This is a genomic window from Streptomyces sp. NPDC091282, from assembly GCF_044757385.1.
Lineage (GTDB): Bacteria > Actinomycetota > Actinomycetes > Streptomycetales > Streptomycetaceae > Streptomyces > Streptomyces gramineus.
In genome coordinates, this window is the sequence record NZ_JBIVUX010000008.1 from 281,987 (window position 1) to 339,657 (window position 57,671).

At 74.4% G+C, this 57,671-nt stretch carries 15 protein-coding genes and 1 pseudogene (1 of these 16 cut by a window edge); 2 read left to right on the plus strand and 14 right to left on the minus strand.

Annotation, left to right across the window (positions count from 1 at the left end):
- Window positions 1–152: 152 nt before the first annotated feature.
- The 13 genes and pseudogenes from ACIQOE_RS33110 to ACIQOE_RS33170 all read right to left on the minus strand — a co-directional run bounded on the left by ACIQOE_RS33110 (window position 153) and on the right by ACIQOE_RS33170 (window position 56,024).
- Window positions 153–1,385, minus strand: coding sequence for a cytochrome P450 (locus tag ACIQOE_RS33110; RefSeq protein WP_351323201.1), 1,233 nt, complete (start codon window positions 1,383–1,385; stop codon window positions 153–155).
- 88 nt (window positions 1,386–1,473) lie between these two features.
- Window positions 1,474–2,718, minus strand: a complete 1,245-nt coding sequence (locus ACIQOE_RS33115) for a cytochrome P450 (RefSeq protein ID WP_351323200.1) — start codon at window positions 2,716–2,718, stop codon at window positions 1,474–1,476.
- A gap of 49 nt (window positions 2,719–2,767) precedes the next feature.
- Entirely contained in the window at window positions 2,768–4,261 is a 1,494-nt protein-coding gene (locus tag ACIQOE_RS33120; protein WP_365556799.1) for an FAD-dependent monooxygenase, read from the minus strand.
- Window positions 4,258–9,657 (minus strand): type I polyketide synthase, encoded by a 5,400-nt coding sequence (locus ACIQOE_RS33125; protein ID WP_401415393.1) that lies wholly within the window; start codon window positions 9,655–9,657, stop codon window positions 4,258–4,260. Before ACIQOE_RS33125 ends, ACIQOE_RS33120 begins: the two co-directional genes overlap by 4 nt.
- A 2-nt stretch (window positions 9,658–9,659) precedes the next feature.
- Window positions 9,660–25,478, minus strand: a pseudogene (locus ACIQOE_RS33130) (type I polyketide synthase); the annotation flags it as partial.
- A gap of 32 nt (window positions 25,479–25,510) precedes the next feature.
- A complete protein-coding gene (locus tag ACIQOE_RS33135) occupies window positions 25,511–35,794 on the minus strand; it encodes an SDR family NAD(P)-dependent oxidoreductase (RefSeq protein ID WP_401415395.1) in 10,284 nt (3,427 codons plus the stop codon).
- A 12-nt stretch (window positions 35,795–35,806) separates the two neighbouring features.
- Complete coding sequence (locus tag ACIQOE_RS33140; RefSeq protein WP_401415397.1) at window positions 35,807–48,706, minus strand: SDR family NAD(P)-dependent oxidoreductase; 12,900 nt, start codon at window positions 48,704–48,706, stop codon at window positions 35,807–35,809.
- A 351-nt stretch (window positions 48,707–49,057) separates the two neighbouring features.
- Entirely contained in the window at window positions 49,058–50,362 is a 1,305-nt protein-coding gene (locus tag ACIQOE_RS33145; protein WP_362177572.1) for a cytochrome P450, read from the minus strand.
- Window positions 50,363–50,670: 308 nt separating this feature from the next.
- Complete coding sequence (locus tag ACIQOE_RS33150) at window positions 50,671–51,537, minus strand: carbohydrate ABC transporter permease (RefSeq protein ID WP_351323193.1); 867 nt, start codon at window positions 51,535–51,537, stop codon at window positions 50,671–50,673.
- Entirely contained in the window at window positions 51,537–52,502 is a 966-nt protein-coding gene (locus tag ACIQOE_RS33155; protein WP_401415399.1) for a carbohydrate ABC transporter permease, read from the minus strand. Before ACIQOE_RS33155 ends, ACIQOE_RS33150 begins: the two co-directional genes overlap by 1 nt.
- Complete coding sequence (locus tag ACIQOE_RS33160) at window positions 52,496–53,812, minus strand: ABC transporter substrate-binding protein (protein WP_401415401.1); 1,317 nt, start codon at window positions 53,810–53,812, stop codon at window positions 52,496–52,498. Before ACIQOE_RS33160 ends, ACIQOE_RS33155 begins: the two co-directional genes overlap by 7 nt.
- A complete protein-coding gene (locus ACIQOE_RS33165) occupies window positions 53,809–54,792 on the minus strand; it encodes a GNAT family N-acetyltransferase (RefSeq protein ID WP_365574575.1) in 984 nt (327 codons plus the stop codon). The genes ACIQOE_RS33160 and ACIQOE_RS33165 overlap by 4 nt, the downstream gene beginning before the upstream one ends.
- The gene (locus ACIQOE_RS33170; RefSeq protein WP_401415404.1) at window positions 54,789–56,024 is read right to left on the minus strand and encodes an exo-beta-N-acetylmuramidase NamZ domain-containing protein; all 1,236 of its coding nucleotides are present in this window, start codon (window positions 56,022–56,024) and stop codon (window positions 54,789–54,791) included. The genes ACIQOE_RS33165 and ACIQOE_RS33170 overlap by 4 nt, the downstream gene beginning before the upstream one ends.
- Window positions 56,025–56,310: 286 nt before the next feature.
- Between ACIQOE_RS33170 and ACIQOE_RS33175 the strand changes: the two genes are divergently transcribed.
- Window positions 56,311–56,625, plus strand: coding sequence for a hypothetical protein (locus ACIQOE_RS33175; protein ID WP_351323188.1), 315 nt, complete (start codon window positions 56,311–56,313; stop codon window positions 56,623–56,625).
- Between the two features lie 100 nt (window positions 56,626–56,725).
- Here the strand turns inward: ACIQOE_RS33175 and ACIQOE_RS33180 are convergent, their stop codons facing one another.
- Window positions 56,726–57,355 (minus strand): LysE family translocator, encoded by a 630-nt coding sequence (locus ACIQOE_RS33180; RefSeq protein ID WP_365556778.1) that lies wholly within the window; start codon window positions 57,353–57,355, stop codon window positions 56,726–56,728.
- A 108-nt stretch (window positions 57,356–57,463) separates the two neighbouring features.
- Between ACIQOE_RS33180 and ACIQOE_RS33185 the strand changes: the two genes are divergently transcribed.
- Window positions 57,464–57,671 carry the 5' portion of a LysR family transcriptional regulator gene (locus ACIQOE_RS33185; protein ID WP_401415407.1) on the plus strand. Its footprint extends 734 nt past the window's final position, so 208 of the gene's 942 nt are visible here — the first part of the coding sequence; its start codon is at window positions 57,464–57,466; its stop codon lies beyond the right edge, outside the window.

Below are 57,671 nucleotides of genomic sequence, written 5' to 3' on the forward strand. Positions count from 1 at the left end.
GGTCTCCGTGGGCGGCGAGGGCGTCCACGGGTGAGCGGGCCGGGGCACCGGACGGGCCGGGTGCGGGCTCGCCGGAGGGCGCCGGCACGCACGCACCCGGAATCCCCGGGTTCCACCGGCGCAAGGCGAGCCCGCACCCGGCCGGCCGTCCGTCAGGCGGTGACGCGGACCGGCAGTTCGGCCAGGCCGCGCATGATGATGTTGGGCACCCGGGCCGGGCTGTCGGTGACCGGCTCCAGGTCCAGCGCGGCCAGCGCGGACACCGCGGCCTGCGCGGTGAGCCGGGCCAGCGGCGCGCCGACGCAGAAGTGGATGCCGAGGCCGAAGCCGAGGTTGCGGCCGGCGGGCCGGTCCAGGCGCAGTTCGTCGGGGTCGTCGTAGACGTCGGGATCGTGGCTGGCCGCGCCGATCATCAGCATGACCTGCTCGCCCGGCTGGATGGTCTGCCCGGCGATCTCGGCCTCGGCCAGCGCGACCCGGGAGATCATCTGCACCGGCGTGTCGAAGCGCAGCATCTCCTCCACCGCGGCGGCCACCTGACCGGGACGGGCGCGCAGCCAGTCCCGCTGGTCGGGACGGCGGAGCAGCGCGAGCATGCCGTTGCCGATCAGGTTCACGGTGGTGGCGTACCCGGCGGAGAGCAGCAGGGTGCAGGTGACCTCCAGTTCCTCGGGGGTCAGGGTGTCGCCGCCCTCCTCGACGGCGACCAGCTCGCTGATCAGGTCGGTGCCCGGTTCCGCCCGGCGCTGCTCGGCCAGTTCGCCGATGTACCGGTACAGCTCGGCGCGCGCGTTGTCCCGCTTGGCGATCTCCTCGGGCCCGAGCAGGAAGCTCGGGTCGAGGCCGCGCGCGATGTCGCCGGACAGCTCGTCGAACCGGGCGGCGTGCTCGGCAGGCACGTCCAGGAGGGCGTTCTGCATGCGGCCGGGCAGCGGGTGCGCCACCGCGCTCATCAGGTCGATCGGACCGTCGCCGGCCTCGGCGCGGGCGGTCTCGATCAGCTCGCGCACGACCTGCTGGGCGGTGGTGCGCATCCGGTCCACCTGGCGGGCCGCGAACGCCTTGCTCACCAGGGCGCGGATCCGGGTGTGCTCCGGCGGGTCGGAGAAGATGAACGGCCGCACCACCGTGCCGTCGGCCTCGGTACGGAAGTGGTCGGCGACGGTCGCGCCGTCGCCCCAGCCGAAGCGCTGGTCGCGCAGGACGGCCGAGCAGGCCTCGTGTCCGGTCACCGCCCACAGCCCGAGCGGGGTGCGGGTGACCGGGCCCTTCTCCCGGATCTGCGCGTACACCGGGTAGGGGTCGGCCAGGAAGGCCGGGTCGAAGGGGTCGAAGGGCAGCAACTGGGCTATGAAGCCCGGGTCCAGCATCGGTGCCTCGGTCATCGCTGTCGTTCCCAACCCCGCGCGGGGACGGCCGTCACCGCGCGGACAAGAGTTTCGGTACGGAGTGGGCAGGAGGGGGCGGCCGGGGTCAGCCGGCGGTGGCCGGAGTCGCCGCGGTGAAGGTCACCGGCAGCTGGTCGAGGCTGTTGGCCACCAGGCTGGGCGTCCAGGTCAGCTTCTCGTCGGGGACGGCGAGCCGGAGGTCGTCGAAGCGGTCGAACAGGGTGCGCAGCGCGATCCGTGCCTTGAGCCTGGCCAGGGGCGCGCCGATGCAGAAGTGGGTGCCGTGGCCGAGCGCGAGGTGCCGGGAGGCGTCGCGGTGGATGTCCAGCGTCTCCGGGTCGCTGAACTGGCCCGGGTCGTGGTTGGCCGCGGCCAGCGAGATCATCACGTGTTCGCCCGCCTTGACCTGTGCGCCGCCCAGCTCCATGTCCTCCGTGGCGAAGCGGTACACCACGGTGAACACCGGGCTGGTCAGCCGCAGCAGTTCCTCGATCGCCGGGGTCAGCCCCTCGGGGTCGGCCTTGAGTTCGGCGAGCTGCCCGGGGTTGCGCAGCAGCGCGAGGATGCCGTTGGAGAGCAGGTTGATGGTGGTCTCGGCGCCGGCGAGGAGCAGCAGCATGACGGTGGAGCGGATCTCCAGGTCGGCGAGCGCGTCGCCGTCCTCGTTGGCCTGCACCAGACCGGAGATGAGGTCGGGGCCGGGGTCGGCGCGGCGCTGCGCGGTCAGCTTGGTGAGGTACTCCTCGAACCAGCCGACCGAGGCGACGACCTCCTCGGGGCTCGATGAGTTGCCGAGGCCGACGAAGATGTAGGTGTTCCGCTCGAACTCCTCCACGTCGGCGAGCGGTACGCCCAGCATCTCGTAGAGCACGGTGGAGATCAGCGGGGAGATGAACGAGGCCTTGAGGTCGGCGGTGCCGGCCTCGGCGACCGCGTCGAGCAGTTCGTCGGTGATCTGCTGGATCCGCTCGCCGAGGTCGGCGACCCGGCGCGGGGTGAAGGCCTTGGAGACCAGTCTGCGCAGCCGGGTGTGCTCGGGCGGGTCGGCGAGGTTCATGTGCTGGTTGAGGATGGACTTGCGGCCGTCATAGCCCACCGAGGGCCACAGTTCCGGAGCCGCGTTGTCGAGGTGCTTGCTGAGCTTGCGGTTGGTGAGCGCGGCGAGCGCGTCGTCGTAACGGGTGATCATCCAGACCGGGTTGCCGTCGGGCAGCAGCAGCTGTTCCACGGGGCCGGGTTCGGGAAGTCCGGGCGCCCAGGGGCGGGGGGCCGCCGTGGCGTCGGCGTGCACGGGACAGCCGGTGGCCGGCGCGCCGTCGGGGTGGGGCATGTCGTGTCCTCTCATCGTGGGGTGCTCGGCTCGTGGGGTGCCCGGACCGTCACCGGGTGGGGGCCGGGGACGGCGGGGCGGGGACCAGCGCGGCGAGCTTCGCGGCGACGCCGGGGAACCGGTCGGCGGGGCCGGCGGCGGCCACGTAGCCGTCCGGGCGCAGCAGCACGAATTTCTCGGTGGGGCCGTCCAGCGGGAAGTGGGCGGCCAGGTCGGGCAGCCGGTCGGCCAGCTCGGCCGCCTGCGCCGCCAGCGGGGTGTCCTTGCCGCCGTAGGTGATCAGCTGGAAGCGGCCGGCGAGTTCGTCGGCCGGCTTGGGGATCCAGCGGGGGTCCCGGGTGCCCGGGCGCGGCCGGGCGCGGTCCGTGCCGCCGAACAGCACGTCGGGGTAGTGGCTGCGCCAGCCGGCCAGCATCGGCGCGTAGCCGCGGGTCAGCACGCCGGTGGCGTCCAGCAGCCGCCAGGTCAAGTTGCGGAGCTGACGGGCCAGCGGACCGACCACGGCCTGCCGGGCCATCCGGCCGGTGGCCTGGAGGGTCTGTTCGATCGCGGCGCGGCGCTCGGGGTCGTAGGTGTCGAGGACCGACTCGTCGAGCCGGCCGTGCACCACGCCGGCCAGCTTCCAGGCCAGGTTGCGGGTGTCGGGGATGCCGAGGTTGAGGCCCTGGCCGCCGATCGGGCTGTGCACGTGGGCGGCGTCGCCGACCAGGAAGCAGCGGCCGGAGCGCAGGGCGCCGGCCACCCGCTCGTCGCTGGCGAACAGGGTCACCGTGCGTACCTCGGTGAACCGGAGCCCGCCGGGGCCGCGTTCGTCCAGCAGGGCCTGGGCCTGCTCGGCGGTGGCCTCGGTGCCCTCCGGGACCGCGCCGGAGATCCGGAACTCGCCGCCGGGCAGCGGGGCGATCAGTGCGACGCCGGAGTCGGCGAGGAAGTAGTGGATCTCCTCGGTGCTGATCCCGCCGGTGCCGCTCTCGCCGGTGATGCGTCCTTCGGCGAGCAGGAAGGTGGCCGGGAACCGGGCTCCGGAGAAGTCGATGCCCAGCTGCTCCCGGACCTGGCTGTGCAGGCCGTCCGCGCCCACCACCCAGTCGGCCTCGATCTCCGCGGTGGAGCCGTCCGCGCGGCTCCCGGTGACGGTCACCGTGCGGGCGTCCGGCACGACCTTGGTGACGCGGGTGCCCCACTCGACGTCGACGCCCCGCTCGGCCAGGGTCTCCGCGAGCAGCCGTCCGGTGCGTTCCTGGGGCAGCACCAGCGGGGCGTTGGCCTCGCTGAGCGGTACCCGTACGCTTCCGCCGGAGCCCAGGTGGTAGTGGAGCGCGGCGGGCTGGACGCTGTCGCGGGCGGCCCGCTCGGCGAGCCCCAGTTCGCCGAGCACCTCGCGTACCGGCGGCCACAGCAGGATGGCGCGGGAGCCGGTGTGCGGGCGGTCCGCGGCGTCGACCACGGTGACCGCCACGCCGAGCCGGCTGAGCTGTGCGGCCATGGCCAGGCCGCACGGGCCCGCGCCGACGACCAGAACGGTGGTACGTCGATGTGTCATTGCTTCTCCAGCCACTCGTGCACCGCCTGGGCAGTACGGTCGGCGTGCTCTTCCAGAACGGTGAAGTGGTCGCCGGCCAGCTCCACCACGTCGTGCGGGTGCGCCCAGGAGGCGGGCGGGCGGTCGAACCCGGCGAGCGGTTCGGTCGCACGGGCCAGCAGGACCGGCGTCGCGGAACCGGCCGGTTCCCAGTCGGTGAGCAGCCGCAGGTACCCGCCCATGGCGGTGAGCCGGGCGTCGGTGACCGCGCCGTTCTCGGCCAGCCTGGTGAACATCTGCTCGAACAGGGCGGTGCCGTCGGTGACCAGTTCGGGGCCGAAGACGAAGGTGTCGAGGAGGACCAGCCCGGCGGCCGGCCGGCCGCGTGCGGCCAGTTCGGCGGCGACGCCGTCGGCGAGCAGGCCGCCCGAGGAGTAGCCCACGAGTACCACCGGCCGCTCCCCCGCCGCGGTCTCCACCTGGCGGGTGACGGCCTCGATCGCGGCGGGCCGGTCGGCGGGCAGCGGTTCGCCGTCGAGGTAGCCGGGCAGGGCGAGTGCCGAGACCGCGCGCCGCTCGCGCAGTCCGGCGGCGAACCGGGCGTACTGGTGGGGTCCCGAGGTGGCCAGCACGGTGGGCAGGCAGACCAGCAGCGGACCCTCGTCGTGGACGGCCAGCGACACCGCCCCGGGCAGCGGGCCGGCCTCGTCGGCGGAGCCGAAGGAGGGACGCAACTTGGCCGCTGCGCCGAGCAGTTCGACGAACTCCGCGGTCTTCCCGGCTTCGGCCGCGGTGCGGCTCAGGGCGGTGAACGTCCCGGTCCCCGGGTCGGCGGCCGGGTCCGGGCCGAGTTCGGTCCGCAGGTACCGGGCGAGGGCTTCGGGGGTGTCGTGTTCGAAGAGGGTGGCCGCGGTCAGCCGTATCCCGGTCGCCGCCGACAGGCGGTTGCGCAGCTCCAGGGTGGTCAGCGAGTCGAAGCCGTGTTCGAGGAAGCGGCGGGCCGGGTCGATGGCGGAAGGGTCGGCGAAGCCGAGGACGGCGGCGGCCTGTCCGGCGATCGCGGCGAGCAGCGCGCCGTACCGCTCGGCGGCGGGCAGGGCGGCCAGCCGGCCGGCGTCCGCGGTGTCCGGGCCCGCGGGCTCCCGGCGGCCGCGGTCGGGGCTGAACTCGGCGATGAGCGGGCGCGGTCCGGTGACGGTGTACGCGGCGCGGAACCGCGGCCAGTCCACGTCGGCGAGGAGCAGCCGGGTGTCCCCCGCGGTGAGCGCGGCGCCGAGCGCGGCCAGGGCCCGCCGTTCGTCGAGGACCGCGATGCCGCGCCCGGCCAGCCGTTCCCTGCGGGTGGCGGCGACTCCGGTGATGTCGGCCGGGTCGTCCCAGGGCGCCCAGGCCACCGACAGGGCGGGCAGCCCGGCGGCGGCGCGGTGTTCGGCCAGTGCGTCGAGTGCGGCGGCGGCCGCCGCGTAGCCGGCCTGGCCGACGCCGCCGAAGGTGCCCGACACGGAGGAGAACAGGACGAACGCGGTGAGCGGGGTGTCGCGGGTGAGGTCGTGCAGGTGCCGGGCGGCGGTGACTCCGGCGTTGGGTGCGGCGGTGGCGTCGAGGTCGGTCAGCGGCGCCTCGGTCAATGGGAGTTGGGTGTGCAGCACGGCGGTGACCGGCTGTCGGGCGAGCAGTTCGGCGACCTGCTCACGGTCCGTCAGGTCGCATACGGCGGTGTGCACTTCGGTGCCCAGGTCGCGCAGTTCGGTGACGAGGCCGTCGGCCACGGCGGTGTCCGGGCCTGCGGTCAGCAGCAGCGCGGGGGCGCCCTCGGCGGCCAGCCAGCGGGCGGTGGCGGCGCCGACGGCGGTGTCGGCGCCGACGGCGGTGTCGGCGCCGGTGACCAGGGTGGTGCCGGTGGGCCGCCAGCCGGCGCCGGCCGGGAGGGGCAGGGGGCTGCGTACCAGGCGGCGGGCGAACAACCCGGCCGGACGGACGGCGAGTTGCTCCTCTCCGGTCCGTCCGGACAGCGCGGCGCACCAGCGGGTCAGGGCGCGTTCGTCGGCCTCGGCGGGCAGGTCGACGATGCCGCCGGTGAGGGCGGGGTGCTCCAGGGCGACGGTGGGGGCGAGCGCCCACAGCGCGGCGCGGTCCGGGTCACCGTCCGGTGCGGTGTCCAGGGCGACCGCGGCGGTGGTGGTGAACCACAGCGGGGCCGCCACGCCCGCTTCGGCGAGGGCGCGGACCAGGGTCACGGCGGCCGGCCAGTCCAGCAGGGCCAGCACACCGGCGGGCCTGGTGTCGGCCAGGGCGGCGCGCAGGGCCTTTGGTGCCTGCGGACCGGCGGTGACCTCGACCCGGACGACCCTGGCGCCGAACCGCGTGAGCACGTCGGGTCCGGGCCCGGTGAAGCCGGGCGGTACGGCGACCAGCCAGTCCCCGGAGAGCCGGGAGCTCGCGGGCTCGGGCACCGGCCGCCAGTCCAGGGTGTGGCGCCAGGAGTCCACGACGGACTGCTCGCGCCGCTGCCGCCGCCACGCCGAGAGCGCGGGCAGGACGGCGGCCAGTGGTCCGGTGTCCAGTTCCAGGACGTCGCCGAGTCCGGCCAGATCCTCGTTCTCGACCGCTTCCCAGAAGCCGGACTCCATCGGATCGGCGCTCGCCGTGGCGGCGCCGGGGTCGGGCTCGGGCCAGTAGCGCTGCCGTTGGAAGGGGTAGGTGGGCAGGTCGACCCAGGCGGTGGCGCGGCCCGCGGGGGCGGCGCCGAGGTCGACCGGGGCGCCGCGTGTGTACGCGTCGGCCACCGAGCGCAGGAAGCGGTCCAGGCCGCCCTGGCCGCGGCGCAGCGATCCGACCGCGGCCACGTCGGTGCCGGCGTCCTCGGCGATCTCCTGGACCGCGGTGACCAGGACCGGGTGCGGGCTGACCTCGACGAAGAACCGGAATCCGGCGGCCAGCAGGGTGCGCACCGCCGGGTCGAAGGCGACTGGGCGGCGGGCGTTGTCGAACCAGTACTCGGCGTCCAGGGTGCCGGTGCCGGTGAAGTCTCCGGTGACGGTGGAGCAGAACGGCACGTCGGTGGCGGTGGGCCGGACGTCGGCGAACATGTCCACGATGCGGTCGTGCAGCGGGTCGACCTGGTCGCAGTGCGAGGCGACCGTGGAGGCGACCAGCCGGGCGCGCAGCCCGTCGGCGGTGGCCTCGGCGACGAACCGGTCCAGGCCGGCCGGCTCGCCGACCACGGTGACCGCGTTCGGGCCGTTGACCCCGCCGATGTGCAGCGCGTCGCCCTGGGCGGCCAGCCGGGCGCGGACCTGTTCCTCGGGTGCGGCCACCGACACCACCGCGCCGTTGCCGCGCAGTTCGTCGGCGAACAGCTGGCTGCGCAGCACCACGATCTTCAGCGCGTCGCGCAGGGACAGCGCCCCGGCCGTGCAGGCGGCGGCGATCTCGCCCTGGCTGCTGCCGACGACGGCGGCCGGGACGAGGCCGTGGGAGCGCCACAGTTCGGCCAGGGACACCATCACCGCGAACAGCACCGGCTGAAGGATCTCGATGCGCTCCATGTCGGGCGCGCCGGGCGCGCCGCGCAGCACGTCGGTGAGGGACCAGGTGACGAACTCCCGTGCCGCGGCGTCGCACTCGGCGAAGCGCGCGGCGAACACGGGTGCGGAGTCGAGGAGTTCGGCGGCCATGCCGGCCCACTGGGAGCCCTGGCCCGGGAACACGAACACCACCCGGTCCTCCGGTGCGGCGGTGGCGCCGGCCAGGGCGTCGTGCGAGCGGCCCGCGGCCAGCGCGGCCAGTGCGTCGGCGGCGGTGTCCTGGTCGGCGGCGACGACCACGGCCCGGTGTTCCAGGGCGGCCCGGGAACGGGCCAGGGCGGCGGCGAGGTCGGGCAGCGGGGTGCCGCCGCGCACCAGCGGCAGCAGGCGTTCGGCCTGGGCGTGCAGGGCGTCACGGGTGCGGGCGGAGACCACCAGGGGTACCGGCGCGGGCGGGCCGCTCGCGGCGGCGGGCCCGGCCGTGTCCGGCTCGGCGGGCGCGAACTCGTCGGCCTGTTCGAGGAGTACGTGGGCGTTGGTGCCGCTGATGCCGAACGCGGACACACCGGCCCGGCGCGGCCGGCCGGTCTCGGGCCAGGGCTGTTCCTCGGTGAGCAGGGCCACGGTGCCGGAGGCGAAGTCCGCCTCGGCGGTGGGCTGGTCCACGTGCAGGGTGCGCGGCAGCCGGTCGCCGCGCAGCGCCATCACCGTCTTGATGATGCCGCCGACCCCGGCGGCAGCGCCCGCGTGGCCCAGGTTGGACTTGAGCGAGCCCAGCCACAGGGGCCGCCCGGCGGGGCGGTTGCGGCCGTAGGTGGCGAGCAGCGCGTTGGCCTCGATCGGGTCGCCCAGCGCGGTCCCGGTGCCGTGCGCCTCGACGGCGTCGACGTCGGCGGCGGCCAGGCCCGCGTCGGCGAGCGCGGCGCGGATGACGCGTTCCTGGGAGGGGCCGTTGGGCGCGGTGAGGCCGTTGGAGGCGCCGTCCTGGTTGACCGCCGAGCCGCGTACCACGGCCAGCACCCGGTGTCCGTTGCGGCGGGCGTCGGAGAGCCGCTCCAGGACCAGGATCCCGGCGCCCTCGGCCCAGGCGGTGCCGTCGGCCGCCGCGGCGAACGCCTTGGCGCGGCCGTCCGGGGCCAGGCCGCGCTGCCGGGACAGTTCCACGAACCCGGCCGGGGTGGACAGCACCGAGGCGCCGCCGGCCAGCGCCAGCGAGCACTCGCCGCGGGCCAGCGACTGGCGGGCCAGGTGCAGGGCGACCAGGGACGCGGAGCAGGCGGTGTCCACGGACAGCGCGGGCCCCTCCAGGCCGAGGGTGTACGACAGCCGTCCGGAGAGCACGCTGATCGCGTTGCCGGTCAGCAGGTAGCCCTCCAGGTCCTCGGCGGCCTGCGCGGCGAGCATCCCGTAGTCCTGGGCGCCGCTGCCGACGAAGACGCCGGTCCGGCTGCCGCGCAGCGACAGCGGGTCGATGCCGGCCCGTTCCAGCGCCTCCCAGGAGGTCTCCAGGAGCAGCCGCTGCTGCGGGTCCATGGCGAGCGCCTCGCGCGGCGAGATGCCGAAGAACGGGGCGTCGAAGTCGGCCACGTCGTAGAGGAACCCGCCCTCCTTGACGTAGGTGGTGCCGGGCCGGTCCGGGTCGGGGTCGAAGAGGCGGTCCAGGGGCCAGCCGCGGTCGGTGGGGAAGGCCGCCATCACGTCCCGGCCCGCCGCGACCACCTCCCACAGGTCCTCGGGCGAGGCGATGCCGCCGGGGAAGCGGCAGGCCATGCCGACGACGGCCACCGGCTCGGTGTCGCGCTGCTCGTAGTCCCGCAGCCGCTGCCGGGTCTCGTGCAGGTCGACGGTGACCTTGCGCAGGTAGTCGCGGAGACGCTCGACATCACTCATGATCAGCTCAACTCCGAGTCGATGAACCGGAAGATCTCTTCGTCGCTGGCGGCCCCCAGCTGCTCGGTGACCGACTCGCGGTCGCCGTCGGCGCGCGGTGCCAGCCGGCCGACCAGTCCCTGCAGCCGGGCCAGTGCCCGGCGCCGGTCGTCCTCGCCGGACACGTCGGCCAGGACACCGGCCAGCCGGTCGAGTTCCTCGTCCAGCGAGCCGACGGCGGCCGTGGCCGGCACCACCAGCTGCCTGCGCAGGTGGTCGGCGAGCCCGGCGGGGGTCGGGTGGTCGAACACCGCGGCGGCGGACAGCCGTACGCCGGTGGCGGCCCCGAGCCGGTTGCGCAGGTTGACCGCGGCCAGCGAGTCGAAGCCCAGCTCGGTGAACGGCCGTCCGGTGGGCAGCGCCGCCGGGTCGCCGTGTCCGAGGACGACGGCGACCTCCCGGCGTACCAGTTCGACGAGTTCGCGCTGCTGGTCGGCCTCGGGCAGGCTGCCGAGCCGGTCGGCGAGCCCGGACTCCCCGGTCTCCGGTGCGCCGGTGGCGGCGGTCAGCGCCTCCCGTACCTCGGGCAGGTCGCCGAGGAGCGGGCTGGGCCGGGCGGCGGTGAACGCGGGGGCGAAACCGGCCCAGTCGACGTCGGCGACGGTCACCGTGGTGTCGGCGTGCCGTACCGCGTCGGCGAGCGCGGCGAGCGCCTCGTGCGGCGGCAGCGCCAGCACGCCCCGGCGGCGCAGCTCCTCGCGCCGCCTGGCCTCGGTGTCGGCGTCCGCGGCGCCGAATCCGGCGCCTTCCCAGGGGCCCCAGGCGATGGCGGTGGCGGGCAGTCCGCGGGCCCGCCGGTGCTGGGCGAGTGCGTCGAGGTAGGCGTTGGCCGCGGCGAACGCGCCCTGTTCGCTGCCGCCCCAGGTGGCGGCGACGGAGGAGAAGAGCACGAAGGCGTCCAGGTCACCGGTGAGCCGGTGCAGGTTGGCCGCGCCGCGCACCTTCGCGTCGAGGGTGGCGCCGGCCTCCGCGAGTCCGGTGCCGGCCAGCGGGCCGGAGCGCAGGGTGCCCGCGGTGTGCACGACGGCGGTCAGCGGTGTGCCGGCCGGGACGGCGGCGAGCAGGGCGGCCAGCGCGGTCGCGTCGGCCGGGTCGCAGGTGCTGACGGTGACGGGCACGCCGAGGTCGTCCGGCGCGGTGGCGGCGGGGTCGTCGGTGGTGAGGACCAGTGCCTGGGCGCCGGCCGCGGCCAGCCAGCGGGCCACCGGCAGTCCCATCGGGCCGAGGCCGTCGGTGACCAGCACGGTCCCGGTGGGCTGCCACGGCCGGGCCGGGGTGCGGCCGTTCAGCGGGGCGTGCGCGAGGCGCGGCACCAGCAGCCCGGTGTCGCGGACGGCGGCCTGGTCCTCGGTGCCGGTCAGCAGGGCGGCCAGCCGGTCGAGGCCGCGGACCGGGTCCTCGGGCAGGTCGACGATGCCGCCGAACAGTTTGGGCTGTTCCAGGGCGAGGGTGCGGCCCAGGCCCCAGAGCATGGCCTGCTCGGGGCGGGGCAGCCGGTCGGCCGGGGTGGCGGCGACCGCGCCGGAGGTGACCAGCCACAGCGTGGTGCCGGTGTCGGCCAGGGCGCCGACCAGGTCGAGGGTGGCGGCCAGTCCCGCGGGTACGGCGGGATGGTCCGGGTGGGCGCCCGCGGCCAGTCCGAGCAGCGAGACCACTCCGGTCGCGGTGCCGGCCTCGGCCACGGCGGTGTCCCGGTCGACCGCGCGGGCGTCGGCGCCGGCGCGGACCAGCGCGGCGGCGCACCGCTCGGCGAGGGCGGGGTCGTCCGCGCCGACGACCAGCCAGGTTCCGCCGAGCACCGCGTCGGGTGCGTCGACGGGCCGCCAGCCCACGGTGTAACGGCGGCTGTCGGTGGCGGCGGTCGCCTCCTGGGCGGTGCGCCAGGCGGCCAGGCCCGGCAGGACCTCAGCGAGCGGTTCGGCGGGGACGCCGAGCAGGTCGGCGAGGGCCTTGGGGTCGGCCGGGTCGACGGCCGCCCAGAACGCGCCGTCCGCCGTGCCGGTGCCGGTGGGTTCCGGGGCGGCCAGCCAGTACCGCTGCCGCTGGAACGGGTAGGTGGGCAGGTCCGGTGCGGCGGCCTGGATGCCGTCGAAGGCGGCGGACAGCCGTACCGGGAGGCCGGAGACCTGTGCCTCGGCGACGGAGAGCAGGAACCGGTCGAGGCCGCCCTCGTCGCGGCGCAGCGAGCCCACGACGGTCGCCTCGTCCAGCGTCTGGTCGATGCCGGGCGTGAGCACCGGGTGCGGGCTGACCTCGACGAACCCGCGGTGCCCCTGGTCGGCCAGGGCACGGACAGCCGCTTCGAAGTGCACGGTCCGCCGCAGGTTGCGGTACCAGTACGCCGCGTCCAGCGTGGCGGGGTCGGCCCAGTCCGCGGTGACGGTGGAGAACATCGGCACCTGCGCCGCCCGGGGCCGCACCTCGGCGAGGACGTCGACCAGTCGTTCCTCGATGCGTTCCACGTGCGGGGAGTGGGAGGCGTAGTCGACGGCGATACGGCGGGCGCGGACGCCGCGTTCCTCGCAGTCGGCCAGCAGCCGGTCCAGGGCCGCCGGGTCGCCGGAGACCACCGTGGAGGCGGAGCCGTTGACCGCGGCGACCGTCACGCCCGGCGGCAGCAGGGCGGTCACCGCGTCGGCGGGCAGCGTCACGGACGCCATGCCGCCGTGTCCTGCGAGTTCCGCGGCGATCAGTCCGCTGCGCGCGCAGACCACCAGTGCGGCGTCGCGCAGGGTCAGGATCCCGGCCACGCAGGCGGCCGCGATCTCCCCCTGCGAATGCCCCACCACCGCGTCCGGCTCCACACCGAACGACCGCCACAACGCCGCCAACGACACCATCACCGCGAACGACACCGGCTGCACCACATCCACCCGGTCCAACCCCGGCTGACCCGCCTCCCCCCGCAACACACCCAACAGCGACCACTCCACGAACTCGTCCAGCGCGGCCGCGCATTCGGCCATCCGCTCCGCGAACACCGGCGACGCATCCAGCAGTTCCACCGCCATCCCCGCCCACTGCGCACCCTGACCCGGGAACACGAACACCGTGCGGCCGGGCTCTCCGGCCGTCGCGGTGGCCACGTGGGGCGCGCTCTCCCCGGCGGCCAGCGCGGTCAGCCCGGTCAGCAGCTCCTCCCGGCCGGCCGCGACCACCACGGCCCGGTGGGTCAGCGCGGTGCGTCCGGCCGTCAGGGCCGCGGCCAACTCGGCCACCGGGGCGTCCGGTTCGTCCGCCAGCCAGGTGCGCAGCCGCCCGGCCTGGGCGCGCAGCGCGGCCTCGGAGTCGCCGGACAGCGGTACCGGCACGGTCCGCCGGGACCCGGGCCGCGGGACGGGGACGTCCGGGGCCTGTTCGATGATCACGTGGGCGTTGGTGCCGCTGATCCCGAACGAGGACACCGCGGCCCGCCGCGGCCCGTCCTTGTCCGGCCAGGGCCGTGCCTCGGTGAGCAGCCGTACCTCGCCCTCCGACCAGTCGACGTGCGAGGTGGGTTCGCCGACGTGCAGGGTGCGCGGCAGCACCCCGTGACGCAGCGCCTGGACGACCTTGATCACACCGGCGACACCGGCGGCGGCCTGGGTGTGCCCGATGTTGGACTTCACCGACCCGAGCCACAACGGCTGTTCACGATCGGCGCCGTAGGTCTCCAGCAGCGCCTGGGCCTCGATCGGGTCGCCCAGGGCGGTGCCGGTGCCGTGCGCCTCCAGCAGGTCGACGTCCGACGGGGAGAGCCGGGCCGCGGCCAGCGCGGTGCGGATGACCCGTTCCTGCGAGGGGCCGTTGGGGGCGGTGAGCCCGTTGGAGGCGCCGTCCTGGTTGACCGCCGAGCCGCGCAGCACGCCGAGGACGCGATGGCCGTTGCGGCGGGCGTCGGACAGCCGCTCCACCACCAGCAGGCCGACGCCCTCGGACCAGACGGTGCCGTCCGCGTCGGCGGAGAACGCCTTGACCCGGCCGTCGGCGGCCAGGCCGCGCTGCCGGGAGAACTCGATGAAGGTGCCGGGGGTGGACATCACGGTCGCACCGCCGGCCAGCGCCAGCGAGCACTCCCCCGCGCGCAGCGCCTGCGCCGCCAGGTGCAGGGTGACCAGCGAGGAGGAGCAGGCGGTGTCGACGGTGACCGCGGGTCCCTGCAGACCGAAGGTGTAGGCGACCCGGCCGGAGGCGACGCTGCCCGCGGTGCCCGCGCCGAGGTAGCCCTCGACGTCCTGCGGGGTGCTGGGGAGCCGGGTGGCGTAGTCGTGGTACATGACGCCGACGAACACGCCGGTGTCGGTGTCCCGCAGGGACATCGGGTCGATGCCGGTGCGTTCCAGCGCCTCCCAGGAGGTCTCCAGGAGCAGCCGCTGCTGCGGGTCCATGGCGAGCGCCTCGCGCGGCGAGATGCCGAACAGGCCCGCGTCGAACTCGGCGGCGTCGTGCAGGAATCCGCCCCGGGTGAGGTAGGTGCGCCCGGCGCGGTCGGGGTCGGAGTCGTAGAGCCGGTCGGTGTCCCAGCCGCGGTCGGTGGGGAACGGCGTGATGCCGTCGCCGTCCGCGGTCACCAGCCGCCACAGGTCTTCCGGGGAGCGCACTCCGCCCGGGTAGCGGCAGGCCATGCCGACGATGGCGATCGGTTCGTCGGCGGGGCCGGTACGGCGGGGTGCGGTGGGCGCCGGTGCGGCGGCCGCGGTGAGCCTGCGCAGCAGGTGGGCGGCGGTGGCCGCGATGCTCGGGTGGTCGAAGGCGAGCGTGGCGGGCAGGGTGAGGCCGGTGGCCGCGGCCAGCCGGTTGCGCAGTTCCACCGAGGTCAGCGAGTCGAAGCCGAGGTCGGTGAAGGCACGCCGGTCGCCCAGTCCGGCGGCGTCGCCGTGGCCGAGGGTGGCGGCGACCGCGGTGCGGACGGTGTCGTGCACCAGCCGGTGGCGGGCGGCTTCGTCGAGCCCGGCGAACGCGGCCTGGAGGGCGCCGGTGCCGTTGGCGCGGCGGACCGGGACCCGGACCAGGGCGCGCAGCACCGGGGCGGGCGGTACGGTGCGGGCCTGCTCGCGCAGGGCGGCGAGGTCGAGCCGGACGGGTACGGCCAGCGCGCTCCGGCCGGGTACGGCGGCGTCGAACAGCCGCATTCCCTCGGCGGGTTCGAGCGGCACCACGCCGAGCCGTTCGATGCGCTGCCGGGCGGTGCCGTCCGCCGTGTCGCCCATGCCGCCGGCCCACAGGCCCCAGGCCAGCGACACCGCGGGCAGTCCGGCCGCGTGGCGGCGGGCGGCGAGGCCGTCGAGGACCGCGTTGGCGGCGGCGTAGTTGCTCTGTCCGGGGCTGCCCAGGATGCCCGCGGCCGAGGAGAACAGCACGAAGGCGGTGAGGTCCTGATCGCGGGTCAGTTCGTCGAGGTGGAGGGCGGCGATCGCCTTGGGCCGCAGCACCCGGTCGATCCGCTCGGGGGTCTGGGCGGCGAGCATGCCGTCGTCCAGGACACCGGCGGCGTGCACCACGGCGGTCAGCGGGTGGGTTCCGGGGATGCCGGCCAGCAGCGCGGCCAGTGCGTCCCGGTCGGCGACGTCGCAGGCCACCACCTCGGCGGTGGCGCCGAGTTCGGCGAGGTCGGCGACCAGTTCGGCGGCGCCCGGTGCGTCCGGGCCGCGGCGGCCGGTGAGGAGCAGGTGCCGGACGCCGTGTTCGGCCGCGAGGTGCCGGGCCAGCACCGAGCCGAGCGCGCCGGTGCCGCCGGTGATCAGGACCGTGCCCTCCGGGTGCCATCCGGTGGGCTCGGCCACCTCGGCACGGACCAGCCGCGGAACGCTCACCACGCCTTCCTGGACCGCGAGTTGGGGTTCTCCGGTGGCGAGTGCGGCGGTGTCGGCGAGGCTGCCGTCGCTGTCCAGCAGCACGATCCGGTCCGGGTTCTCCGACTGGGCGGAGCGGGCCAGGCCCCAGACGGCGGCGGCGCCCAGGTCGGTGCCGTCGACGGCGCCGGTGGTGCGCAGGGCGAGCGTGGTGCCGGCGAACCGCTCCTCGGCCAGGAACGTGCGCAGCAGGGCGAGCGCGCGGTGGGCGGCGGTGGCGAGGGAGGCCGGGTCGTTCCCGCTGGTGGGCAGGGCGGCCAGCAGCCACGGTCCGGGGTCGGTCACGGCGTCGAGGTCGAGATCCGTGCCGAGACGGACGGGAGCGGGCTCCTCCGCGCCGGCCGTGGCCGGGGACACGGGTGTCCACTCCACCGTGTGCAGTGCCTCGGTCCCCGGGCCCGTGCCGTCCGTGCCCGCGGGCACCGGGCGCAGGGTGAGGCCGTCCGCCGTGAGCACCGGGGCGCCGTAGCCGTCGTAGGCCGCGAGGGAGAAGCCGCCGTCGGCCGGGGTGAGCCGCACCCGCAGCGTGGTGGCGCCGGGCTGCCGGACGGTCACTCCGGTCCAGGAGAACGGCAGGGCGGCCTCGGTCGCCGCCGGGTCGGTGGCCAGCGCGTGCAGCGCGGCGTCCAGCAGCGCCGGGTGGACCCCGAAGCCGGCGGGCCCGGCCGGTTCGGGCAGGGCGACCTCGGCGTACACGTCCTCGCCGTCCCGCAGGACCCGGCGCAGTCCGCGGAACACCGGTCCATAGGACAGTCCGCGGTCGGCCAACAGCTCGTACAGGCCGTCGGGTTCGCTCCAACCGGCGTCGGCGGAGGGCCATGCGCCGGACGGCGGCGGGCTGTCGTCCGACGGCTCGACCATGCCGGTGGCGTGCCGGGTCCACGGACCGTCGGCGGTGCCCGCGTCGGCACGGGAGTACAGGTGCACCGTCCGGCGGCCCTCCTCGTCGGGCGCGCCGAGGACCAGTTGGAGTGCGGCGCTGCCCCGCTCGGGCAGCACCAGCGGCGCCTCCAGGGCGAGTTCGGCGATCCGGCCGCATCCGGTCTCGTCACCGGCGCGGGCGACGAGGTCGACGTACGCGGTGCCGGGCAGCACGATCCGGCCGGCCACCACGTGGTCGGCGAGCCAGGGCTGGGCGGTGGCGGAGAGCCGTCCGGTGAACAGCGTCCCGGCGCCGTCGGCGAGCGTGACAGCTGCGCCGAGCAACGGGTGCCCGATCGTGCCGAGTCCGGCCGCGCCCGCGTCGGCGGCGGTCTCGCCGGTCATCCAGAACCGGCGGTGCTGGAACGCGTAGGTGGGCAGCGCGACGGGCGCCGGCACGCGGTCCTCGGTGACCGCCGTCCAGTCCGCGGAGACGCCGTGCACGTGCAGCCGGGTGAGGGTGTCCAACAGGGCGGGGATCTCGTCCCGGCCGTCGCGCAGGGTGGGCAGGACGACCGTGGCGCCGGTGTCGGCGTCGGGTCCGGTCGCGGTCAGGCAGTCGCGGGTCATCGCGGTCAGCGCGGCGGCCGGGCCGACCTCGACGAACGCGGTGGCCCCGGCCTCGGCCAGGGCGCGCACCGCGGGCAGGAAGCGCACGCTGTCCCGGACGTTGGCGACCCAGTGCTCCGGGTCGGTGATCTCCCGCTCGGACAGGACCGCCCCGGTGACCGTGGACACGACCGGCAGCCGTGGCGCGTTGAACGGGATGCCGGTGACGATCTCCCGGAACTCGGCCAGGATGCCGTCCACGTGCGGCGAGTGCGGAGCCATGGTGACCCGCAACTTCCGGGTACGGCGGCCGCGTTCGCGCCAGTGCGCGCCGATCTCGTCGACCGCGTCGGCGTCGCCGGACACCACCACCGCGCGCGGGCCGTTGACGGCGGCCAGCCGCACCCGTCCGGTGTACTCGGCGAGCAGTGGCGCGAGTTCGGCCTCGGTCGCCTCGACGGCGGCCATCGCGCCGCCCGCCGTGGCCGCGGCCATCAGCCTGCCGCGGGCGGTGACCAGCGTGGCCGCGTCGGGCAGGGCGAGCGCCCCGGCGACGTGCGCGGCGACGATCTCGCCGACGGAGTGGCCGGCCACCAGGTCCGGGCGCAGTCCCCAGCTCTCGGTGAGCCGGACCAGGGCGACCTCGACGGCGAACAGTGCCGCCTGCGTGAAGTCGGTGCGGTCCAGGAGGGCGGCCTCGGGGCTGCCCTCGGCCGCGAACAGCACCTCGCGCAGCGGCCGGGGCAGGTGCCGGTCGAGTTCGGCGCAGACCGCGTCGAACGCCTCGGCGTAGGCGGGGAATTCCGCGGCCAGGGCGCGGCCGGAAGCCAGTCGCTGGGAGCCCTGCCCGGGGAAGAGGAAGGCCAGTTTCCCGGCGTCGGCGGCGAACCCGGTGACCACGTCGGCGTCGGGCGTCCCGGCGGCGAGGGCGGCCAGTGCGGGGTGCGGGCCGGCCAGCACGGCGGCGCGGTGGGCGTGGGCCGCGCGGGTGGTCAGCAACGCGTGGGCGAGCGCGGCCGGTTCGGTGTCCGGGTGGTCGCCGAGGTGGGTGAGCAGGCGGGCCGCCTGGGCGCGCACGGCGGCCTCGGTGCGGGCGGAGAGCACGACCGGCAGCGGCAGCGGGGTCCGGGCCGGCGGCCGGGCCGGTGCCTCGGCGGGGGCCTGTTCGACGACGATGTGCGCGTTGGTGCCGCTGACGCCGAACGAGGACACGGCGGCGCGGCGGGGCCGGCCGGTCCTGGGCCAGGGCCTGGCCTCGGTCAGCAGGGACACCTCACCCGCCTCCCAGTCCACGTGCGGGCTGGGGTCGCCGACGTGCAGGGTGCGGGGCAGGACGCCCGCGCGCAGGGCGAGGACGGTCTTGATGATCCCGGCGACTCCGGAAGCGGCCTGGGTGTGCCCGATGTTGGACTTCACCGACCCGAGCCACAGCGGCTCGCCGTCCCGGCCCTGGCCGTAGGTGGCGAGCAGGGCCTGCGCCTCGATGGGGTCGCCCAGGGTGGTCCCGGTGCCGTGTGCCTCGACCGCGTCGACGTCCGCGGTGGACAGTCCGGCGGAGGCCAGTGCGGCGCGGATCACGCGCTGCTGGGACGGGCCGTTGGGGGCGGTGAGGCCGTTGGACGCGCCGTCGGAGTTGACCGCGGAGCCGCGCACCACGGCCAGCACCGGGTGCCCGGCCGCGCGGGCGTCGGAGAGCCGCTCCACGAGCAGCATCCCGGCGCCCTCCGACCACGAGGTGCCGTCCGCGTCGGCGGAGAACGACTTGCAGCGGCCGTCGGCGGCCAGGCCGCGCTGCCGGGAGAACTCCACGAACAGTCCGGGGGTCGCCATCACGGTGGCACCGCCGGCCAGTGCCAGGTCGCATTCCCCGCGCCGCAGTGCCTGCGCGGCCAGGTGCAGCGCCACCAGCGAGGACGAGCAGGCGGTGTCCACGGTCAGCGCCGGGCCCTCCAGGCCGAACGCGTAGGCGAGCCGTCCGGAGGCGACGCTGGCCGCGGAGCCGGTGAGCCGGTAGCCCTCCACGCCCTCGGCGGCGTGGTGCAGCATCGGCCCGTAGTCCTGGCGCATGACGCCGACGAAGACGCCGGTCCGGCTGCCGCGCACGGCGTTGGGGTCGATCCCGGCGTGTTCGAACGTCTCCCAGGAGGTCTCCAGGAGCAGCCGCTGCTGCGGGTCGGTGGCCAGTGCCTCGCGCGGGTTGATGCCGAAGAAGTCGGCGTCGAAGTCGGCGGCGGCGCGCAGGAATCCGCCGTGCCGGGTGTAGGAGGTGCCGGGCCGGTCGGGGTCGGCGTCGAACAGCGAGTCCAGGTCCCAGCCGCGGTCGGCCGGGAACTCGGTGATGCCGTCGCCGCCGTCGAGCAGGAACCGCCACAGCTGGTCCGGGGAGCGGATCTCCGACGGGAACCGGCAGGCCATGCCGACGATCGCGATGGGCTCGTCGGCGTCGGCGGCGACAGCCGGAGGCTGCGCGGCCGCGTCCTTGGGCGAGTCCTGCCGGAGGTGGGCGGCGACCGCGGCCGGGGTGGGGTAGTCGAACACCAGGGTGGCGGGCAGGGCGGTGCCGGTGACGGCGGTGAGCCGGTTGCGCAGCTCCACCGCGGACAGCGAGTCCACGCCGAGCGCCCGGAACTCCGCCTGCGGGTCGACGGAGTCGGCGTCGGCGTGGCCGAGCACGGCGGCCGTCTCAGCCCGTACCAGGGCCAGCAGTTCCTCGGCGCCGAGCCTGCCGGCTCCGGTGGCGGGACCGGTTCCCGCGGCCGTGGCGGTACGGCGTCGTGGGCCGCGTACCAGGCCGCGCAGCAGGGGTGGCAGCAGGGCCGGGTCGGCGGTGCGCACCCGGATCTTGGCGGGCAGCAGCACGGGCTCGTCGACGGCGAGGGCCGTGTCGAACAGGGCCAGTCCTTCTTCGGCGGACAGTGCCTGCACTCCGGCCCGGGACATCCGGGCCAGGTCCGCGGGCGAGAGTTCGCCGGTGATGCCGCTGGGCGGGGCCCACAGCCCCCAGGCGAGCGACTGCGCGGGCAGTCCGGCGGCGCGCCGGACTCCCGCGAGCGCGTCGAGGCAGGCGTTGGCGGCGGCGTAGTTCGCCTGGCCCGGTCCGCCGAGGGTGCCGGTGGCCGACGAGAACAGCACGAACGCGGCCAGGTCCAGGCCGCGGGTCAGCTCGTCCAGGTGCAGCGCGGCGGCCACCTTGGGCCGCAGTACCCGGTCGACGTGCTCCGGGGTGAGCGCGGTGAACAGAGCGTCGTCGGAGACGCCGGCCGCGTGCACGACGGCGGTCAGCGGACGGTCGGAGGGGATGCCGGCCAGCACCTCCGCCAGCGCGTCCCGGCGGGTCGCGTCGCAGGCCACCGTGCGCACCTCGGCGCCGAGTCCGGCGAGTTCGGCCGCCAGCTCGGGCGCGCTGCCCCGGCGGCCGGTCAGCAGCAGGTGCCGTACGCCGTGCTCGCGCACCAGGTGCCGGGCGACCAGGCCGCCCAGCGTGCCGGTGCCGCCGGTGATCAGGACGGTGCCGTGCGGATCGAGCCGGCGGGGCAGGGTGAGCACCAGTTTGCCGGTGTGCCGGGCCTGGCTGAGGTACCGGAACGCGTCGACGGCCCGGGAGACCGGCCACGCGGACGGCGGCGGCACGGTCAGCGCGCCCGCCGCGAACAGTTCGAGGACCGCGACCAGCAGCCGCTGCATCTCCCGCGGTTCGAGCCGCATCAGGTCGTAGGGCAGGTAGTCGATGTCCGGGAAGTCGGCCGCGTCGCGCAGGTCGGTCTTGCCCATCTCCAGGAACCGCCCGCCGGGGCGCAGCAGTGCGGCCGAGGCGTCGACGAACTCACCGGACAGCGAGTTCAGTACGACGTCCACCGGACCGAACTTCGCGGCGAACCCGGTGTCCCGGGAGGACGCGATGTGCGCGTCGTCCAGGCCGAGTTCGCGCAGCACCTGCCACTTGCCCTCGCTCGCGGTGCCGTAGACCTCGGCGCCGAGGTGCCGTGCCAGTTGCACGGCGGCCATGCCGACGCCGCCGGCCGCGGAGTGGATCAGCACCTTCTCCCCCGGCCGCAGTCCGGCGAGTTCGACCAGGCCGAGCCGTGCGGTGAGGTGGGCGATCGGCATGGCGGCCGCCTGCTCGAACGTCCAGCCGTCCGGGACCGGGGCCACGGCCGCCCGCTCGGCCACCGCGACCGGGGCGAACGCGTCGCCGAAGAGGCCGGCGACACGGGTGCCCGGGGCCAGGTCGGTAACGTCGTCGGCCACCTCGGTGACCACGCCGGCGCCCTCGCCGCCGAGGGCCACCTCGCCGGGATACATCCCCAGGGCGATCAGCACGTCCCGGAAGTTCAGTCCGGCGGCCCGCACCTCGATGCGCACCTGGCCCGGCCGCAGGGCCGCGGCGGCGGCCGGAGCGGGCACCAGCGCGAGGTTGTCCAGGGTGCCAGGACGGGTGACGGCCAGCCGCCAGTGCGGTCCCGCAGGCGGCACCAGCTCGGGCCTGACCAGCCGAGGTGCCCGTAACAAGCCTTCTCGCACGGCCAGTTGGGGCTGTTCGGCGGCCGGTACGGCGGCCAGGGCGCGGCGGGAGGCCGCGGTGCCGTCGAGGTCGGCGAGCACGATCCGTCCGGGCTGTTCGGCCTGCGCGGCACGGAGCAGTCCCCACACCGCCGCGCCACCCGGATCGGCCGGGCCGTCGGCGGGTTCGACGGTGACCGCGCCGGTGGTCACGACGAGCAGCCGGGCGGGTTCCACAGTGCCGCCCAACCAGTCCTGCACCTGCCGCAGCACGGTCGTGGCGGCCGCTTCCGCGGGCTGCCCCGCCGGAACGGCCAGCACGGTGAGGTCGGCGACGCCGTCACCGAGGAGGCCGATCCCGCAGGCGCCCAGGTCGTCGGCCAGGGGCTCAGGGAGCGTACCCAGCACCGCCCAGGGTCCGACGTCCGGTCGTCGGGGGGTCGGCACGGTGTCCCAGTCCAGCCGGAACAGCGAGTCCCGCGGTATCCGCTCCGCCGCCTGTCCGGAGGCGGCACGCAGCGTCAGCGACTCCACGGAGGCCACCGGGGCTCCGGTGCCGTCGAACAGGTCGAGCGTGAAGGCTTCGGCGCCGGCCGGGGCGAGCCGCACCCGGACGGCGCCCGCACCTGCGGCGTGCAGCCGGACCCCGGCCCAGGAGAACGGCAGCCGCGCGCCGCCGGTACCGTCCGTGAGCGCGAGCGCGTGCAGGGCGGCGTCCAGCAGCGCCGGATGCAGCCCGAACTCCTTCGCCCGCTCGTGAAGCCCGTCGGGCAGCGCGACATCGGCGAAGACCTCGTCGCCGCGCCGCCAGGCCGCGCGCAGTCCCTGGAACGCAGGTCCGTAACCGAGGCCGCGAGCGGCGAGATCCACGTAGGCCGCGTCGACGGCCACCGGGGTGGCGTCCGCGGGCGGCCAGACCTCCTCGGCGTCGACGCCGGTCCCGGCCTCGTGCGGGGAGACGGCGAGCGTACCGGTGGCGTGCAGCGTCCACGGGTCGTCCTCGGACGCGTCCTCGGCGAGGGAGTAGATCTCCAGCTCGCGCCGACCGGAGTCCTGGGCTTCACGCACGGCCAGCTGCAGTCTGACCGCACCCGCCTCGGGCAGCACCAGCGGGGCCCGCAGGACGAGTTCGTCCACGCGGTCGCACCCGACACGGTCGGCGGCCTGCACCGCAAGCTCCACGAACGCCGAGCCCGGCAGCACGATCGCCTCGGACACCCGGTGATCGGCCAGCCAGGGCTGGGACCCCACCGAGAGCCGCCCGGTGAGCAGATAGGCATCGGACCCGGCCAACGCGGTGGCCGCACCGAGCAACGGATTCCCGGCCGGAAGCAGCCCCGAGGCGGCAAGGTTGCCGCCAGGAGCCGACTCCAGCCAGTAGCGGCGGCGCTGGAAGGCGTACGTCGGCAGATCGACCCGAGCGGCGACCGGCAGATACGCGGCCCAGTCGACAGCGCCACCGTGCACGTGAAGCCGGGCCAACCCGGTCGCGAGGGAACGGACTTCGGGCTGCTCGCGACGCAGCAACGCGACGAACGCCGCGGTGGCGTCCTGCGGCAGGCAGTCCGGGCCTACGGCACTGAGCGCCGCGTCCGGACCCACCTCCACGAACCGCGTCACACCTCCACCATGCAGACGAGCCACCGCGTCGGCGAACCGCACGGTCCCCCGCACATTCCGCACCCAGTAATCCGCATCCACGGGAGCCGCCTCGACATCCACCGTCGACACGAACGGAATCTGCGGAGCGGTAAAGGAGATCTCCGATATCGCCTCCCGGAACCGCTCCAACACCGGCTCCATCAACGGCGAATGGAAAGCATGGCTGACCCGCAGACGGGTGTTCCGCCAACCCCGCTCCCGCGCCACCTCCGCAACCGCATCCACCGCGGATTCCGCGCCGGAAACGACCACGGAACGCACCCCGTTCACGGCCGCGATACCCACGTCACCGGAGAGAACCTCGGCGACCTCCGCCTCCGTGGCATTCACCGCCACCATCGCCCCACCAGGCGGCAACTCCTGCATCAGACCAGCGCGGGCACACACCAACGTGACCGCACCATCCAGCGACAACACCCCAGCCACATGAGCAGCCGCCACCTCACCCACCGAATGCCCGACCACGAAGTCCGGCACCACACCCAACGATTCAAGCAACCGGAACAACGACACCTCGAAAGCGAACAGACCACACTGCGCGAACAACGTCTCATCCAGACGCTCACCGCCATCGAGAATCACCTCCCGAACCGGCCGCCCCAACACCGACTCCAGACGCCCGCAAACCTCGTCAAAAGACTCCGCGAACACCGGATACCGGCCGGCCAGCTCCCGACCCATCCCCGACCACTGCGACCCCTGACCCGAGAACAAGAACCCCGTCAGCCCACCCCGATCGGCCAGCACACCGTCTGGCATCTGGGCGAGGCCGGACAGCAGTTCCTCGCGATCGGTCGCCACCACGGAGCCGCGATACTCCAGCGCGGACCTGGACAGCGCTGCCGCACGGGCCACCTCCGCGACCCCGACCGCCGGGTCGGCCAGCACGAACTCACGCAACCGAGCCGACTGGTCCCGGAACCCCTCGGCCGTACGGCCGGACACCACCACCGGCACCGGCAGTACCGGCTCCGGCACCTCCGCCGACTCGACCACCGGCGCCTGCTCGATGATCACGTGCGCATTGGTCCCGCTCACACCGAACGCCGACACCGCCGCCCGACGCACCTCGGTCTCGGGCCACGGCTGCGATGAGGCGAGGAGTTCCAGCGGGCCGCCGGTCCAGTCGACGTGCGGGGTCGGGGTGTCGACGTGCAGAGTGCGCGGCAGCACCCCGTGCCGCATCGCCTCCACCATCTTGATCACACCGGCCACACCAGCGGCGGCCTGCGTGTGCCCGATGTTCGACTTCACCGACCCCAGCCACAGAGGCCGGTCACGATCGGCGCCGTACACACCGTGCAGAGCCTGCGCCTCGACCGGATCACCCAGCGACGTGCCGGTGCCGTGCGCCTCCACCGCGTCGATGTCCTCTGGAGACAGGGCCGCGTTGGTCAGCGCCTCCACGATGACCCGGCGCTGTGCCTGGCCGTTGGGAGCGGTGAGCCCGTTGGACGCACCGTCCTGGTTGACCGCGGAGCCACGGATGACGGCGAGTACGGGGTGTCCGTTGCGTTCGGCGTCGGACAGCCGCTCCAGGAGCAGCATGCCGACGCCCTCGGACCAGCCGGTGCCGTCGGCGTCGGCCGAGAACGCCTTGCAACGGCCGTCACCCGCCAGGCCGCCGAGCCGGTCGAACTCCACGTAGGTGCCCGGCGTCGACATGATGGTCACGCCGCCGGCCAGGGCCAGGGTCGTCTCGCCGGACCGCAGCGACTGGACCGCGAGGTGCAAGGTGACCAGGGAGGAGGAGCAGGCGGTGTCCACGGTGACGGCGGGGCCTTCGAATCCGAAGGTGTAGGCGACCCGGCCGGTGGCGATGCTGGCCGCGTTGCCGTTGCCGATGAACCCTTGCAGTTCCTCGGGCACGTCGTCCATCAGGGTCGCGTAGTCGTGGTACATCACGCCCGCGAAGACGCCGGTGCGGCTGCCGCGTGCGGTGAGCGGGTCGATCCCGGCGCGTTCGAAGGCCTCCCAGGAGGTTTCGAGGAGGAGTCGCTGCTGCGGGTCCATCGCCAGCGCCTCGCGCGGCGAGATCCCGAAGAACCCCGGATCGAAGTCGCCGGCGTCGGCGACGAACCCGCCGAGCCCGACCGGCAGTCCGGCCAGGTCCCAGCCGCGGTCGGCGGGGAACCCGGAGATGCCGTCCCGGCCGGCGGCGAGCATCTCCCACAGTTGCTCGGGGGTGCCGACGCCACCGGGATAGCGGCAGGCCATGCCGACGATCGCGATGGGCTCGCGCCGGGCCTGCTCGATCTCGGCGAGCCTGCGCTGCGCGCTCTGCGCCTCGGTCAGCGCACGCCGGAGATAGTCCCGGAGCTTGTCCTCGTTAGCCACGCGGATTTCCTTCCTCACCCTTGGTCGGCGCCGAGGCCGTCGACTAGGCCGAACAGTTCGTCGTCGGAGGCCGACGACAGGTCGTGCTCCGCTGCCGCGCCGGACTGTTCCTCGCCGCCGTACTTGGCGAGCAGTGCGGTGAGCCGCATGCGCAGCTTCGCCTGGTCCACGGCGCCGGGATCGGCGCCGGCCAGTGCTTCTTCGAGCTGGTCGAGCCCGGCGAGCGGCGAGTCGGCCGGAGCGCCGTCGGCCGCGGGCATCGAGGTGTGCAGGTGTGCGGCGAGTGCCACCGGGGTGGCGTACTCGAACACCACCGCGGCGGGCAGCCGGATGCCGGTGGTCTCCGACAGCCGGTTGCGCAGTTCGACCGCGGCCAGCGAGTCGAAGCCGAGTTCGGCGAAGGTGCGGTGTTCCGCGACGGCGGCCGATGAGTCGTGCGCGAGCACCTTGGCCGCTTCGGCGCGGACCAGTTCCAGGAGCGCCTTCTCCCGGTCTGGTCCGGACCAAGCGGCCGGTGCGGCGGCGGGTGCCGGGCGCGGGCCGGTGGCGGCGTTCGGAGCGGGCGTTTCCCGGACCAGACCGCGCAGGACCGCCGGTACGGGCCCGCCGGTTCGCAGGGCCGTGCGGTCGAGGCGGATCGGCGCGAGCACCGGTTCGTCGACGGCCCGCGCGAGGTCGAACAGTTCGAGCGCCTCGACGGTGGTCAGCGGGCGCAGTCCGGCGCGGGCGATGCGGGCCAGGTCGGTACCGGACAGTTCGCCGGTGATGCCGCTGCCGTCGCGCTGTTCCCACAGTCCCCAGGCGAGCGAGGCAGCCGGGAGACCGGCGGTGTGCCGGGCCCTGGCGAGCGCGTCCAGTGCGGCGTTGGCCGCCGCGTAGGCGCTCTGTCCGGCTGCGCCGAGCACTCCGGCGGCGGAGGAGAAGAGGACGAAGTCGGTCAGCTCGCGGTCGCGGGTCAGTTCGTCCAGCCAGCGTGCGCCCAGCACCTTCGGCGCCAGCACCGCCGCCAACCGCTCCTCGGAGAGCCCGGTGACCAGACCGTCGTCCACCACACCGGCGGCATGCACCACTGCGGTCACCGGATGCTCGGCCAGCAACGCGGCCACCGCATCCCGGTCGGCCACGTCACACGCCACCACCGACACCTCGGCACCCAGTTGCCGGAGTTCCGCGGCCAGTTCGGCCGCGCCCGGGGTGTCCGGGCCACGGCGTCCGGTGAGGACCAGTTCACGTACCCCGCGGTCACCGGCGAGATGACGGGCGAGGGCCGCACCGAGCGCGCCGAGACCGCCGGTGATCAGCACGGGGCCGTCCGGGGACCAGGCCGCTCCGTCCCGGTCGGTGATCCTGGACAGCGGGACATGCGCCAGCCGTGGCACGAGCACCGTCCCGTCGCGCACCAGTATTTGCCCGCCGGGCACGTTCCACATCGCGGCGGGAACGGCCGGGCCGTCGACGTCCTCGACGTCGGCCAGCAGGAACCGGCCCGGATGCTCCTGCTGCACCGAGCGCAGCAGGCCCCAGACCGCGGCGGCGGCCGGGTCGGTACGGGCGCCGCGCGTCCGCAGTGCCAGCCGGGAGCCGGCGAACCGGTCCTCCGCCAGCCAGGTGCGCACCGCGCCCAGCGCCCGGCCTGCCGCGGCGACCGGATCGGCCTCGTGCCCGGCCGCCAGCACCACCACGTCGGGGAGTTCACCGTCGGGCAGTGCGGTCAGATCGGCGCATTCCAGCACGGACGGTTCCGGGCCGCCCGGCAGACCGGCGGCCACCAACTCCTCGGCGTACAGCGATTCGTGGTGGCCGAGTTGTTCGGCCGAGATCGGCCGCACGGCGAGGGACTCCACCACGGCGACCGGAGCTCCCGTCGCGTCGGCCAGTTCGATCCTGGCCGACTCCGCGGCGACCGGCGAGATCCGCACCCGCAGTGCGGACGCTCCGGAGCGGCGCAGCGCGATGCCGTTCCAGGCGAAGGGCAGCAGGGTTCGGTCGCTCTCGTCCTCGTGCAGATAGCGCAGGGCGTGCAGCGACGCGTCCAGCAGGGCCGGGTGCAGCCCGTAGCGGCCCGCGTCGGTCAGGTCGGGCAGCTCGATGTCGGCAAGGATCTCGTCGCCGTTGCGCCAGGCCGCACGCAGGCCCTGGAACGCCGGACCGTACTCCAGCCCGCCGGCGGCGAACTCGGCGTAGGCCGAACCGACGTCGAGGGCGACCGCTCCCGGCGGCGGCCAGGCGGCGGGAGTCTCCAGAGGCTCCGCCGGGACCGATCCGAGCACGGCACGGGCGTAGCAGGTCCACGGGGTGCCGTCCGCGGCCGGACGGGCGTGCACGGTCAACGGCCGCTCTCCCCTGGCGTTCCGCGCACCGACTCGCATCTGTACCTCGACGGCACCGTCCGCGGGCAGCACCAGCGGTGCCTGGAGGGTCAGTTCGGCGACCTCGCCGGCACCGGTCGTCGCGCCGGCGTGCAAGGCCAGCTCGGCGAACACACTGCCGGGTACGACCGTCGCACCGAGCACGGTGTGCTCGCCCAGCCAGGGCTGTGACCGTGTGGCCAGCCGCCCGGACAGCAGGAAGCCGTCCTCCTCGGCGAACTCGACCGCCGAGTCCAGCAAGGGATATCCACTCCGGGGTGCTGGTTCGACGTCGTCCAGCCAGTAGCGGCGGTGCTGGAAGGCGTAGGTCGGCAGATCAACGCGAGCGGCGACCGGCAGATACGCGGCCCAGTCGACAGCGCCACCGTGCACGTGGAAGCGCGCCAACCCAGTTGCCAGAGAACGCACTTCGGGCTGCTCGCGACGGAGCAACGCGACGAACACCGCGGTGGCGTCCTGCGGCAGGCAGTCCGGGCCTACGGCACTGAGCGCCGCGTCCGGACCCACCTCCACGAACCGCGTCACACCCTCACCATGCAGACGAGCCACCGCATCGGCGAACCGCACGGTCCCCCGCACATTCCGCACCCAGTACTCGGCATCGACCGGAGACGCATCCACATCCACCGTCGACACGAACGGAATCTCCGGAGCGGCGAAAGCGACTCCTGCGATGGCCTCCCGGAACCGCTCCAACACCGGCTCCACCAAAGGCGAATGAAAGGCATGGCTGACCCGCAGACGGGTGTTCCGCCAACCCCGCTCCCGCGCCACCTCCGCAACCGCCTCCACCGCGGATTCCGTGCCGGACACGACGACGGAACGCACCCCGTTGACCGCTGCGATACCCACGTCACCGGAAAGGACGTCGGCGACCTCCGCCTCCGTGGCATTCACCGCCACCATCGCCCCACCAGGCGGCAACTCCTGCATCAACCCCGCACGCGCACACACCAACGCGACCGCACCATCCAGCGACAAAACCCCAGCCACATGAGCAGCCGCCACCTCCCCCACCGAATGCCCGACCACGAAGTCCGGCACCACACCCAACGATTCGAGCAACCGGAACAACGACACCTCGAAAGCGAACAGACCACACTGCGCGAACAACGTCTCATCCAGCCGCTCACCGCCATCGAGAATCACCTCCCGAACCGGCCGCCCCAACACCGACTCCAACCGCCAACAAACATCGTCAAAAGACTCCGCAAACACCGGATACCGGCCGGCCAACTCCCGACCCATCCCCGACCACTGCGACCCCTGCCCCGAGAACAAGAACCCCGTCAGCCCACCCCGATCGGCGAGCACACCAGCCTCCGCATCGGAGAGACCGGCGAGCAGTTCGTCGCGGTCGGCGGCTACCACCGCACCGCGGTACTCCAGCGCGGCTCGCGACAGAGCCGCCGCACGGGCCACCTCCGCGACCCCGACGGCCGGGTCGGCGAGCACGAACGCACGCAACCGAGCCGTCTGGTCCTGGAACGCCTCGGCCGTGCCGCCGGAAATGACCACGGGGACCGGCGTCGTCGGTTCCGGTACCTCCGTCGATTCGAATTCCGGCGCCTGCTCGATGATCACGTGCGCATTCGTCCCGCTCACACCGAACGCCGACACCGCCGCCCGACGCACCTCGGTCTCCGGCCAGTCGACCGCCTCGGTGAGCAGTCGGACGTCACCGGCGGACCAGTCGACGTGCGGGGTCGGGGTGTCGACGTGCAAGGTGCGCGGCAGCACCCCGTGGCGTATCGCCTCCACCATCTTGATCACACCGGCGACGCCGGCGGCGGCCTGCGTGTGCCCGATGTTCGACTTCACCGACCCCAGCCACAACGGCCGGTCACGGTCGGTGCCGTACACCCCGTGCAGAGCCTGTGCCTCGATCGGATCGCCCAGCGACGTGCCGGTGCCGTGTGCCTCCACCACGTCCACGTCAGAGGGCGTCAGGCCCGCCGTCCTCAGCGCGGCTTGCATGACCCGTTCCTGCGAGGGGCCGTTCGGGGCAGTGAGGCCGTTGGACGCGCCGTCCTGGTTCACCGCCGAACCGCGTACCACCGCGAGCACCTGGTGGCCGTTGGCCCGCGCGTCGGACAGCCGCTCCAGCACCAGCATGCCGACGCCCTCGGACCAGCCGGTGCCGTCGGCTTCCGCGGAGAAGGACTTGCAGCGGCCGTCGGCTGCCAGGCCGCGCTGCCGGTCGAACTCCCGGAAGGGCGTCGGACTGGACATCACGGTCACTCCGCCGGCCAGCGCCAGTGTGGACTCGCCGGAGCGCAGCGACTGGGCGGCCAGATGCAGCGCAACCAGTGAGGACGAGCAGGCGGTGTCCACGGTGACGGCCGGGCCGGTGAGCCCGAAGGTGTAGGCGATCCGGCCCGTGGCGATGCTGCCCAGGTTGCCGTTGCCCAGGTAGCCCTCGAGTTCTTCGGGCACATGGGTCAGCCGGGTGGCGTAGTCCTGGTACATCAGCCCGGCGAACACCCCGGTCCGGCTGCCGCGGACGCCGCTCGGGTCGATCCCGGCACGTTCCAGTGCCTCCCAGGACAGTTCGAGGAGGAGTCGCTGCTGCGGGTCCATCGCCAGCGCCTCGCGCGGTGAGATCCCGAAGAACCCCGGATCGAAGTCGGCGACGCCGTCGAGGAACCCGCCGAGTCCCACCGGGAGTTCACCGATGTTCCAGCCGCGGTCGGCCGGGAACGCGGAGATGCCGTCCCGGCCCTCGGCGACCAGGTCCCAGAGCTGCTCGGGCGTGCCGATCCCGCCGGGGTAGCGGCAGGCCATTCCCACGATCGCGATCGGCTCGTCCACGGCGGCCGCGGTCACGGGAGCCGGGGGCTCCGGTGCGGTCCGGACGTCGCCGGTCTCGGCGAGGACGAATCCGGCGAGCGCCGCCGGGGTCGGATGGTCGAAGACCAGGGTGGTCGGCAGGCGCAGTCCGGTGGCGGCACCGAGGCGGTTGCGCAGTTCCAGCGCGGTGAGCGAGTCGACGCCGAGGTCGGCGAACGACTGATCGGCGCCGATCTGCTCGGCCCCGGCCAGATCCAGTACTCCGGCGGCCTGCGTGCGGACCAGGTCCAGGGCGGCACGGCGGCGCTCCGCTTCGGGCAGCGCGCGCAGCCGGTCGGCCCAGCCGGACTGCTGCCGGGCGCGCCGACGGCCCCGGACCAGCCCGCTGAACACGGCCGGCAACGGGTCGAGCCGGTGCAGGGCCGCTGTGTCCAGCCGCATCGGCAGTACGGCCGCGGCGTCGAGCCCCACGGTGGCGTCCAGCAGGGCCAGCGCCTCCGCGGTGGGGAGTGCGGCGATGCCACCGCGGGCGATACGGGCCAGGTCGGCGTCGGAGAGTTCGCCGGTGATGCCGCTGCGCTGCTCCCACAGTCCCCAGCCCAGCGAGGTGGCCGGGAGCCCGGCGGCGCGGCGCCGCACGGCCAGCGCGTCGAGGTAGGCGTTGGCCGCGGAGTACGCGGCCTGCCCAGGGTTGCCCAGGGTCGCGGAGGCGGAGGAGAACAGGACGAACCTGCGCAGGTCCAGCTCGCGGGTCAGTTCGTCCAGCCAGCGTGCGCCCAGCACCTTCGGCGCCAGCACCGCCGCCAACCGCTCCTCGGAGAGCCCGGTGACCAGACCGTCGTCCACCACCCCCGCCGCATGCACCACAGCGGTCACCGGATGCTCGGCCAGCAACACGGCCACCGCATCCCGGTCGGCCACATCACACGCCACCACCGACACCTCGGCACCCGACTCGCGCAGTCCAGAGGCGAGTTCGGCCATGCCGGGTGCGTCATGGCCGCGCCGCGACGCGAGCACGACGCCCCGCACGCCGTGGCGCTCCACCAAGTGCCGTGCCACCAGGCCGCCGAGCGTCCCGCTCGCCCCGGTGACCAGCACCACGTCGTCGACGGACCAGGGAGCGTCCTCGGCCGTCTCCGTCCCCGTCTCCGTCACCGGGGCCAGCCGGGGCACCAGCACCCGGTCCGCGCGCAGGGCGAGTTGAGGTTCGTCTGTCGCCAGCGCGGCGATCAGGTCCTTGTCCGTGACGGCCGGGTCCGTCGTGTCCAGCAGCACGAACCGGCCCGGCCACTCGGCCTGCGCCGAGCGCACCAGCCCCCACACGGCCGCGCCGGCCGGGTCGGGTACCTCGTCGGCGGTGACCGCGACCGCGCCATGGGTGACCAGGACCAGCGGGCCGCCCTGCGCGGACTCCTCGGCCAGCCGCTCACGTAACCGCCCCAGTACGGCGGCGGTGCGCTCGGCCACGGGCGCGTCCTCGACGCGGAACAGAATGTCGGCGCCGGTGACGCGGGGGCGTCCGGCACGGGCGGGCGTCCAGTCCAGCCGGTAGACCGAGTCCAGCCGCGCGGGCGTGCGCAGTTCGGAGGTGAGGGCCCGCAGCACCACACGCTCGACGGTGCCGACCGGGGCGCCGCTGCCATCGGCCAGGTCCAGCCGGACAGCGTCCTCGTGCACGACGGTGAGCCGCACCCGCAGCGTCGTCGCCCCCGTGTCGAACCAGCGGACCCCGCGGAAGGCGAAGGGCAGCCGCAGACCCTGGTCGCCTCGCAGGGCGAGCGCGTGCAGTGCCGCGTCGAGGAGCGCGGGATGCAGACCGAACTCCTGGGCCTGGCCGCGCTGCTGGTCGGGCAGGGCCACCTCGGCGTAGATCTCGTCAGCGCGCCGCCAGGCCGCCCGCAGGCCCTGGAACGCCGGTCCGTAGCCGAGGCCGGTGTCCGCCAGCCGAGGATAGAACCCGTCCAGGTCGATCGGCTCGGCGTCGGCCGGGGGCCACCGTACGAGGTCCGCACCCGGGCTGTCGTCGACGGTCTCGGACAGCACACCGCCGGCGTGCCGGGTCCAGGCTGCCGTGGAGCCCTCCGGCCGCGAGTGCACCTCGACCGCGCGGCTGCCGTTGGCGTCGGGTTCCGCGACCACGACCCGCAGGGCGAGACCGCCCTCGGCGGGCAGGACGAGCGGTACCTCAAGCGTCAGTTCGTCCAGCTGGTTGGCCCCGAGCAGGTCGGCCGCGTGCCGCGCGAGTTCGACGAACCCCGTGCCGGGCAGCAGCACCGTGTCGGTGACCTGATGGTCGGCGAGCCATGGGTGGGTCCGCAGACTCAACCGTCCGGTCAGGACGGTGTCGACGGCACCGGGCAGCGCGACCAGCGCGCCGAGCAGCGGATGCCCGGCGGGCAACGCGCCGAGGGCCGCAGGGTCGGTCGATTCAGCGCTGTCCAGCCAGTAGTGACGGTGCTGGAAGGCGTAGGTCGGCAGATCAACGCGAGCGGCCGACGGCAGATACGCGGCCCAGTCGACAGCACCACCGTGCACATGGAACCGGGCCAACCCGGTGGCCAGCGAACGCACTTCAGGCTGCTCACGACGCAGCAACGCGACGAACACCGCGGTGGCGTCCTGCGGCAGGCAGTCCGGGCCTACGGCACTGAGCGCCGCGTCCGGACCCACCTCCACGAACCGCGTCACACCCTCACCATGCAGACGAGCCACCGCATCGGCGAACCGCACCGTCTCCCACACATTCCGCACCCAGTACTCGGCATCGACCGGAGACGCATCCACATCGACCGTCGACACAAACGGAATCTGCGGAGCGGTATAGGAGATCTCCGATATCGCCTCCCGGAACCGCTCCAACACCGGCTCCATCAACGGCGAATGAAAGGCATGGCTGACCCGCAGACGGGTGTTCCGCCAACCCCGCTCCCGCGCCACCTCCGCAACCGCCTCCACCGCGGATTCCGCGCCGGACACCACGACGGAACGCACCCCATTGACGGCCGCGATACCCACATCACCGGAGAGGACGTCTGCGACCTCCGCCTCCGTGGCATTCACCGCCACCATCGCCCCACCAGGCGGCAACTCCTGCATCAGGCCAGCGCGGGCACACACCAACGTGACCGCATCATCCAGCGACAAAACCCCAGCCACATGAGCAGCGGCCACCTCCCCCACCGAATGCCCGACCACGAAGTCCGGGGCCACACCGAACGATTCGAGCAACCGGAACAACGACACCTCGAAAGCGAACAGACCGCACTGCGCGAACAACGTCTCATCCAGCCGCTCGCCACCGTCGAGAATCACCTCCCGAACCGGCCGCCCCAACACCGACTCCAGGCGCCCGCAAACGTCGTCAAAGGACTCCGCGAACACGGAGTACCGACCGGCCAGCTCCCGACCCATCCCCGACCACTGCGAACCCTGCCCCGAGAACAAGAACCCCGTCGACCCGCCCCGATCGGCGATCGCGCTGATGCTCCCCGGGTCTGCGTCCGCCAGTTCCGCCAGTCCCGTCAGCAGTTCCTCGCGGTCGGCGGCCACCACGGCACCGCGGTGGTCCAGTGCGGCGCGGGTGGTGGCGGCGGCGAACGCGATCTCGGTGACGGTCAGTTCGAGGTCGGAGGCGACGAAGTCGTGGAGCCGCCTCGCCTGGTCGGCCAGGCCGGTCGTGCCGCGGGCGGAGAGGACCACCGGCAGCGGGATCGCGTGCGTCGGCTGCGTGGCGGGTGTCGGCTCGGTCTCTTCCGGTTCGGGTGCCTCTTCGAGGATGACGTGGGCGTTGGTACCGCTGATGCCGAATGAGGACACCGCGGCGCGGCGCGGCCGTTCACCGCGCGGCCAGGGGGCCTCCTCGGTGGCCAGGGAGAGGGTGCCGGTGGTCCAGTCGATGTGCTGGGACGGGGTGTCCGCGTGCAGGGTCTTCGGCACGGACTCGTGGCGCAGGGCCAGCACGGACTTGATCACGCCGGCCACTCCGGCGGCGGCGAGGGTGTGTCCGATGTTGGACTTGACCGTGCCGAGGAGCAGTGGCCGTTCGCGGTCGGTGCCGTAGGTGGCGAGCAGGGCCTGGGCCTCGATGGGGTCGCCCAGGGAGGTGCCGGTGCCGTGTGCCTCCACCACGTCGATGTCGGCGGGGGTCAGGCCGGCCGCGTGCAGGGCGGCGCGGATGACGCGTTGCTGGGAGGGGCCGTTGGGGGCGGTGAGACCGTTGGACGCGCCGTCCTGGTTCACCGCCGAGCCGCGCAGCACGGCCAGTACCCGGTGGCCGTTGGCCTGCGCGTCGGACAGCCTCTCCAGCACCAGCATGCCGACGCCCTCGGCCATGCCCATGCCGTCGGCGTCGGCCGAGAAGGCCTTGCAGCGGCCGTCGGGGGCCAGGACCCGCTGGCGGCTGAACTCGACGAGCGGTCCGGGTCCGGCCAGGACGGTCACGCCGCCCGAGAGGGCCAGCGTGGACTCTCCGTTGCGCAGCGACTGCAGGGCCAGGTGCAGGGTGACCAGGGAGGTCGAGCAGGCGGTGTCCAGGGTGATGGCGGGGCCCTCGACGCCGAGGGTGTAGGAGATACGGCCGGACAGCACGCTGGGGACCACTCCGGTGACCAGGTGTCCTTCGACGCCTTCCGGGGCGTGGGCCAGGCCGGTGCCGTACTCCTGGTAGTTCTGGCCGACGAAGACTCCGGTGCGGGTGCCGCGCAGCGACAGCGGATCGATGCCGGCCCGTTCCAGCGCCTCCCAGGAGGTCTCCAGGAGCAGCCGCTGCTGCGGGTCCATGGCCAGGGCCTCGCGTGGCGAGATGCCGAAGAAGGCCGCGTCGAACGCGCCGGGGTCGTCGAGGAAGCCGCCGCGCCGTACGTAGGTGTGGCCGGAACGGTCCGGGTCGGGGTCGTAGAGGGTGTCGGTGTCCCAGCCGCGGTCGGTGGGCAGGTCGCCGGTGACGTCCAGGCCTTCGGTGAGTACGCGCCACAGGTCTTCCGGGGAGCGGACCCCGCCGGGGTAGCGGCAGGCCATGCCGGTGATCGCGACGGGTTCGGTGCGGGCCTGTTCGACGTCCTGCAGTCGGCGGTTCGCCTTGCGGAGGTCGACCATGACCCGGTTGAGGTAGCCGCGCAGCTTCTCTTCTTCGGACATGTGCAACCCCTTTCAGTTCGCGCCGAGTTCGCGGTCGATGAGGTCGTACATCTCCTCGTTCGACATCGGGTCGAAGTCCTCCTCGTCGCGGCTGAACAGGGCGAGCATGGCCCGCAGTCGCAGTTCGATGGCGTCTCGGTCGTCGTCGGCATCCTTACGGGACAGCCGCTCGGCGAGCCGGTCCAGTTCGGTGAGGACGGGTGGTTCGGGGGGCGCGAGCAGGGTGCGGAGGTGGTCGGCGACGGCGGCCGGGGTGGGCTGGTCGAAGACGAGGGTGGCCGGCAGTGTCAGGCCGGTCGCCTCGCCGAGCCGGTTGCGGAGTTCGATCCCGGTCAGGGAGTCGTAGCCCAGGTCGCGGAAGGCGTGGTCGGCGCCGATCGCCGCCGGGCCGGAGTGGCCCAGTACGACAGCCGCCTGTTCGCGGACCAGCCGGAGCAGGGTGCTGCGGCGTTCGGAGTCCGAGAGTCCGGCCAGCCGTTGGGCCCACGGTGAGCCGGTCGCCGTCGATTGCGGTTCGGACCGGGCGTCCAGCACGCGCCGGGCCTCGGGGATGTCGGTGAACAGGGGCCTGCTGCGGGCCGAGGCGAACAGCGGCATGAACCTGGCCCAGTCGACGTCGGCGACGGACAGTCCGCTCTCGGCGCGTTCCAGGACGGTGCGCAGGGCGTCGAGGGCGGGTCCGGGTGCGATCAACGGCAGTCCCTGGCGGCGCAGTTGGTCGGCGTCTACGCCGTCGGGGAAGCGGGCGCCGTCCCAGACGCCCCAGGCCACCGAGGTGACCGGCAGACCGGCGGCGCGGGCGTGTTCGGCGAGTGCGTCGAGTTCTGCGTTGGCGGCGGCGTAGGCGCCGTGGTCACCGCTGCCCCACACGCCGGCGATGGAGGAGTAGAGGACCAGGGCGTCCAGTTCGGCCGGGTCGAGGAGTTCGATGAGGTGGCGGGCTCCCTGGACCTTGGCGGTGAGGACGTCGGCGTACTCGGCGAGGTCGGTGTCGGGCAGGGCCGCCAGCCGCATCAGCGCGGCGGCGTGCACGACCGTGCGGACCACCTCGCCCTGTTCGCGCAGGCCGGTGAGGAGGCCGGCGACGGCGGACCGGTCGCCGATGTCGCAGGATCGCGCGGTCAGTCGTACGCCCAAACCGTCGAGTTCTGCTGTCAGTTCGGTGATTCCCTCGGCGTCCGGGCCGCTGCGGCTGGCCAGCACGACGTGGCGGACGCCCTGTGCGGCGAGCCAGCGGGCGATCTCCGGGCCGAGCGCGCCGGTGCCGCCGGTGACGAGCGCGGTGTCCCGGGCCCGCCAGTCGCCGGCCGCGCCGCCGCCGAGCGGGGCGCGCACCAGCCGTCGTAGCAGCGTGCCGGTTCCGCGCACCGCGAGTTGGTCCTCGTCGCCGAAGCCGCCCGCCAGCACCGCGCGCACCTGTTCCAGCACGGTGTCGTCGAGGTCGGCGGGCAGGTCGAGGAGGCCGCCCCAGAACGCCGGGTGTTCGAGCATCGCCACCCGGCCCAGGCCCCACACCTGCGCCGCGCCCGGTTCGCGCAGCGGGTCGGTGGGGCCGGTGCTCACCGCGCCGGACGTCACCAGCCACAGGGGGACGGCCGCGTCCAGATCGCCGAGCGCCTGGATCAGTGCCAGGGTGGCGGCCGCTCCGGCGGGCACCACCGGGTGGTCGGGATGCGGGCGGCGGTCGGCTGCCAGCAGCGAGAGCACACCCCGCGGGGGGTGTTCGGCCAGTGTGCGGCGCAGCCGGTCGGCGAGGCCGGCGCGATCGGCGTGCTCGGTGTCGACGGCGAGGGTGCGCACCGGCAGGCCGCCGGTGAGCGTCTTCAGGCGGTCCGGGTCGGCGCCCGAGGCGGGCACCAGCGCCAGCCACTCGCCGTCCGTCCCGGTGTGCTCCGGCGGGTCCGCGGGGCGCCATTCGACGCGGTAGCGCCAGGTGTCGGACCGGGGGCCGGTCTGTTCGGCCAGCCAGTACCAGCGGTGCTGGAAGGCGTAGGTGGGCAGGTCCACGCGGCGGGCGCCGCTGCCCTCGAACACCTCGGCGAGCCGCACTCCGGCTCCGCGCACCTGTGCCTCGGCCAGCGACTGGGCGAAGCGCGGCCAGCCGCCGTCGTCGCGGCGCAGGGTGGCGAGGACGGCGGCTCGCGCGCCGGCGGCGTCCACCGTCTCCTGCACGCCGGGCGCGACCACGGGATGCGGGCTGATCTCGATGAAGGTGCCGATCCCGGCGTCCAGCGCGCTGCGGACCGCGTCCGCGAACCGGACGGTGCTGCGCAGGTTGGTGTACCAGTACGCGCCGGTGAGTTCACGGGTGTCCAGGCGGTCCCCGGTGACCGTGGAGTACAGCTCGGTGCGTGCCGCCCGCGGTCCGATCCCGGCGAGCAGCCCGGCCAGGCCGTCCTTGACAGCGGTGACGTGGGTGGAGTGCGAGGCATAGTCCACGGCGATACGACGGGCCCGCACCCCGCGCTCCTCGCAGGCGGCCCGCAGTTCCTCCAGGGCGTCCGGGTCGCCGGAGACGACGGTGGAGGTGGGGCTGTTGACCGCGGCGACGCCGAGCCGGTCGTCGGTGAACAGGGCCCGCACCTCGTCGGCGGGCAGCGCCACCGACATCATGCCGCCCTTGCCGGACAGGGCGGTCAGCGCGCGGCTGCGCAGGCAGACCACGGCGGCGGCGTCGGCCAGCGAGAGGGCCCCGGCCACGCAGGCGGCGGCGATCTCGCCCTGCGAGTGCCCGATCACGGCCTCCGGTTCCACGCCGTACGAGCGCCACAGCGCGGCCAGTGACACGTTGACGGCGAAGGTGACCGGCTGCACCACGTCCACGCGCTCCAGGGGCGGAGCGTCCGGCAGGCCGCGCAGCACGTCCAGCAACGACCAGTCGACGTACGGTTCGATCGCGGCGGCGCACTCGGCCAGCCTGGCGGCGAACACCGGTGCGGAGTCGAGCAGTTCCAGCGCCATGCCGGGCCACTGGGCGCCCTGTCCGGGGAAGACGAACGCCACCCGCCGGGCCGCGTCGGCGGCGGTGCCGCGCACCACGCCGGGGACGTCCCGGCCGTCGGCCAGCGCACCGAGCCGTTCGCGCAGCCCCTCCGGGTCGGCGGCCAGGACGACCGCGCGGTGCTCCAGCGCGGCCCGGCCGGCCACGCTGGACCAGCCGATGTCCCGTACCCGGTCGCCCGGGTGGGCGTCGAGGTGCGCGAGGAGCCGTGCGGCCTGTGCGCGCAGGGCCTCCTCGGTCTGCCCGGACACGGCGACCGGCACCAGCCACGTCTCGACGTCCGGCCCGACGGCGACGGATGTGTCCGGACCGGCGACGGACGTGTCCGGGCCGACGGCGGACGTGTCCGGGCCGATGCCGTCGGAGGCGTCCCGCCCGGCACCGGTCGACGTGTCCGACCCGGCCTCGGCCGTCCCGTCCGCCCGGCCGGGATCCGGCCGTGCGGCGGCGGACGCCTCCGGTTCGGCCTGTTCGATGACGACGTGGGCGTTGGTGCCGCTGATGCCGAACGAGGACACGCCGGCCCGGCGGGGACGGCCGTGCTCCGGCCACGGGCGGGGTTCCGTCAGCAGCCGTACCTCACCGGAGGCCCAGTCCACGTGCGGGGAGGGCTCGTCGACGTGCAGGGTGCGGGGCAGTACGCCGTGCCGGATGGCCTGCACCATCTTGATCACGCCGGCCACTCCGGCGGCTGCCTGCGCGTGCCCGATGTTGGACTTGACGGACCCGAGCCACAGCGGTTCGCCGTCCCGGTCCCGGCCGTAGGTGGCCAGCAGTGCCTGCGCCTCGATCGGGTCGCCGAGCGGCGTCCCGGTGCCGTGGCCCTCGACGGCGTCGACGTCCTGGGCGGCGACGCCGGCGGCGGCGAGCGCGGTGCGGATCACCCGTTCCTGCGAGGGGCCGTTGGGAGCGGTCAGGCCGTTGGAGGCGCCGTCCTGGTTGACGGCCGAGCCGCGCAGCACGGCCAGCACGGTGTGTCCGTTGCGGCGGGCGGCGGAGAGCGGTTCGAGCAGCAGCAGGCCGACGCCCTCGGACCAGCCGGTGCCGTCGGCGGCACCGGCGTAGGGCTTGCAGCGGCCGTCGGCGGCGAGACCGCGCTGCCGGGAGAACGCGGTGAACGTGGTCGGTTCGGCCATCACGGTCACCCCTCCGGCCAGGGCCAGCGAGCATTCGCCGGAGCGCAGCGCCTGGGCGGCGAGGTGCATCGCCACCAGGGAGGAGGAGCACGCGGTGTCGACGGTGACGGCGGGCCCCTGGAGGCCGAGCGTGTAGGCGACCCGGCCGGAGGCGACGCTTCCGGCGGTGCCGGTGAGCAGATGCCCCTCGACGCCGTCGGGGAGTTCGCGCAGCGTGCTGGCGTAGTCGTGGTACATCACGCCGGTGAACACGCCGGTCTGGCTGCCGCGTACCGAGGACGGGTCGATCCCGGCGCGCTCCAGCGCCTCCCAGGCGGTCTCCAGCAACAGCCGCTGCTGGGGGTCCATGGCCAGGGCCTCGCGCGGCGAGATCCCGAACAGGCCCGCGTCGAAGCGGCCGGCCTCGTGCAGGAAGCCGCCGTGCCGGGTGTAGCTGGTGCCCGGGTGGTCCGGGTCGGGGTCGTAGAGGCCGGTGAGGTCCCAGCCGCGGTCGGTGGGGAACCCGCCGACGGCGTCGGTGCCTTCGGCGACCAGGTTCCACAGGTCCTCGGGGGAGGCGACCCCGCCGGGGAAGCGGCAGGCCATGCCGACGATCGCGATCGGCTCGTCCGCGGCCGGCACGGGGGTGACGGCGGCCGGGACGCTCACGGCCTCGGTGTCCGCGAGGACTTCGCCGCGCAGGTGTGCGGCGAGTGCGGCGGGAGTGGGATGGTCGAAGACGACGGTCGCGGGCAGCCGTGTCCCGGTCGCCCGGCCCAGCCGGTTGCGCAGTTCCACCGCGGTCAGCGAGTCGAAGCCGAAATCCTTGAACGGCCGGTCCGGTGACAGCCCGGCGGGGTCGGCGTGGCCGAGGACCAGCGCGGCCTGGGTGAGCACCAGGTCCTGCAGGACCCGGAGCGGCTCGCCGCCGGTGAGGCGGCGCCGCAGCGCGTCGGCGTCGTCCGTGCCGCCCTCCGTGGCGGCGGCGCGGCGCACCACCGGCACCAGGGCGCGCAGGACCGGCGACAGGGTGCCCTCGGCCGCCCGTTCGCGCATCGCCGCCGGGTCCAGGCGTGCGGCGACCAGGACCGGATCGCCCAGTGCGACGGCCGTGTCCAGCAGGTCCAGGGCGGTGGCGGAGTCCAGCGGGAGGACACCGGCGCGGGCCAGCCGGGCGCGGTCCGTGCCGGCCATGCCCTCGGTCATGCCGCTGCCCTCGGCCCACAGCCCCCAGGCCACCGAGGTCGCCGGAAGTCCGGCGGCCCCGCGGTGCGCGGCCAGGCCGTCCAGTGCGGCGTTGGCCGCCGCGTAGGCGGCCTGCCCGGCGTTGCCCAGCGTCCCGGCCACGGACGAGAACAGCACGAACGTCCTGAGGTCCGGTCCGGTCAGCTCGGCCAGGTGGCGTGCGCCGTCCGTCTTCGCCCGGGACACCTCGCGCACCCGCTCGGGGGTGAGGGCGGCCAGGACGCCGTCGTCGAGGACTCCGGCGGCGTGCACCACCGCCGTCACCGGATGCGCGGCCAGCAGCGCGGCCACCGCGTCCCGGTCGGCCACGTCGCACGCCACCGTCGTCACGTCGGCACCCGACTCCCGCAGCTCGGCGTCCAGTTCGGCCATGCCAGGGGCGTCCGCGCCGCGCCGTGAGGCCAGTACCAGGGTCCGCACGCCGTGCCGTGTCACGAGGTGGCGCGCGACCAGCGCGCCGAGGGTGCCGCTCGCGCCGGTGACCAGCACGACGTCGTCGGCCCGCCAGGGGGCGGTGGCGGCCGCCTCGGTGACCCGCGACAGCCGCGGTACGAGCAACCGGCCCTCGCGCAGCGCGACCTGATCCTCGCCGGTCGCCGCCAGCCGGGACAGCAGTGCCTCGGAGGCGGGCCGCCCGTCCGTGTCGGCCAGGACGAATCGGTCCGGGTTCTCGGTCTGCGCGCTGCGCACCAGGCCCCACACCGCCGCCGCGTCGGGATCGGCGGGCTGGTCCGGGCCGGTGGCGACCGCACCGCGGGTGAGCAGCACCAGCTTCGACCCGGCGAACCGCTCCTCGGCCAGCCAGCGTTGTGCCACGGTCAGTGCGTCGCCCACGCCGGTGACGCGGGCACCGACGGCCGCGGGTACCGGTCCGTCCGGTTCCAGGTCCGGCAGCCAGGCCCAGGTCCCGGCCTGTTCCGGGGACGCCTGCGGGACCCAGTCGGTGCGGTACAGATGATCGCGGCGGCCGGCGGCGAGCTGCTCGGGGCCGACCGGCCGGAACGCCAGCGAGTCGACCACCGCGACCGGGTGGTTCTCGGCGTCGGTCACGGTGAGGGACACGGCTCCGTCGCCCGCCGGTCGCAGCCGTACCCGTGCCGTGGCGGCACCGGAGCGGTACAGCCGGACCCCGGTGAAGGCGAACGGCAGCCGGAGGCCGGCCGCGTCGTCGGTCCGGACGGCCGGGTGCAGTGCCGCGTCCATGAGGGCCGGGTGCAGACCGTAGGCCGCCGCGTCGGCCGACGCCGGTTCGGGCAGGGCGACTTCGGCGAACAGGTCGTCGCCGTGCCGCCACAGCCGGCGCAGTCCCTGGAAGACCGGTCCGTAGCCGTAGCCGAGCCGGGCCAGTGCCGGATAGCGGTCGGCGAGGTCGACCGGGGTGGCGCCCGCCGGTGGCCAGTCGCCGGTCACCGGGGGCGCCGTCCGCGTCGTCGCGAGGCGGCCGGCGGCGTGGTGCGTCCACGCGGCTCCGTCGCCCGGCCGGGAGTACACGTCCACGGCTCGGCCGCCGTCCTCGGCGGGCGCGCCGAGCACCACCTGCACGCGTACGCCGCCTCGTTCGGGCAGCGTGAGCGGCGCGTGCACGGTCAGCTCCGCCAGTTCCCCGCAGCCCGCCTCGTCGCCGGCGCGTACGGCCATCTCGACGAACGCGGTGCCGGGCAGGACGGCGGTGCCGAGGACGGTGTGGTCGGCCAGCCACGGCTGCCGCTGCCGGGACAGTTCGCCGGTCAGCAGCAGTTCACCGGTGGAGGCCACCGGTGCGGCGGCGCCCAGCAGCGGGTGGGAGGTGGCGTCCAGTCCGAGTCCGGCGGGGTCCGTACCGGTCGCCGGAGTGGGCAGCCAGTAGCGCCGCCGCTGGAAGGCGTAGGTGGGCAGATCGGCGCGCGGTCCTGGGGTGCCGAAGGCGGGGGTCCAGTCGACGGGGACCCCGCGCACCTGCGCCTCGGCCAGCGACTGGAGGAACCGGGCCGGGCCGCCCTGGTCGCGGCGGAGCGATCCGACGACGACGGCGGTGCTGCCGGCCGCCTCCACGGTGTCCTGGACGGCCGTGGTGAGGATCGGGTGCGGGCTGGTCTCGATGAACACGCGGTGCCCGGTACGGTCCAGTTCGCGGATCGTCGCCTCGAAGTGGACGGTCTGGCGCAGGTTCCGGTACCAGTACTCGGCGTCCAGGGCCGTGGTGTCGAGCCGTTCGCCGGTCACGGTGGAGTGGAAGGGGATGTCGGCGTCGCGCGGTTCCAGTCCGGCGAGCCGGTCGAGGAGTTCGGTGCGGATGCGTTCCACCTGCGCGGAGTGCGAGGCGTAGTCGACCGCGACCAGCCGGGCGCGGGCGCCTTCGGCGGTGAGTTCGGCCTCCAGTTCGCGCAGGGCCGCGGGTTCCCCGGAGAGCACCACCGACGACGGGCCGTTGACGGCGGCGACCGAGAGGCGCCCGGCCCAGCGCGTGAGGCGTGGTTCCACATCGGCGGCGGGCAGCGCCACCGACATCATCCCTCCGGCGCCGGACAGCGCGCCGAGTGCGGCGCTGCGCAGGGCGCTCACCTTCGCGGCGTCGCGCAGGGACAGGGCTCCGGCCACGCAGGCGGCCGCGATCTCCCCCTGCGAATGCCCCACCACCGCGTCCGGCTCTACACCGAACGACCGCCACAACGCGGCCAACGACACCATCACCGCGAACGACACCGGCTGCACCACATCCACCCGGTCCAACCCCGGCTGATCCGCCTCCCTCCGCACCACACCCAACAGCGACCACTCCACGAACTCGTCCAGCGCAGCGGCGCATTCGGCCATCCGCTCCGCGAACACCGGCGACGCATCCAGCAGTTCCACCGCCATCCCCGCCCACTGCGCACCCTGACCCGGGAACACGAACACCGTGCGGCCGTCGACGTCGGCGGTCCCGCGCACCAGGCCGGGCGTCTCCTGGTCGGCGGCGAGGGCGCGCAGTCCGCGTACCAGGTCCGTGCGGTCGGTGGCGGCGTAGACGGCGCGGTGCGGCAGTCCGGCCCGGGTGGTGGCCGCGGCGCGCGCGACGTCCGTGAGAGCGGTCCGCGGCTCGCCGTCCAGGTGGGCGGCCAGGCGTGCCGCCTGTGCCCGCAGCGCGGTCGCGGTCCGCCCGGACACCACGACCGGCACCGGTGTGGCCCGCGGCGCCGGGCCGGGCTCCGCCGCGGGGGCCGTCGGCGGTGCCTCGGGGGCCTGTTCCACGATGACGTGGGCGTTGGTGCCGCTGATCCCGAACGAGGAGACCCCGGCCCGGCGCGGCCTGCGGTGCTCCGGCCAGGGCCGCTCCTCCGTCAGCAGCCGCACCTCGCCGGAGGCCCAGTCGACGTAGGGCGAGGGTTCGTCCACGTGCAGGGTGCGCGGCAGCACTCCGTGGCGCAGCGCCTGTACGACCTTGATCACGCCGGCGACTCCGGCGGCGGCCTGGGTGTGCCCGATGTTGGACTTCAGCGAGCCCAGCCACAGCGGGTCGCCCGCGCGGTCGCGGCCGTAGGTGGCGAGCAGCGCGTGGGCCTCGACGGGGTCGCCCAGGGTGGTGCCGGTGCCGTGTGCCTCCACCAGGTCCACGTCCGTGCCGGTCAGTCCGGCGTTGGCCAGCGCGGTGCGGATCACGCCTTCCTGTGCGGGCCCGTTGGGGGCGGTGAGGCCGTTGGAGGCGCCGTCCTGGTTGACCGCCGTACCGCGCAGGACCGCGAGCACCCGGTGGCCGTTGCGGCGGGCGTCGGAGAGGCGTTCCAGGACCAGCTGGCCGGCGCCCTCGGCCCAGCCGGTGCCGTCGGCGGCGGCCGCGAACGACTTGCACCGCCCGTCCGGGGCGAGGCCGCGCTGGCGGGAGAACTCCACGAAGATGCCCGGTGTCGGCATCACCGTCGCCCCGCCGGCCAGGGCCAGCGAGCACTCCCCCGAGCGCAGCGCCTGCACCGCCAGGTGGACCGCGACCAGCGAGGAGGAGCACGCGGTGTCCACGGTGACCGCGGGCCCGCGCAGCCCGAGGCTGTAGGCGACGCGGCCGGAGGCGACGCTGGCGGTGGTGCCGGTCAGCACGTAGCCGTCGAGGCCGTCGGCGCCCTCGTGCATCCGGGGGCCGTAGTCCTGTGCCATGACCCCGGAGAACACGCCGGTCGCGCTGTCCCGCAGGGACAGCGGGTCGATCCCGGCCCGCTCCAGGGACTCCCAGGCGGTCTCGAGGAGCAGCCGCTGCTGCGGGTCCATGGCGAGCGCCTCGCGCGGCGAGATGCCGAACAGGTCCGCGTCGAACTCGGCGGCGTCGTGCAGGAATCCGCCGGTGCGCGCGTAGCTGCGGCCCGGCCGGTCCGGGTCGGCGTCGAAGAGTCCTTCCAGGTCCCAGCCGCGGTCGGCGGGGAAGCCGCCGATCGCGTCGGTGCCGGAGGCCACCAGGTCCCACAGGTCCTCGGGCGAGCCGACGCCGCCGGGGAACCGGCAGGCCATCCCGACGATCGCGATCTCGTCGGCGTCGGCGTCGGCGGCGGGCGCGGCGGGCGGTGGCGCGGGCACGGCGTCCGGTGCCGTCCCCGCGGCCAGTGCGGCGGCCAGGTGCGCGGCGATCCGCGCGGGGGTGGGGTGGTCGAGCACGGCGGTGGCGGTCAGCCGTACGCCGGTCACCTCGGCGAGGCGCTGCCCCAGCTCGACCGTCATCAGCGAGCCGAAGCCCAGGTCCTTGAAGGGGCGCCGCATGTCGAGCCCCTCGGCGGAGTCCAGTTCCAGAGCAGCCGCCACCTCGGCGCGCACCAGGGCCCGCACCGCCTGTTCGCGTTCGGCCGCGGGCCGTGCGGCGAGCCCCGAGGCCGGCCGGGACGCCGTGGTGGTCTCCGGTGCGGCGGTGACGGCGGGTGCGGCGGGGGTCGCGCCGCCGGTGGCGGTCACTCCGGTGAGCCAGTGCCGCCGCCGCTGGAAGGGGTAGGTGGGCAGCGGGACCCGGCGGGCGCCCGAGCCGTCGTGGAAGCGGGTCCAGTCGACGGGGACGCCGCGGGTGTGCACGCGGGCCACGGCGGTGTGCAGGGACCGCAGGTCGGGGCGTTCGGCGCCGGCCATCGCGGAGACGAAGGCCACGTCCTCGGGTGCGCTGCCCGGGCCCATGGCGCTCAGGGTCCCGTCGGGGCCCAGCTCCAGGAAGGTGCGGGCGCCTTCCGCGCAGGCGGTGGCGACGGCGTCGGCGAACCGTACCGTGCCGCGGGTGTGCCGGGCCCAGAACTCCGGCCAGTCGAGGCCGGTGACGTCCAGTGCGGCGCCGGTGAGGGAGGAGATGACCGGCAGGTCAGGGGTCCGCCACGCGATGCGTGCCGCGGCGGCGCGCATCCCGTCGAGGATGCCGTCGACGTGCGGCGAGTGGCTGGCCATCGTGACCTGGATCCGGCGGGTGCGCCGGCCCCGCGCGGACCAGCGGCCGGCGATCTCCGCGGTGGCGTCCGCGTCCCCGGACAGCACGGTGGCGGTGGGGCTGTTGAGGGCCGCGACCGACACCCGTCCGCCGCTCGCCCCGACGTCCGGCAGCAGTTCCGTCTCGGAGGCCTCGACGAGGATCATCGCCCCGCCGGGCGGGATGTCCTGCATGAGCCGGCCGCGGGCGGCGACAAGGGCGCAGGCGTCGGACAGTGACATCGCTCCGGCGACGTGCAGGGCGGCGAGTTCGCCGAAGGAGTGGCCGAGCACGGCGTCCGGGGTGATGCCCCAGCTCTCCACGAGCCGGTAGAGGCCGACCTGGACGGCGAACAACGCGGGCTGGGTGTAGGCGGGTTCGTCGAGCAGGGCCGCGTCCGCCGAGCCCGGGTCGGCGAAGAGCACGTCGAGCAGGGGCCGGTCCAGGTGCGGGCGCAGTTCCGCGGCGACGGCGTCCACGGCGGCCGCGTACGCGGGGTGGCGCCGGTAGATCTCCCGGCCCATGCCGGTCCGTTGGTTGCCCTGTCCGGCGAAGAGGAACACGGTCCGTCCCTCGACGGCCGTGCCGCGCACCACCCGGGCGCTGGCCGTGTCCGTGGCCAGTGCCGTCAGGAGACCGGGCACCTCCTCGGCGGACTCCGCGACCAGGACCGCCCGTCGTTCCAGCGGGCTGCGGGTGGTGGCCAGCGAGTAGGCGAGGTCCGCGGGGGACGCCGCCGACTCGGCGAGCAGGCCGGCCAGTTCGGACAGGGCCGCCGGGGTGCGGGCGGTCAGCGGCAGGAGGACGGGGCCCTCGGGCGCGGCGGCGGGGCGCTGTGCTGCCGGGGCGGGGGCGGGCGGCTCGGTGAGCACCACGTGGCAGTTGGCGCCGCCCATGCCGAACGAGCTGACCCCGGCGAGCAGCGGACGGGCCGCGGCGGGCCATGGGCCGGTCTCGGTGACCACGCGCAGGCCGAGTTCGGTGAGCGGGATCCGCGGGTTGGGGGTGCGGAAGTCGACGCTGGGCACCAGTTCCCGGTGCGAGAGGCACAGCACCGTCTTGAGCAGCCCGGCGACACCGGCCGCGCCCTCTAGGTGCCCGATGTTGGTCTTCACCGAGCCGACCAGCAGCGGCCGTTGCGGCCGCCGTCCGGTCCCGGCCACCGTGCCGAGGGCCGCTGCCTCCACGGGGTCGCCCAACGGCGTCCCGGTGCCGTGCAGTTCGACGTAGTCCAGGTCGGCCGGTGCGATGCCGGCCGCCGCGCAGGCCAGGCGCAGCACGTCCTCCTGGGCCTCCTGGCGCGGTGCGGTCAGCGAGTCGCCGCCGCCGTCGTTGTTGACGGCGCTGCCCCGGATCACGGCGTGCACGGTGTCGCCGTCGGCCAGTGCCGCCGACAGCGGTTTGAGGACGAGGACGGCGCCGCCCTCGCCGCGTACGAACCCGTCGGCCCGTTCGTCGAAGGTGTGGCAGCGACCCGACGGTGAGATCGCGCCGAGCGCCTGGGTGAGGTCGTAGCCGTCCTGGGAGATGTTCAGGTTGACGCCGCCGGCCAGTGCCGTCGTGCACTCCCCGGCCGCCAGCGCCCGGCAGGCGAGGTGGACGGCGAGCAGCGCGGAGGACTGGGCGCCGTCCACGACCAGGCTGGGGCCGCGCAGCCGCAGGGCGTAGGAGACCCGGTTGGCGATCATCGCGCGGTTGCGTCCGGTGGCCGAGTGCGGGCTGAGCCGGGCGCCGCGCAGGGCCGCGTAGTCGTCGTAGGTGGCGCCGACGTACACGCCGGTGCCGCCCGGCAGTCCGGCGTCGCCCGGCAGTCCGGTGTCGCCCGGGACGATCCCGGCGTCCTCGAAGGCCTCCCAGGCCAGTTCGAGGACCAGCCGCTGCTGCGGGTCGAGCACGGCGGCCTCGCCCGGGGAGACGCCGAAGAAGGCGGCGTCGAAGGAGTCGACCTGGTCGAGGAAGCCGGCCCGTACCGGTTCGCCGGAGGGCAGCACGGGTACCGCCGGGCCGTCCGGGTGGCAGCGCAGCGGGCCGGGTTCGGCCAGGGCGTCGCGTCCGTCGCGCAGCAGCCGCCAGAACGCGGCGGGGTTCGCCGCCCCCGGCAGCCGGCACGCCAGGCCGACGACCGCGACCGGTTCCTGGTCGGCGGCGTTGCCCACTCGGTTACCCACGCCGGACTCCTCCTCCACGTCCTCGCACGGAGGACACGTCTGATCCGTCCGGCACCTGGTGTTCCGGACGTGCGGGGTCGCGCTGTGCCACGGGCAGGCCGCGGCGGCCTCTGGTCGGGGCGGTCCCGGACCCGCCGGCGGGTGCCCGCGGCGCGTTCGTCCGGCGGGCATGCCGCGGACCCGGCCGGGCGGTACCGGGCCGATCGGATCGCGGGCGGGGCGCGGACCGGTGACGGCACCGGTCCGCTTCAGGCTGCCGCGGTCACTTCGTCGTGACCGTCGCCCCCTGGGCCGCGGCACGGCGCGGCCGGGGTGCGGGCGTCCGCCGGGCGCGGCGGGACGCGGGTCCGCTCAGGCGCGGACGAACTCCACGGGGACTCTGAGGGCCACCGTGTGCTTGCTGTTGTTGGCCCAGGGCACCGGACCGGTCAGCCGTACCTCGGCGACCCGGTCGAGCAGCGCGCCGAACAGCGTGCGCAGTTCGATGCGGGCGAGGTCGACGGCGAGGCAGCTGTGCGGCCCCATGCCGAACGCCACGTGCGGGTTGGGGTTGCGGCGCACGTCGAAGGACATGGCGTCCTCGAAGACGGTCTCGTCCCGGTTGGCCGAGGACCACCACAGGGTCACCTTGTCGCCGCGGCGGAACTGCACGCCGTTGAAGGTGAAGTCCTCGGTGGCGGTGCGCCGGTTGTACGGCGTCGGCGTGGACCAGCGCATCATCTCCTCGACCGCGCCGTCCAGCAGGGCGCGGTCGGCGCGCAGCGCCTGCCACTGGTCGGGCCGTTCGGCCAGGGCGTGCAGGCCTACGGCGATCACGTTGCGGGTGGGTTCGCTGCCGGCCAGGGTCAGCAGGTTGACGAAGACCTCGCGCTCGTAGTCGCGCAGCGGCGCCTCGCCCTGTCCCTCCGGGAGGTCGCCGGCGGCGATCACGGACAGGAAGTCCTGGGACGGTTCGGCGCGCTTCTCCGCGATCAGCTTGACGCCGTACTGGTACATGGCCAGCAGGGAGGCCTGGCTGCGGGAGGAGGCCTCGCCGGACTCGCGGTCCTCGTAGCCCATCACGACCTCGGTCCAGTCCACGAACTGCGGCCAGTCCGCGCGGGGTATGCCCATCAGCGCGGCCATGACCTCGACCGAGTAGCGTCCGGCCACGTCGTTCTGGAAGTCGCAGGAGCCCCGTTCGACGACCTCGTCGACGATCGTCTCGGCGCGTTCGGTGATGGTCGGGGCGAGCGCCTCCAGGACCGGACCGGTGACCGAGGGGCTGACCAGGTCGCGCAGCAACCGGTGCCGGGGGTCGTCCATCATGTTCAGCATCGCGCCGGAGTAGGTGCCGGCGGGCAGGTCGTCGAGGTGGGTGCCACCGCCCTCGCGGTCGCCGCCGCCCTGGGAGGACAGCAGCGGGTGGGCCGCGGCCTCGACCACGTCGGCGTAACGGGACAGGACCCAGAAGTTCTCGCCGTCGCGGGTGCGGCCCGGCGGGTGGAGCAGGATCGGTGCCTCCCGGCGGAGCCGGGCGAAGACCTCGTGCGGGAAACCGTCGCCGAACCGGTCCTGGTCGCTGAGATCGAACCCGTCGAGAACGGCGGGTAACTCGTTCTGTGATACCTCGGTGGCGCTTCGCGATAACGGGAGGGCGGGCTGTTCCAAAGACATTAGCTCTCCATTTTTTGCACTGACGTATCGAGGATCGTCAAAAGCAACATCAGTGTCACCCGATCGTGGAATTGACGTCAAGCGTCACTTGAAGAAGTTGGGCTGACGCTGGGATGTCCTTTAGCCGGGATCCGCAAGGAACGTCCCTGGCCAGGGCAGTTGAGGCCGCCCGCCACAAGGGGTGTGCCCGAACTGTTGCATGGTGCAGGCGTAGCGCACGACCGATGAGAGAACAAACCCCCCAAGGACAATCCGCTGTGCTACGACAAACAGCGTATCGACACCACGATCTGGGTAGGATCGGCGGTTCACTTGAGGCCGCTGAGCATCACACCACGGATGTAGTGCTTCTGCAGCAGCAGGAACAGCACCAGGACCGGCAGGGTGCTCAGGACCAGACCGGCCATGACGATCGGGGTGGTGCGGGTGGGGTCGACGTAGTCCTGGAGGAGCTGGATGCCGACGGGCAGCGTCATCACGTCCGGGTTGGCGGTCGAGACGAGCAGCGCCCAGATGTACTCGTTCCAGGCGTCGACGAACGTCAGCAGTCCCAGGGTGACGAGCACCGGCCTGGTCTGCGGGACGACGATCCGCCACCACACGGTGAACTCCCCCGCGCCGTCCATGCGCGCGGCCTCCAGCACCTCGTCCGGGAGGGAGACCATGAACTGGCGCATCAGGAAGATCCCGAAGCCGCTGACGAGGAACGGCATGGCGAGCGCCGCGATGCTGACGGTCAGCCCGGCGCCGCCGCGCCCGAAGAGGTCGTTGCCGCCCGCCAGCGGCCAGTGCACCAGGATCAGGAAGTGCGGGACGAGGAAGAGGAACGGCGGGAACATCATGGTCGAGAGCACCAGGCGGAAGACGAGGTCCCGTCCGGGGAAGCGGAGTTTGGCCAGCGCGTACCCGGCGAGCGACGAGGTGACGAGCACCGAGGCGCTGATCACGGCGGTGGCGATCACGCTGTTGCGGAAGAGCACCGGAAGGTCCAGCTGGTGCACGGCGGCACGGTAGTTGGACAGGTCGAAGGCGTCGGGCAGGAACCGGTAGGGCAGCCTGCCGGCTTCGTCGGCGCCCTTGAAGGACGTCATCACCATGTCGAGGAACGGCACCACCGTGAGGACGGCGCCGGTGACGACCAGCAGGTAGGACAGCCAGGGGAACCGCCGTCGCATCAGGCGTCCTCCCCCTTGCGCCGGAAGAGCCACAACTGGACCAGCGTGACCGCGAGGACGACCGCGAAGAGCACGAAGGCGGCGGCGCTCGCGGTGCCCCAGTCGCCGTAGGAGAAGGCCTGCCGGTACATCTCCAGGGCGGCCACGTCGGTCGCGTCCCCCGGGCCGCCCTTGGTCATGACGGTGATCAGCGCGAACGACTGGAGGCCGGTGAGGAACTGGGTGACGCACACGAACAGCAGGGACGGCCGCAGCAGGGGCAGCGTGATCCGCCAGAAGACGGTGACGGGTCCGGCGCCGTCGAGCGCGGCGGCCTCGTAGTACGACGGCGGCACGGACTTCAGTCCGGCGGTCAGCACCAGGATGGCCGAGCCCACCGACGCCCAGGCCTGGACGACGACGACCGCGGGCAGCGCGGTGTCCGGGTCCTGGAGGAACGCCACCGAGCCGAGTCCGACGGCGTTGAGGACGCCGTTGACGAGGCCGCCGGGCTCGTACATGTACTTCCAGACGTTGCCGACGGCGACGACGGTCGTGACGATCGGCAGGAAGTACAGGGTGCGCCACAGTCCCTGGAACCGGAGCTTGTCGATGCAGGTGGCGACGAGCACGGAGCCGGCCAGGGCGAGGGCGACGGTGCCGAGGGCGAACAGCAGCGTGTTGGTGAGGACCGGGGTCAGGAACGTCGCCCCGTCCGCGAACAGGCGGGCGAAGTTGTCCGGTCCTACGGGGTCGATGTCGCCGAGGTCGAAGCCCGCCCAGCGGGACAGCGACAGCAGCAGCGCGAAGCCCAGCGGCAGGGCGAGGAAGACGGCGTAGAACAGCAGGGTCGGGGCGAGGAAGAGGTAGGCGACGACGGCCTGGCGGCGCCGCTGCCGCGCGCGGCCGCTGCCGCGGACGCCGACGGCGGACGGGTGCCGGGCCGCCCGTTCGGCCGCCTCCGCCGTCAGGGTGGCGTTCACCATGAGCGCGACACCTCCTGGTCGACCTGGCGCCGGGTGGTGCGCAGGGCCTCGTCCACGGACTGCCGGCCGGTCCACAGCGCCTCGATGTTCTTGCGCAGCAGCGACTTGGCCTGCTGGGCGCCCGGTCCGTTCGGCTCGGGCACGGCATAGCCGAGCGCGTCCAGGAACGGCCGCAGGTTCGGGTCGCCGCCGGTGCCGAGCAGGGCGCGCATGTCGTCGGCGCGGCCGGTCAGGGAGCCGACGGACGCCTGGAGGGCGCTCATCCGGGTGGCGCCGCGCACCTTCTCGGTGTTCAGCCAGCGCAGGAACTCCCAGGCCTCGTCCGGGTGTTCGCTGGCGGTGTTGACGCCGAGCATGAACCCGGTGGAGAGCGTGGCGGGCCGGCCGTCCGCCTCGGGCAGCGGCACGGGCGCCACGCCGACGTCCCGGTAGGCGCCGCCCATCAGGGACTTGAGGTTCGCCGTCCACCAGCCGGCGCTGATCACCATGGCGACCTGCCCGGACGCGAACGCCTTGTAGACGTTGACGCCGGGGTCGCTCGCGCCCCTGGCGACGAGCCGGTGCTGGAGGTCGAGCACGGCGCGGCCCGCGGGCGAGTCGATGGCGGTGCTGCGGCCGTCCGCGGTGACGAACCGTCCGCCGGCCGCGTTGAGCAGCGCGAGGGTCTGGCCGACGGTGGTGGAGTCGTCGTAGGTGGACAGCCCGAACCCCTGGACCAGGGTGTTGCCGTAGCCGTCCCGGCGGGCGGTGCGGTAGGCCGTCTCCTCCAGTTCGCGCCAGGTGCCGGGCGGCCGGTCGACGCCCGCCTCGCGCAGCAGCCGCTTGTTGTAGTACAGGGCGTACGTCTGCGTCTCGGTGGGGTAGCCGTAGACCCGGCCGGCCACCGACGAGGAGCCGACGGCCGCGGTGCCGTAGCCGCGCCTGATCTCCTCGGCGTGTCGGGCCGGCGCGGGCCGCAACACGCCGGCCCGGACCAGCTGGCCGTTCCACAGGCAGTACGGCTGGAGGATGTCGGCGCCCTGCCCCGCGGCCTGGCGGACCATGAAGGTGGTCAGCAGGTCGGTGAACTCGACGGCCTTGGTCGCCACCCTGACCCGGTCGTGGGTGGCGTTCCACTCGTCGACCGGGCGTTGCAGGGCCGCTTTCAGCTCGCCGCTGGCGTAGTGGGAGAGCAGGGTGAGGACGACCGGCTCGCCGGGCCGTCCGGTGCCGCGCTGGGGTGCGGCGCAGCCGGCGGTGAGCAGCGCGGCGGGCAGCGCGAGCGCGAGGTGGCGGCGGCTCGGCCGGCCGCCGGGGCGGGGCGCGGTCATCGGGCGGCCGCCTCCCGGCGCATCACGCGGAAGACCCGGGTGGTGGTGAAGCCGGTCTTCCGGTAGAGGTGGCCGGCCGGGGACCGGGCGCCGGTCCACAGGAACCACGCGGAGTGCGCGCGCAGGGCCCGCATCCGTTCCAGGACCAGGTGCAGGAGGACCTCGCCTAGTCCGGTGCCGCGCATCTCCTCCAGCACCCCGATGGGTCCGAACCGTTCGTCCACCGCGTCGAACGCGCCGTGCATCGCCCAGCCGACCATGCGGCCGTCGGGGTCGCGGGCGGCGACGATCCGGTCGAGCGGTGTGCCCGCGGCCAGGCAGGCCCGGATCGTGCACGCCCAGTCGGGCCCGAAGTGGCCTCCGGCGAGCGCGAGGAGGTCCACCAGGTCGTCGTCGGCCGGGGTGGCGAACCGGTAGCCCCGGCCGGTCAGGTGCTCCAGGCGGCGGGTGACCTCGTCCGGGCGGCGGTAGCCGACCAGGCCCCGGTCCATGGCGGCCGCCTCGTACAGCGTGCGGAAGCCGAGGGACTCCAGGAGTCCGGCCGCCTCCGGGTAGGCGTCGGCGTCCAGGCCGGGGAGGACGTAGTTCGGCGTGTACGACGAGAAGTCCACCCGGGTACGGCCGTGGCCGTGCAGCCAGTCGAGGGCCTCGGTGAGCAGCCGGCGGCCGAGACCGTGTCCGCGGGCCTCGGGGGCGACGAAGAAGAAGGGGATCCAGCCCTGTTCCGGCTCCAGGTCGGTGCCGGCCATGGGGGTCAGCCGGCGCACCGCGTAGGCGGCACCGGCCACGTGGTCGCCGTCGACGGCGACCCGCAGTCCCGCGGGGTCGAAGTTGGGGTCGAGCAGGACCAGGGTGCGGAAGCGGTCGAGGCTGATGGGGTCGGCGGGCACGCTGCGCCGCCAGGCCTCCACCACCCGCGGGCCGTCGCCCGCGCGGAAGTCGCGGATCGCGGCCCGGGTCGTGGTCGTCAGGTCGGTCATCGGGGGGATCGTCCTTCCGGGCTGGACGCCAGGTCCGCGGGATAGAGCAGCACGTCCTCGCCGGCCCACCGGCCGGGCGGCGCGGGCGGATCGCACAGCGACAGCGGGTCCTCGCCCGCGTCGACGGCGCGCCGCAGCCGGTCGGAGCCCCACAGCAGGTCGACGAAGTACCGGTGGCCGGTGTCCTCGGCGCCGCCGTCGGGCGTGTGCCAGGCGAAGTCGTCCGGGTACAGGCGGCGCAGTACGGCGAGCATGGCGACGGCGGTGCGCACGGGGGCGAACGCCTCGTGGTCGGTGACGTGCAACTGGACGCCCCGCAGCGGCAGTCCGGCGTGTTTGTGGAAGGCCGGCACGTAGCGCAGGTCGCGGAAGTGCACGCCGGGCAGGCCGAGTCCGACGAGGGCGGGCGCGAACCGCCCGTCGAGGTAGGGGGCGCCGACGATCTCGAAGGGCTGGGTGGTGCCCCGGCCCTCGGAGAGGTTGGTCCCCTCGAACAGGCAGGTGCCCGGGTAGACGAGGGCGGTGGCGAGGGTCGGGATGTTCGGCGAGGGGGCGATCCACGCCGGTCCGGTGGCCTCGGTGGCCGGGGCGCGCCGCCAGCCGGTGGCTTCGATCACAGTCAACTCGACCGGTCTGCCCGCGGCTTGGGCGACGGCGGAGGTGTTGAGGTACCGGGCGAGTTCGCCGGCGGTGAGGCCGTGCCGGACCGGGACCGGGGCGCGTCCGACGAAACTGGCCCAGGCGGGCTCCAGCAGCGGGCCCTCGGCGACGCGTCCGCCGAGCGGGTTCGGGCGGTCGGCGACCACGAACCGGCGGCCGGTGCGGGCCGCCGAGACCATCAGGTCGAACATGGTCCACACGTAGGTGTAGAACCGGGCCCCGATGTCCTGGAGGTCGTACACCAGGGCGTCGGCTCCGCTGTCGATCAGCAGCTTGTCCAGGCGCTCGCCCGCGCACCGGTAGGTGTCGTAGACCGGCAGGCCGGTGTCGGGGTCCGAGCGGGCGGCCTCGGACTCGCCGGCCTGGCCGGTGCCGTGCAGGCCGTGTTCGGGTCCGAACAGGGCGACCAGGGGTGCGCCGGCCGCGAGCAGCGCGGGCGCGGCCGGGCGCAGATCGGGCAGCACTCCGGTGTGGTTGGTCACGAGGGCGAACCGGCCGGGCCCGGCGAGTCCGGGCGAGTCGTGGAGCCGCGCGATCCCGGTCGTCGTCGCGGCACCGCCGTCCGTGCTCATCCCCTGCCCCGTCCGCCGGTGACACCTCTCTCAAACAACGGTCGGGAATTTACTCTTATGTCCACCCTTCGGCGGTGATGAATCGCCGACGGTTCCGTCACCTCCTGTACCACGACACGCCGGTGGAGGTCCCTCGGACGTGGGACGTTCCCGTGTCGCCGGGCGGTCCTGGCGCGGTGACGGTGTGTGATGTCGGCGGAGCACCGGCCTCGCCGGCGACCGAGTCGTCGTCGGTTTCCGGCCGTTGTCTCTTTCCTCGTTCTCACCGTTCACGAAGGACATCACGATGCGCTTCACCCGTCCGCTCGCCGCCGCTCTCGGCGGACTCGCCCTCGCCGTCCTCACCATCGGTCCGGCCGCCGCCGCCGACGGGTCGTTCGTCTGGGTGGGCCCGAAGGGCAAGGCGTACGCCATCCAGAGCCCGCCGGAGCGCAAGTGCCTGGACATGGCGCAGGAGGCGCGCGGTCCGCAGAACTCCACGAAGAAGGCGCTCGTCGTCTACAGCAAGAAGAAGTGCAAGGGCACCGCGCTGCGGATCGCCTCCGGCCACTCGGCGCCCGGCAGCGTCCACTTCGCGAGCGTCGTCTTCAACCCCCGCTAGATCACACGCGGTCGAAGCCGTTCCGGTGGTGCCGGTCCCGACACGGTGACCGGCACCTCGGGTGCGCGTACGGGCGGCGCCCGCCCGGCGCGGGGTGGCGTCAGACTCCCCCGGCCACGGCGGCGCCGAGCCCGCACAGCACCACGCCGGTGACGATGTTCAGGGCGCGCCGCACCGCCGGCCTGGTCACCAGGTCGCGGCCCCGGCCGACAGCCCAGGTGAACAGGGCGTACCAGCAGACGTTGACGAGGGCCCAGAGCGCGCCCAGCGCGATGCTGCTCAGCAGGACGGGACCGTCGGTCGTGACGAACTGGGGCAGCACCGACACGGCGAAGACGCCCGCCTTCGGATTGCCCAGCGCGGTCCCGAGCCCCGCGCCGTACGCACCCCAGGAACCGGTCGGCCGCGCCGCCGGGACGTCCTGGCCCGGCTCCTCGCCGCTCCGCCGCACGGCCGCCCTCAGGGTGTTCACGCCCAGCACGAGCAGCACCGCTCCGCCCGCGAGCCGGAGCGCCAGGTAGGCGTGCGGGTTGGCCAGGAGCACCGCCGACAGCCCCACGGCGGCGGCGGTCGACCACACGAGCAGCCCGGTGGCGTTGCCCGCGATGGTGGCCCGGGCGGGCCGTGCGCCGCCTTCGAGGGTCTGCCGGATCATGAGCGCCTGGCCGGCGCCCGGCAGCATGGCCAGCAGCCAGGTGGTGACGAGGAACAGGGGCAGGTGGATGGGCACGGTTCGCCGGCCTTCTTCCCGATGGGAGGGGTGATCCAGCACCAGGCTGGCGCGGACCGGGCGTGAAGAGAAGTCAGCGCCGTATGGGCCAGCATTAAGATGATTTACATGGTGACCGCGGATCCGGAGCGGCTGCGCCTGCTCGCCCTCATCGACCGTCACGGCTCGCTCACGGGTGCCGCCCACGCCCTGGGCGTCACGCCGGCCGCGGTGACCCAGCAGGTGGGCCGCGCGGAGCGGGATGCCGGCGTCCCGCTGGTGGTGCGGGGGCCGCGCGGGGCGTCGCTGACGGCGGCCGGGGCGCTGCTGGCGGAGC

What these genes read in the sequence shown, in the direction of transcription:
- ACIQOE_RS33155 (WP_401415399.1), bottom strand. Translation starts at nt 52,502, where the DNA reads ATGGTGAACGCCACCCTGACGGCGGAGGCGGCCGAACGGGCGGCCCGG.
- ACIQOE_RS33115 (WP_351323200.1), bottom strand. Translation starts at nt 2,718, where the DNA reads ATGCCCCACCCCGACGGCGCGCCGGCCACCGGCTGTCCCGTGCACGCC.
- ACIQOE_RS33150 (WP_351323193.1), bottom strand. Translation starts at nt 51,537, where the DNA reads ATGCGACGGCGGTTCCCCTGGCTGTCCTACCTGCTGGTCGTCACCGGC.
- ACIQOE_RS33165 (WP_365574575.1), bottom strand. Translation starts at nt 54,792, where the DNA reads ATGACCGACCTGACGACCACGACCCGGGCCGCGATCCGCGACTTCCGC.
- ACIQOE_RS33145 (WP_362177572.1), bottom strand. Translation starts at nt 50,362, where the DNA reads ATGTCTTTGGAACAGCCCGCCCTCCCGTTATCGCGAAGCGCCACCGAG.
- ACIQOE_RS33175 (WP_351323188.1), top strand. Translation starts at nt 56,311, where the DNA reads ATGCGCTTCACCCGTCCGCTCGCCGCCGCTCTCGGCGGACTCGCCCTC.
- ACIQOE_RS33170 (WP_401415404.1), bottom strand. Translation starts at nt 56,024, where the DNA reads ATGAGCACGGACGGCGGTGCCGCGACGACGACCGGGATCGCGCGGCTC.
- ACIQOE_RS33160 (WP_401415401.1), bottom strand. Translation starts at nt 53,812, where the DNA reads ATGACCGCGCCCCGCCCCGGCGGCCGGCCGAGCCGCCGCCACCTCGCG.
- ACIQOE_RS33135 (WP_401415395.1), bottom strand. Translation starts at nt 35,794, where the DNA reads ATGTCCGAAGAAGAGAAGCTGCGCGGCTACCTCAACCGGGTCATGGTC.
- ACIQOE_RS33110 (WP_351323201.1), bottom strand. Translation starts at nt 1,385, where the DNA reads ATGACCGAGGCACCGATGCTGGACCCGGGCTTCATAGCCCAGTTGCTG.
- ACIQOE_RS33125 (WP_401415393.1), bottom strand. Translation starts at nt 9,657, where the DNA reads ATGAGTGATGTCGAGCGTCTCCGCGACTACCTGCGCAAGGTCACCGTC.
- ACIQOE_RS33120 (WP_365556799.1), bottom strand. Translation starts at nt 4,261, where the DNA reads ATGACACATCGACGTACCACCGTTCTGGTCGTCGGCGCGGGCCCGTGC.